General features: G+C 35.9%; 53 protein-coding genes (2 of these 53 only partly in view). 23 read left to right on the top strand and 30 right to left on the bottom strand.

Features of this window, described 5'->3' with window-relative positions:
• The 3 genes in view from F0365_RS06465 to F0365_RS06455 are tightly spaced (each overlapping or abutting the next) and all read right to left on the bottom strand, a layout consistent with a single transcriptional unit that may run on beyond the window.
• Positions 1-196 carry the 5' end (the start) of a succinylglutamate desuccinylase/aspartoacylase family protein gene (locus F0365_RS06465; protein WP_240961928.1) on the bottom strand. Its footprint begins 764 nt before the window's first position, so only the first 196 of its 960 coding nucleotides appear in the window; it begins with the start codon at positions 194-196; its stop codon lies off the left edge, out of view.
• On the bottom strand, positions 189-1,067 hold the full coding sequence (gene rimK, locus F0365_RS06460; RefSeq protein WP_169932949.1) for a 30S ribosomal protein S6--L-glutamate ligase: 879 nt from the start codon (positions 1,065-1,067) through the stop codon (positions 189-191). The genes F0365_RS06465 and rimK overlap by 8 nt, the downstream gene beginning before the upstream one ends.
• Complete coding sequence (locus tag F0365_RS06455; RefSeq protein WP_169932948.1) at positions 1,057-1,494, bottom strand: ATP-dependent zinc protease; 438 nt, start codon at positions 1,492-1,494, stop codon at positions 1,057-1,059. Before F0365_RS06455 ends, rimK begins: the two co-directional genes overlap by 11 nt.
• A 167-nt stretch (positions 1,495-1,661) precedes the next feature.
• Here F0365_RS06455 and F0365_RS06450 point away from each other — a divergent pair, with 167 nt between their 5' ends.
• Entirely contained in the window at positions 1,662-1,886 is a 225-nt protein-coding gene (locus tag F0365_RS06450) for a hypothetical protein (protein ID WP_169932947.1), read from the top strand.
• Positions 1,887-2,071: 185 nt separating this feature from the next.
• On the opposite strand, the gene F0365_RS06445 is transcribed toward F0365_RS06450, so the two are convergent.
• Positions 2,072-3,214, bottom strand: a complete 1,143-nt coding sequence (locus tag F0365_RS06445) for a cystathionine gamma-synthase (protein ID WP_169932946.1) — start codon at positions 3,212-3,214, stop codon at positions 2,072-2,074.
• A gap of 220 nt (positions 3,215-3,434) precedes the next feature.
• Here F0365_RS06445 and F0365_RS06440 point away from each other — a divergent pair, with 220 nt between their 5' ends.
• The 3 genes from F0365_RS06440 (at position 3,435) to F0365_RS06430 (ending at position 5,683) form a co-directional block, all read left to right on the top strand.
• Positions 3,435-4,208, top strand: coding sequence for a prohibitin family protein (locus F0365_RS06440; RefSeq protein ID WP_169932945.1), 774 nt, complete (start codon positions 3,435-3,437; stop codon positions 4,206-4,208).
• A 230-nt stretch (positions 4,209-4,438) separates the two neighbouring features.
• On the top strand, positions 4,439-4,792 hold the full coding sequence (locus tag F0365_RS06435) for an arsenate reductase family protein (protein WP_169932944.1): 354 nt from the start codon (positions 4,439-4,441) through the stop codon (positions 4,790-4,792).
• Positions 4,793-5,683: a DMT family transporter gene (locus F0365_RS06430; protein ID WP_169932943.1), complete on the top strand. Its 891-nt coding sequence runs from the start codon at positions 4,793-4,795 to the stop codon at positions 5,681-5,683.
• On the opposite strand, the gene F0365_RS06425 is transcribed toward F0365_RS06430, so the two are convergent.
• Positions 5,680-6,111, bottom strand: a complete 432-nt coding sequence (locus tag F0365_RS06425; protein ID WP_169932942.1) for a hypothetical protein — start codon at positions 6,109-6,111, stop codon at positions 5,680-5,682. The two genes, F0365_RS06430 and F0365_RS06425, sit on opposite strands and share 4 nt — an antisense overlap.
• Before the next feature lie 274 nt (positions 6,112-6,385).
• Between F0365_RS06425 and F0365_RS06420 the strand changes: the two genes are divergently transcribed.
• Positions 6,386-7,426 carry a sensor histidine kinase gene (locus tag F0365_RS06420; protein ID WP_169932941.1) on the top strand — a complete coding sequence of 347 codons (1,041 nt, stop codon included), beginning with the start codon at positions 6,386-6,388 and terminating at the stop codon, positions 7,424-7,426.
• Positions 7,427-7,566: 140 nt separating this feature from the next.
• On the opposite strand, the gene F0365_RS06415 is transcribed toward F0365_RS06420, so the two are convergent.
• The 8 genes from F0365_RS06415 to aspS all read right to left on the bottom strand — a co-directional run bounded on the left by F0365_RS06415 (position 7,567) and on the right by aspS (position 15,072).
• A complete protein-coding gene (locus F0365_RS06415; protein WP_169934779.1) occupies positions 7,567-8,043 on the bottom strand; it encodes an acyl-CoA thioesterase in 477 nt (158 codons plus the stop codon).
• A 101-nt stretch (positions 8,044-8,144) separates the two neighbouring features.
• Complete coding sequence (locus tag F0365_RS06410; RefSeq protein WP_169932940.1) at positions 8,145-9,515, bottom strand: MATE family efflux transporter; 1,371 nt, start codon at positions 9,513-9,515, stop codon at positions 8,145-8,147.
• Positions 9,516-9,647: 132 nt separating this feature from the next.
• Complete coding sequence (locus tag F0365_RS16520) at positions 9,648-10,316, bottom strand: ATP-binding protein (protein WP_240961927.1); 669 nt, start codon at positions 10,314-10,316, stop codon at positions 9,648-9,650.
• 12 nt (positions 10,317-10,328) lie between these two features.
• Entirely contained in the window at positions 10,329-10,703 is a 375-nt protein-coding gene (locus tag F0365_RS16515) for an ATP-binding protein (protein WP_262889038.1), read from the bottom strand.
• A 232-nt stretch (positions 10,704-10,935) separates the two neighbouring features.
• Positions 10,936-11,967 carry a ferrochelatase gene (gene hemH / locus F0365_RS06400; RefSeq protein ID WP_169932939.1) on the bottom strand — a complete coding sequence of 344 codons (1,032 nt, stop codon included), beginning with the start codon at positions 11,965-11,967 and terminating at the stop codon, positions 10,936-10,938.
• 104 nt (positions 11,968-12,071) lie between these two features.
• A complete protein-coding gene (locus F0365_RS06395; protein WP_169932938.1) occupies positions 12,072-12,713 on the bottom strand; it encodes a hypothetical protein in 642 nt (213 codons plus the stop codon).
• A 183-nt stretch (positions 12,714-12,896) separates the two neighbouring features.
• A complete protein-coding gene (locus F0365_RS06390; RefSeq protein WP_206071310.1) occupies positions 12,897-13,163 on the bottom strand; it encodes a hypothetical protein in 267 nt (88 codons plus the stop codon).
• A 160-nt stretch (positions 13,164-13,323) separates the two neighbouring features.
• Positions 13,324-15,072, bottom strand: a complete 1,749-nt coding sequence (aspS, locus tag F0365_RS06385) for an aspartate--tRNA ligase (RefSeq protein ID WP_169932936.1) — start codon at positions 15,070-15,072, stop codon at positions 13,324-13,326.
• A 231-nt stretch (positions 15,073-15,303) separates the two neighbouring features.
• Between aspS and F0365_RS06380 the strand changes: the two genes are divergently transcribed.
• Positions 15,304-15,663: a toxin-antitoxin system YwqK family antitoxin gene (locus F0365_RS06380; protein ID WP_206071309.1), complete on the top strand. Its 360-nt coding sequence runs from the start codon at positions 15,304-15,306 to the stop codon at positions 15,661-15,663.
• A 55-nt stretch (positions 15,664-15,718) separates the two neighbouring features.
• Here F0365_RS06380 and F0365_RS06375 read toward each other — a convergent pair whose 3' ends face one another.
• Entirely contained in the window at positions 15,719-16,234 is a 516-nt protein-coding gene (locus tag F0365_RS06375) for a hypothetical protein (RefSeq protein ID WP_169932935.1), read from the bottom strand.
• Between the two features lie 167 nt (positions 16,235-16,401).
• On the opposite strand from F0365_RS06375, the gene F0365_RS06370 reads away from it, so the two are divergent.
• Genes F0365_RS06370 through F0365_RS06360 form a run of 3 tightly spaced genes read left to right on the top strand, consistent with a single transcriptional unit; the run spans position 16,402 to position 18,635 of the window.
• Positions 16,402-17,022: a hypothetical protein gene (locus F0365_RS06370; protein ID WP_169932934.1), complete on the top strand. Its 621-nt coding sequence runs from the start codon at positions 16,402-16,404 to the stop codon at positions 17,020-17,022.
• Positions 17,023-17,069: 47 nt separating this feature from the next.
• Entirely contained in the window at positions 17,070-18,041 is a 972-nt protein-coding gene (locus F0365_RS06365) for a hypothetical protein (RefSeq protein ID WP_169932933.1), read from the top strand.
• 9 nt (positions 18,042-18,050) lie between these two features.
• Positions 18,051-18,635: a hypothetical protein gene (locus F0365_RS06360; RefSeq protein ID WP_169932932.1), complete on the top strand. Its 585-nt coding sequence runs from the start codon at positions 18,051-18,053 to the stop codon at positions 18,633-18,635.
• Positions 18,636-18,706: 71 nt separating this feature from the next.
• On the opposite strand, the gene F0365_RS06355 is transcribed toward F0365_RS06360, so the two are convergent.
• The 5 genes from F0365_RS06355 to F0365_RS06340 form a co-directional block, all read right to left on the bottom strand.
• A complete protein-coding gene (locus F0365_RS06355) occupies positions 18,707-19,615 on the bottom strand; it encodes an IS3 family transposase (protein WP_206071331.1) in 909 nt (302 codons plus the stop codon).
• Between the two features lie 151 nt (positions 19,616-19,766).
• Complete coding sequence (locus F0365_RS16440) at positions 19,767-19,985, bottom strand: helix-turn-helix domain-containing protein (RefSeq protein WP_206071308.1); 219 nt, start codon at positions 19,983-19,985, stop codon at positions 19,767-19,769.
• A 747-nt stretch (positions 19,986-20,732) separates the two neighbouring features.
• Positions 20,733-23,813, bottom strand: coding sequence for a DUF2723 domain-containing protein (locus F0365_RS06350; RefSeq protein ID WP_169932931.1), 3,081 nt, complete (start codon positions 23,811-23,813; stop codon positions 20,733-20,735).
• 69 nt (positions 23,814-23,882) lie between these two features.
• Positions 23,883-25,997: a T9SS type A sorting domain-containing protein gene (locus tag F0365_RS06345; RefSeq protein WP_169932930.1), complete on the bottom strand. Its 2,115-nt coding sequence runs from the start codon at positions 25,995-25,997 to the stop codon at positions 23,883-23,885.
• Positions 25,998-26,014: 17 nt separating this feature from the next.
• Positions 26,015-28,246, bottom strand: a complete 2,232-nt coding sequence (locus tag F0365_RS06340) for a beta strand repeat-containing protein (protein WP_169932929.1) — start codon at positions 28,244-28,246, stop codon at positions 26,015-26,017.
• Between the two features lie 256 nt (positions 28,247-28,502).
• On the opposite strand from F0365_RS06340, the gene F0365_RS06335 reads away from it, so the two are divergent.
• On the top strand, positions 28,503-29,702 hold the full coding sequence (locus F0365_RS06335) for a hypothetical protein (RefSeq protein WP_169932928.1): 1,200 nt from the start codon (positions 28,503-28,505) through the stop codon (positions 29,700-29,702).
• 22 nt (positions 29,703-29,724) lie between these two features.
• On the opposite strand, the gene F0365_RS06330 is transcribed toward F0365_RS06335, so the two are convergent.
• Positions 29,725-30,330 (bottom strand): hypothetical protein, encoded by a 606-nt coding sequence (locus F0365_RS06330; protein ID WP_169932927.1) that lies wholly within the window; start codon positions 30,328-30,330, stop codon positions 29,725-29,727.
• Positions 30,331-30,826: 496 nt separating this feature from the next.
• Between F0365_RS06330 and F0365_RS06325 the strand changes: the two genes are divergently transcribed.
• The 3 genes from F0365_RS06325 to F0365_RS06315 all read left to right on the top strand — a co-directional run bounded on the left by F0365_RS06325 (position 30,827) and on the right by F0365_RS06315 (position 34,784).
• Positions 30,827-32,167: a hypothetical protein gene (locus F0365_RS06325; RefSeq protein WP_169932926.1), complete on the top strand. Its 1,341-nt coding sequence runs from the start codon at positions 30,827-30,829 to the stop codon at positions 32,165-32,167.
• Between the two features lie 430 nt (positions 32,168-32,597).
• A complete protein-coding gene (locus tag F0365_RS06320) occupies positions 32,598-33,296 on the top strand; it encodes a TetR family transcriptional regulator C-terminal domain-containing protein (RefSeq protein ID WP_169932925.1) in 699 nt (232 codons plus the stop codon).
• A 147-nt stretch (positions 33,297-33,443) separates the two neighbouring features.
• Positions 33,444-34,784: an ABC1 kinase family protein gene (locus F0365_RS06315; protein WP_169932924.1), complete on the top strand. Its 1,341-nt coding sequence runs from the start codon at positions 33,444-33,446 to the stop codon at positions 34,782-34,784.
• A gap of 268 nt (positions 34,785-35,052) precedes the next feature.
• Here the strand turns inward: F0365_RS06315 and F0365_RS06310 are convergent, their stop codons facing one another.
• The 4 genes from F0365_RS06310 to F0365_RS06295 all read right to left on the bottom strand — a co-directional run bounded on the left by F0365_RS06310 (position 35,053) and on the right by F0365_RS06295 (position 39,110).
• On the bottom strand, positions 35,053-35,460 hold the full coding sequence (locus F0365_RS06310) for an endonuclease domain-containing protein (protein ID WP_169932923.1): 408 nt from the start codon (positions 35,458-35,460) through the stop codon (positions 35,053-35,055).
• Between the two features lie 281 nt (positions 35,461-35,741).
• Positions 35,742-36,149 carry an endonuclease domain-containing protein gene (locus tag F0365_RS06305; protein WP_240961925.1) on the bottom strand — a complete coding sequence of 136 codons (408 nt, stop codon included), beginning with the start codon at positions 36,147-36,149 and terminating at the stop codon, positions 35,742-35,744.
• Between the two features lie 253 nt (positions 36,150-36,402).
• Positions 36,403-37,683: a metal-dependent hydrolase family protein gene (locus tag F0365_RS06300; RefSeq protein WP_169932922.1), complete on the bottom strand. Its 1,281-nt coding sequence runs from the start codon at positions 37,681-37,683 to the stop codon at positions 36,403-36,405.
• A gap of 293 nt (positions 37,684-37,976) precedes the next feature.
• On the bottom strand, positions 37,977-39,110 hold the full coding sequence (locus F0365_RS06295; RefSeq protein WP_169932921.1) for a DegT/DnrJ/EryC1/StrS family aminotransferase: 1,134 nt from the start codon (positions 39,108-39,110) through the stop codon (positions 37,977-37,979).
• A 116-nt stretch (positions 39,111-39,226) separates the two neighbouring features.
• Here F0365_RS06295 and F0365_RS06290 point away from each other — a divergent pair, with 116 nt between their 5' ends.
• The 3 genes from F0365_RS06290 (at position 39,227) to F0365_RS06280 (ending at position 42,038) form a co-directional block, all read left to right on the top strand.
• A complete protein-coding gene (locus F0365_RS06290) occupies positions 39,227-40,492 on the top strand; it encodes a 3-deoxy-D-manno-octulosonic acid transferase (protein ID WP_169932920.1) in 1,266 nt (421 codons plus the stop codon).
• The gene (locus F0365_RS06285) at positions 40,470-41,444 is read left to right on the top strand and encodes a carboxypeptidase-like regulatory domain-containing protein (RefSeq protein ID WP_169932919.1); all 975 of its coding nucleotides are present in this window, start codon (positions 40,470-40,472) and stop codon (positions 41,442-41,444) included. Before F0365_RS06290 ends, F0365_RS06285 begins: the two co-directional genes overlap by 23 nt.
• A 114-nt stretch (positions 41,445-41,558) precedes the next feature.
• Positions 41,559-42,038, top strand: coding sequence for a hypothetical protein (locus tag F0365_RS06280; RefSeq protein ID WP_169932918.1), 480 nt, complete (start codon positions 41,559-41,561; stop codon positions 42,036-42,038).
• Between the two features lie 6 nt (positions 42,039-42,044).
• Here F0365_RS06280 and F0365_RS06275 read toward each other — a convergent pair whose 3' ends face one another.
• Entirely contained in the window at positions 42,045-42,704 is a 660-nt protein-coding gene (locus F0365_RS06275; RefSeq protein WP_169932917.1) for a DUF2461 domain-containing protein, read from the bottom strand.
• Positions 42,705-42,889: 185 nt separating this feature from the next.
• On the opposite strand from F0365_RS06275, the gene F0365_RS06270 reads away from it, so the two are divergent.
• Entirely contained in the window at positions 42,890-43,111 is a 222-nt protein-coding gene (locus F0365_RS06270; protein ID WP_169932916.1) for a hypothetical protein, read from the top strand.
• Between the two features lie 48 nt (positions 43,112-43,159).
• On the opposite strand, the gene F0365_RS06265 is transcribed toward F0365_RS06270, so the two are convergent.
• On the bottom strand, positions 43,160-43,930 hold the full coding sequence (locus tag F0365_RS06265; RefSeq protein WP_169932915.1) for a helix-turn-helix transcriptional regulator: 771 nt from the start codon (positions 43,928-43,930) through the stop codon (positions 43,160-43,162).
• Between the two features lie 131 nt (positions 43,931-44,061).
• Between F0365_RS06265 and F0365_RS06260 the strand changes: the two genes are divergently transcribed.
• The 5 genes from F0365_RS06260 (at position 44,062) to F0365_RS06240 (ending at position 51,050) form a co-directional block, all read left to right on the top strand.
• Positions 44,062-44,889, top strand: coding sequence for an SOS response-associated peptidase (locus F0365_RS06260; RefSeq protein WP_169932914.1), 828 nt, complete (start codon positions 44,062-44,064; stop codon positions 44,887-44,889).
• 13 nt (positions 44,890-44,902) lie between these two features.
• On the top strand, positions 44,903-45,187 hold the full coding sequence (locus tag F0365_RS06255) for a hypothetical protein (RefSeq protein WP_169932913.1): 285 nt from the start codon (positions 44,903-44,905) through the stop codon (positions 45,185-45,187).
• A gap of 348 nt (positions 45,188-45,535) precedes the next feature.
• Positions 45,536-46,753 (top strand): DNA polymerase IV, encoded by a 1,218-nt coding sequence (dinB, locus tag F0365_RS06250; protein ID WP_169932912.1) that lies wholly within the window; start codon positions 45,536-45,538, stop codon positions 46,751-46,753.
• Between the two features lie 212 nt (positions 46,754-46,965).
• Positions 46,966-50,088 (top strand): DNA polymerase III subunit alpha, encoded by a 3,123-nt coding sequence (locus tag F0365_RS06245; RefSeq protein ID WP_240961924.1) that lies wholly within the window; start codon positions 46,966-46,968, stop codon positions 50,086-50,088.
• Between the two features lie 134 nt (positions 50,089-50,222).
• Positions 50,223-51,050 (top strand): TIGR03915 family putative DNA repair protein, encoded by an 828-nt coding sequence (locus tag F0365_RS06240; protein ID WP_169932911.1) that lies wholly within the window; start codon positions 50,223-50,225, stop codon positions 51,048-51,050.
• A 61-nt stretch (positions 51,051-51,111) separates the two neighbouring features.
• On the opposite strand, the gene F0365_RS06235 is transcribed toward F0365_RS06240, so the two are convergent.
• Together F0365_RS06235 and F0365_RS06230 are read right to left on the bottom strand one after the other, a co-directional pair.
• Positions 51,112-53,805 (bottom strand): AsmA-like C-terminal region-containing protein, encoded by a 2,694-nt coding sequence (locus F0365_RS06235; protein WP_169932910.1) that lies wholly within the window; start codon positions 53,803-53,805, stop codon positions 51,112-51,114.
• 9 nt (positions 53,806-53,814) lie between these two features.
• Positions 53,815-54,513: a queuosine precursor transporter gene (locus tag F0365_RS06230; RefSeq protein ID WP_169932909.1), complete on the bottom strand. Its 699-nt coding sequence runs from the start codon at positions 54,511-54,513 to the stop codon at positions 53,815-53,817.
• Between the two features lie 56 nt (positions 54,514-54,569).
• Between F0365_RS06230 and folK the strand changes: the two genes are divergently transcribed.
• Positions 54,570-55,709 carry a 2-amino-4-hydroxy-6-hydroxymethyldihydropteridine diphosphokinase gene (gene folK / locus F0365_RS06225; RefSeq protein ID WP_317169844.1) on the top strand — a complete coding sequence of 380 codons (1,140 nt, stop codon included), beginning with the start codon at positions 54,570-54,572 and terminating at the stop codon, positions 55,707-55,709.
• A gap of 509 nt (positions 55,710-56,218) precedes the next feature.
• Here folK and F0365_RS06220 read toward each other — a convergent pair.
• Entirely contained in the window at positions 56,219-56,659 is a 441-nt protein-coding gene (locus F0365_RS06220) for a hypothetical protein (protein WP_169932908.1), read from the bottom strand.
• A 5-nt stretch (positions 56,660-56,664) separates the two neighbouring features.
• Positions 56,665-57,671 carry the 3' portion of a hypothetical protein gene (locus tag F0365_RS06215; protein ID WP_169932907.1) on the bottom strand. It continues 403 nt past the right edge of the window, so only the last 1,007 of its 1,410 coding nucleotides appear in the window; its start codon lies off the right edge, out of view; its stop codon occupies positions 56,665-56,667.

The raw sequence follows: 57,671 nt of genomic DNA, 5'->3' as shown, positions 1-57,671 counted from the left end.
CGACCTCAATACCATTTATTTCATCTCCGTGAATACCACCAGTAACTAGCACTACCGGGCCAGCTTTTTTACTCCGGTTTATAATCACAGGCACTTCAATACTTGTAGAGGTATAAAGCTTAGCCATATTAAAATTGAGCTTGTAACTTTTACCTGGCTCAATAATCGTATCAAATATCTTGAGTTCTTTAAGCATGGACTCCTTTTTCTATATACTTGATTATTTCTGCAGCAATATTTTTACCTGTAGCTCTTTCTATTCCTTCGAGACCTGGAGAACTATTTACCTCAAGAACTAATGGCCCGCGACTGCTTTGAAGTAAATCTACCCCACAAACTCCTAAACCTAAAGATCTTGCTGCACTTACAGCGGTTTGTTCTTCCAGCTTAGTAAGTGTGATGCTTTTTGCAGTTCCTCCACGATGCAGATTAGATCTGAACTCCCCTTTTTGAGCTTGTCTTTTCATAGCACCTACTACTTTATCACCAACGACAAAAGCGCGTAAATCTGCGCCACCTGCTTCTTTGATAAACTCTTGTATAATAACACGAGACCTCAGTTCATTATTAGCATCTATGATAGCATCTGCTGCTGCTATCGTTTCTGCAAGATTCACGCCTATCCCTTGAGTTCCTTCTAGGACTTTAATGACCACTGGAGGACCACCCACTTGTTTACAAATATCATCTGTATGATCGCCAAAGTTCGTAAATACTGTCTTGGGCATGTCCACACCACTTCTGGAAAGCAGTTGCAAACTTTGTAATTTATCTCTACTGCAAACCAGGGACATAGAGCTTACCGTCGTAAAACAATTCATCATCTCAAACTGCCTTACGATAGCGGTACCATAAAAAGTAATACTGGCACCTATACGTGGAATAATGGCATCTGGAGTGACCAACCTTTCTCCGTGATAATAAACGGTAGGTTTCTGTTTTTCTAATTTGATATTACAGTGCAGCACATTGATCGCTTTAGCAATATGACCTGCTTTACGAGCCTCTTCTAGCAGTCTTTTCGTACTGTATAGGCTTGTACTGCGAGATAAAATACTAATCTTCATATTGGGAATGTAAATAGGAAACATCCTGTAATTCAGGATCTACTATAAATTTAGGAGAAAGAAATTTACGCCCTATTAAAACTGGGTATTTCATTTCTTCCCGATTACTCAAAGTTAAAGAGATCTTATAAAGCTTCTTAAAAAGCCTGATGTTTCCTTGCACCTCATAACGCAAATCGACACTACCATTGCTACTGCGCACGCTAGTGATCTTATACTCTTCAAAGCTCAATCGCTTTCCATGGTACTGATCGTGTTCTTCATCTAGGAGTGTTGCATGGAGTATACCATCAGCTTCTTCAATATCTTTACAGTGTATACTACTCGTGTAAGCACCCGTATCGATTTTAATATCAATTCCCTCTATCTTTAATTTTGGAAAATCAGCGCGGTCTGTGCGGCCTATGATTATTTTTTTTGTTGCCAATTCAATTTTCTAATATTTCACAAAGATGCATTTTTCTATAACCATTTGTGTTGTGTAAACTTTAAATTATGAATGGGGTATCGCTAGGTGTCTCGCTTTCCTGCATGCCGGCAGGCATAGAGCAAAAGCGAGAATACTTCAAATCCATTAGCCTTGCCAGTGTATGAATGGCTGTAAATAAAGAAGCCGTTTCTTCTTTATGGAAACGGCTCTTTTTTTATGAGTTTGAGTTGTATGCGACCGGATCGCACATCAAGAACAATTACTTCTTTTTAGAAGCAGAGTTCTTAGCTTTAGGCATTGCTGCTGCTGGCTTTGAAGAAGGCTTTCCGAAGTTTACGGCGCCTTTTGCTGGTTTATTTGCCATGGTAGATGACTTTAAAATTACATAGTAAATCTACTCTAGTTTATGATTCTGCAATTTATTTTTTAGTTAAAAATAAAGTCCTTTTAGTTAAATCTCTAAGCACCGCTTTTATCATTATTCATCACCTCAAAAAGGTGTCTCTATGGTGACTACCAGGTCAGGTACTAACAGAAGCTAGTCTTTATCACCACTATTCTCAAAACTGCTAAATCAAGCTAGTGCTTGATCTAAATCGGCTAATAAATCCTCCACATCTTCAATACCTACGCTTAGGCGTATCAGGGAATCTACTACTCCTATCTTCTCTCTATCTTTCTTTGGGATACTGGCATGCGTCATGCTTGCTGGGTGACCTGCAAGAGACTCCACGCCTCCTAAGGATTCGGCTAAAGTGAAGACTTTTAGCTTTTCTACCAGTTTAACCGCACTGACTAGCGTACCTGCCTTAGTCGTAAAAGATACCATACCCCCAAAGTCACTCATCTGCCGTTTGGCAATTCCATGATTGGGATGGTCTTCAAAGCCTGGCCAATATACCTTTGAGACATTAGGATGGATTTTTAATGCATAAGCCACGGCTTTACCGTTTTCACAATGCCGCTGCATTCTTACATGAAGTGTTTTGATACCACGCAATACCAAGAAACAATCTTGTGGACCGGGAACTGCTCCACTTGCGTTTTGTATAAAGTACAATCTTTCAGAGAGATCTTTGTCGTTTACAACTAGAGAGCCCATGACCACATCACTATGACCGCCTAAATATTTAGTCGCGCTATGCATAACGATATCTGCTCCTAGTTCCAAAGGTCTTTGTAGGTAAGCTGTAGCAAAAGTATTATCTACCGCGAGTAAGATATTATGCTTGTTGGTAATATTTGCAACTGCCTCTATATCTATAATGTTCATCATCGGGTTAGTTGGGGTTTCTACCCAAACTAATTTTGTGTTCTCATTTACAAAGTTTTCTATATGATCCGCATTTTCCATTCCTATAAAATGAAATTTGACACCAAAGTCTTGAAAAATCCTAGTAAATAAACGGTACGAACCCCCATAAAGATCGTTTGTCGAAATGACTTCATCTCCTGGCTTTAATAATTTAAGAACGGCATCAATAGCTGCTAATCCAGAACCAAAAGCCAATCCATAATGACCGCTTTCAATACTGGCAATAGACTTCTCTAATGCATCACGAGTGGGGTTCCCACTACGTGAATATTCAAAACCATTGTGTCCTCCTGGTGTACTTTGCTTGTAAGTGGTAGTTTGATATATAGGTGGCATCACAGAATTGTATGCCGGATCTATGTTGTGCTGACCACCGTGAATGGTCTTTGTGTTAAATTTCATATCCTTATTTTCCTTGATATAAAGATAACAAGCGCATCTTCCTAAAACAAAATAATTGATGCCTTAGCGTACTAATTAAATGGAATTTAAAGAATTAGATTCTTTACAGACTCCTAGTAATTTATCAATCGGTAAACTTTTATGAAATAAATAACAAATAACATTGTTAGTAAACTAGGTTCTTTAGCGACCTTTACTATGAACTATTAATAGTAATACTATGAGAAACATATTTATTATTGCAGCAGCGTCATTATTAATTACGAGCTGTGCCGTTATTAGACCAGGGGAAGCTGGAGTAAAACAAAGATTAGGTAAACTAGACTCTAAAGTAACCACTCAAGGTACTATCGTTTTTAATCCTTTTACAACAAAGGTCATTAAAGAATCCATCCAAACTAACAATCTAAAACTAGCTCTTAGAATACCTAGTAAGGAAGGTTTAAGCGTAGATTCTGAGATCTCCATTCTTTACAGACTAGAAGTTGAGATGATACCTACAGTTCTCAGAAACATAGGTCCTAACTATAAAGATGTGATGTCGGCAGTTTTTCGTTCTGCAAGTTCTGATGTTTGCTCACAATTTTTTGCAAAAGATATGCACTCTGGAAAAAGGGCTGATATAGAAAAAGCAATTAAAGCAAAGATGGAAGAAACGCTTACCTCACAAGGAATTATTATTGAAGCAGTTCTCATGAAAAGCATACAGTTGCCTCAAGGTCTTTCTTTTTCTATAGAGCAAAAACTACAAGCGGAACAAGACGCTATGAGAATGGAGTTTATTCTACAAAGAGAACGTCTGGAAGCAGATCGAAAAATCATTGAAGCCACCGGTACCAGAGATGCGCAGATGATTCTAGCACAAGGTCTTACACCAGAAATACTCAAAATACGCAGTATTGAAGCTTTTATAGAGTTGTCAAAATCTGCTAACAGTAAAGTGATTATTACCGACGGTAGAACGCCGTACCTTATTAACGAAGCAAAGAATTAGCCGTCTAGCTTTTTTAAATTTATGGGTTGATCTAAGAAATTAGTCAACCCATTTTTATTTTCTTTTTTTAACTTTTAAAATTTCTAACCGTATTTAAATTGAATTTTTGCGCTGCATCAACTTCAGCATATACTTTTATACTCTCTAAGAAATAGAAAGTACAACACTGTCCACAATTAATATCACATGAAACATATTTCTTATACCAAAAGCTATCGTAATTTTGCATTATGAAAAATCTATTCATTTATCTAGATAGTTGTAGCACCTGCCAGCGCATAAAAAATGAGTTACACCTTCCTAAAGATGTTGCCTTACAAAACACAAAAGAGCAAGCGCTTACCGTTGAACAATTGAAGTTTCTAAAAGAACAAGCTGGTTCTTATGAAGCACTGTTTAATAGACGGGCACAGCTGTATCGAGGTCGTGGACTTCACGAGAAAGACCTCTCTGACACCGATTATAAAGAGCTATTACTCGAACATTATACCTTTATAAAACGACCTATTCTTATTTATAATGGTGAAGCTTTTATAGGGAATTCTAAAAAAGTAGTTGCTGATGCAAAAGTAGCCATCTCTTAAATGAATACACGTTCTATTGCTATTGTTTGCGGCTTTTTTGTCGCTTTGTTTTATGCCTATAATTTTACTGCGGCAAAAGAAGTAACTCCTCTACATATAGGGCCTTTTGGATTAACCTGGTATAGAGTTGTAGCTACTTGTGCTATTTTCTGGATCATATCTTTATTTGCTGGACCTAAGGAAAGAATTCCTTCTAAAGAGTTGCCACTTATCGCTCTTGCGGCATTTTGTGGCGTAGGTTTCAATATGGTGACTTTTATGTGGGGACTATCCCTCACCTCACCTATAAATGCCTCTGTATTAATGGTAAGTACCCCTATTATCGTATTGGTGTTGAGTGCAGTGTTTTTAAAGGAACGTCTTTTTGCTACTCGCATTATAGGGATTCTCGTAGGCTTTTCTGGTGCAGCCTTTTTGATATTTTTATCCACAGGTGCTGGTGCTCAAGCATCCAACCCCACGTTAGGGAACCTATTGATATTTGTAAACGCAGTTTCCTATGCCTTTTATATACTTTTAGCTAAAAAGCTAACAGCAAAATATCACGTATTTACTTTAATGAAATGGCTGTACTTTTTTGGTGTATTGTTAATCACTCCATTTGGAATCACACAGGGACTAGCGTTTGATTTTTCAATGGCGAGTACAACTACATTATTAAATATAGGCTACGTCATTTTATTTGCGACTTTTGGAACTTATATGCTTAATATTATTGCCATAAGAACCTTAAAACCTAGTGTGGTGGCTGTATTTGTGTATTTACAACCCTTACTAGCTACCATAATAGCAGTAGGTTTGGGAAAAGACATCATTACTTGGCAAAAAGCAGTAGCTGGACTGCTTATTTTTAGTGGTGTCTTCTTAACTAGCCTGAAAAATAAGGCTTAAACCATCCCTTCTTTTTTACTATCATTAACCGCTGCTGCCCATTGAATAGCCTCAAAAAGGTTATTAAATATTTTGACTTTTGAACGTACAAAAGTAGACTCAAATTTTGCATTCCTGGAAGCTATTTCATTTGTTGCAACAATACCATAGCCTTTTAGGGTAAACGCATACATACTAAACCTGAGCCAGTGCACCGGTTGTATCTTGTATTTAAATATTCGGTTGGAGATGTAAACAATGTCATTTCCAGAAGTATTGTAATAGGCAGCTGCCTCGTCAATAATAACTTTTGCATTATCCCAAGAGAAGTCAGCTCCTTCTTTAATTTCTGAAACAATGAAACCATCAAAAAAGTAATAATCTCCAAAATGATAATTTACCTCCTTGAGTACTTCACTATAAAACACAGAATCCTTAATCGATCTCATATGGCAAAAATAAAAAGATAACCTATAAAATAATTTACTGACAAGCCATTGAATTCAAATCATTTATAGCATTAGAAATTGATGAAATAAAACAAGTTTTTTAAGAAGATTTTTAGTCAATTAACTGGTGGTAAAGTTAGTCAACTATCAGGTAGCAAAAAAAAGACGGAGATTTTTTTTGAGTTAATCGAATAGAAGAGTTAAAATAAGAATCTCTTGAAATTAAATCCTAATATTGCTTACGTGCATATAACGCTTTCTAATTAGCTTATTTATGAAAATTTACCACTTGCTTTCTCAGATACCCTTTCTTAACAAGTATTCTTATAAATTTCTTTTTGTAGCTTTTCTAGGAATCCACATACCCTTATTAGGTCTCATTTGCTATGTTCTTTTTGCTACGGAGGTTTCAACCACTGCCTTTATCCTAATCACTTTAGGTTTAACCCTTGGAGCGACCGCTTTGACGCTAAAAGTTTTAAATTCCCTTTTGCTTCCCATAACCTTGGGTAAAACAGCATTGAATGACTATGTAGAGCATGAAACAGTACCTGATCTTCCAAAAACCTACACTGATGAAGTTGGTGAAATGTTGAGAAACATTCAATATACCATCGCTTGTCTAGATGAAGTTGATAAAGAAAAGCAAGAGATAGCCGAATTGATTTCTCATGACCTAAGAACCCCAGTGGCACAGACACTACAGATCATTAATTTTTTAAGAGAAGATGGAGATAATCAGCAAGAGCGTGAGGCTAATCTGAACTTATTACAAGAAATAGGCTCCAAGCAGCTCAAGTTTTTAGAAGTCATGCTTAAAGTTTTAAAGACCAAACAGATCGAGATTGGGTTTAAAAATTTTGAAATACTAGCTGTATCAGAAATGATTGATGACCTACTTGATGGTCATAAAAAAAGCATGGCCGCTAAGCAATTAAAGGTGGTCAACAGCATCCCAGATAGCGTGAAAATATATGGACATCCGCTAGGAATGAAGCAGGTTTTTGAAAACCTCATCACTAATGCTATTAAATTTTCTGATCAAAATGGAGAAATAAACATAGCTGCAAAAACAGATGCAGACACTGTAACCATTAGCGTTCAAGATAATGGTATAGGTTTCAACAAGCAGACCGAACAAAGTCTATTTAAGAAATTCATCCCCGGGCATTTAGGAACTAATGGAGAACCTAGTACAGGCCTTGGCCTTTATCTGGCCAAAAATATTGTAGAAAAACACGACGGTAGCATCACCGCTTTTAGTGAAGGAAAAGGCGCTTGTTTTTCGGTTGTTATGCCTATCAAAACTGAATAAACGCTTCAGTCATTTGTAAGATAAACCGCTAATTTTAAAGAACGTTCTATTGCTTCTTCAAAAGACGCTGCTGTATATAGTGTTAGCTGTAAAATTCAGATTATAGTAAAGCCTTCTTTATACCAAAGCTCGACTGTTAACTACAGCTGATCTGAAGGAAATTCTCCATGTGCTCGCATATCTGCTTTTTCTAAAACCTTAAAGTCTTCAGATTTTGGAAAGTTTTTAATCCTTTTATAAAGTTCAGGATGCAATGCGGTAATTTTACGTTCTTTTAGATTCATCCAGGCACCTGTCATTAAACCTCGGGCGACATTGCGGCCTTTGTAGTCGTAAAAATTATGTCTAAAACTAAACATGCTCGCATCTTCACACATTCCAGTGACTTCGCAAGTTACCCTAACTGGTTTTCCTTGATGAATTTCTTTAAAGTAGAAGATGTTTTCATTAAAAATAACTGGACCGGTTTCATATTGAGCCATTTCTCGCTGCCCAAAATCATTGTCTATTAAGAAAGCCATTCGGGTGTGGCTCATAAAGTTTTGATACGCACTATTGGCCATGTGCCTGTTAGCATCTAGATCGCTCCATCTTACATCAAATTCTTTATTGTACATATTTTGACTAATTTGAAACGAAGATATTGTATGCATGCATAGCATTAAAAAGGTTGGGATATATTTAATAATTTCGCTTTCGCGAAAGCGAGATCATTATACTAATCTGTGTTAGAAACAGGTTTTAATTTACCCATTGCTTTCCATAAAAAATAAGCTGTAATAAGGGTAGAAAGCACGTCTGCGATAGGGAAACTGATCCAAACTCCGAATTCTCCATAAAAATTAGGGAGAATCAGTAATAAAGGTACCAAAATAATTGCCATCCGGAGCAGTGTGAGTATTAAAGCGGGAATTGCTTTACCTATGGCTTGATAATAAGCGGAGCCTATTAGTTGAATAGAAATAATAGGTACCGAAAGAAACACCAATTTCATGGCAAAGGAAGCTTGATCGATAACATCTGGGTTTTCGGTAAAGACCCCTACAATCTCTCGAGTAAAAAAGAAAAGGCCTAAGAATATCAGCACTCCTAATCCGCAAGAAATTTTGATAGACGTATAAATAACCTCTCGTACACGGCCCCAAAGTTCTGCTCCATAATTATAACCTGCGATAGGTAAAAAGCCTTGAGTCACGCCCATAACTGGAAATAAGGCAAACATCATCATACTTCCTATAATTCTAAAAACGGCAACACCGTCTACACCATTTAATTCAAAGAGAATATTATTCATTATAAGGAAAACAAAACTAGAAGTTGCCTGTCTTGATAAGGTTACAAAACCAAGACTACTAATTTCTTTCAGAATTCCCCAATCTGGCAGCAAATGTCTAAGGGCGAAAAGAAGCTCGCTTTTTCCGGAAACAAAAAACCAAAGAACATAACTAAAACAAAGAACATAACTAATAGTTGTTGCCCATGCAGCGCCAGCCATACCCATACCCAACCTGTTGATAAAAATATAATCCAAAAGCAAATTCCCAACAGATGGAATTAACATGGCTATCATGGCGTGTTTAGGAGCCCCTTCGGCTCTGATCACATTATTTCCCATCATGCATAAACCAAGAATAGGAATACCGTAAAAGACGATCTGATAATAAATTTTGGCCGGTTCAAAAAGCGATCCTCTACCTCCAAATGCGGGTACCAAAGAGTCGACAAAAAGCAGACCAAAAACAGTCATCAATACGGTGATTAACACCGTAAGAGAGAGCATGTTTCCAAAAGTTCGTTTGGCTTTTTCTGTATGGTCTGCCCCTAGTGCTCGAGAAATAATACTTGAACCACCTATTCCTATCGCCATTCCTAAAGCAGCAACAAAAAAGGAGATAGGTAAAACGACGCCTATAGCAGCAAGTGCGTCAGAATTGATCCAGTTACCCACAAAAATACTGTCCACCAAGATATTGAGCGACATAACCAAGATACCTATAGAAGCAGGAACTGCCTGCTTAATAAGTAAACTTGTAATCGTTTCTGTCCCCAAGAGTTGGGATTTGTTTTTAGGAGGTAATTTGTTTTTCATGGAGGGTAAATGTACTATAGTATTCTAGTTGTTGTATAACAAGTAGGTGCTAGTTATTAGGATTTCAACTTCTGATTTTTTTATACTGTAAAATTTGTTTCCTGTTGTATAACAATCCTATAGCCATCGGTATTATTTCAAAAAACCTCTAAAGTTTTCCTTATTAAAAACCTTTATAGTAGTGTCGTAAGTCTCTAAGAAAGATTTCGGGATTTTGACATTTGCATTGGGATTCCATTTGAATTCATAGCCTTTTATATCAGTTCCTTTTTCTTCTACATAATCTACTTCTTGTTGAGTTCTAGTGCGCCAAAAATGTGAACGAACTTTTTCACCTTTGTATGCCAACTCTTTTAGACGTTCCATAATCAGGAAGTTTTCCCATATCGCACCTTTATCGGGTCGGTCTTCTATAGGTTTAAAGTCGTTTATTATAGCATTACGTACACCTAAATCAACAAAATAAATCTTTTGGTTTGTTTTTATTTCACTTCGCAAGCTTTTACTGAAGCTAGGTAATTTGAAAATCACACAGGCTTGTTCTAATACATCTATGTAATTACTTACCGTATTCTTATCTATTCCTATTAAGCTAGATAACTCGTTATAAATTAATTCGTTGCCTATTTGATAAGCAAGCGCACGCACTAATTTATCTAATAATTCTGGCTTTCTAATGCCTGCATAAGCAAGAATGTCTTTAAACAAATAACTATCTGTAAGTTCTTGTAAAATATCTTCTTCATCTCCTAAATTGTTAATCACATCTGGATACATTCCATAAACTAAACGTGTCTCCAATTGTTGCTGACCTTAGAGATAGCCCACATTATTTTCAAACTCATTCCAAGATATAGGATATAATTTAAATTCCCATTTGCGTCCGGTTAATGGTTCTGTTGTTTCATTACCTAACTCAAAAGCAGATGATCTTGTAACTAATAGCTTGACAGGCTGTAATTGATCATGAATAATTTTGAGTGTAAGACCTATGTTTTTAATACGCTGTGCCTCATCTATATAAACAAAGTGATGATTCCCTATAAGTTGTTTAAGTTGTTCTGTATTTGCATTACCTGTAGATCTTCTAACTAATGGGTCGTCACCATCTAAAAAGAGGTGTTCTTTATTTTTCAATATTTTTTTGATCAACGTAGTTTTACCTACTTGTCTAGGACCTATTATGATTATAACCTTCCTATCTTTAAGGCGCTTCTCTACTCGTTTAACAAGATCTCTTTGAATTATCGTAGCCTTTTTGAATATTCATACCATTTACTATTTGATTTTACGGGCATCAAATATGTGCTTTTTGGTGAATACGACCACCAATTTACATGTATATTGGTGAATAGAATACCTGTAAATGATAAAAAAGGCCTTCTTAAAGAAGGCCTTTTGATATTATAATTAAGTAAAACTAAGCCGTTACTTCACTCATAGCCCATTCATCTATCCAGCGAGAAAGTACTTTTACCCAATCCTCACGGTCGTTCAAACATGGAATCACGTGAAAGTCTTTACCTCCTACTTCGTGAAAGATTTCTTCTCCTTCCATAGCGATTTCTTCTAATGTCTCGAGACAGTCACTTACAAAAGCTGGTGTCGCAATAGCCATTTTCTTGGTACCGCCTAAGCCCATTTTTTCAATGGTGCGGTCGGTATAAGGTGTTAACCATGGATCAAAACCCAAACGGGACTGGAAACTGGTGGAAAAGGTCCCTTCTTCCATTCCTAGGTATTCTCCCACTAATCGGGTCACCTCTTTACATTGATGGCTGTAGCAAAACTCATGTGCAGGTGATGGAGTAGAGCAACACTTTCCATCCATCTTGCAATGTGATTTAGTTATATCGCTTTTTCTAATATGCCTTTTAGGAATACCGTGATATGAAAATAATAAATGCTCGTAGTCTTTACCTTCTAGAGATTCCCTTATAGATTCAGATAGTACTCGTATATAATCTGGATGATTATAAAAAGGTGGCATGTTTGTAAAAGACATGTGAGGGAATTTCTCCTGACGCAATTCTTCTGCAAGTACTTGAATAGTTTCTGTAGTGGCCATTGCATATTGCGGATACAAAGGAATCAACAATACTTCATCAACACCTTGGTCGTGTAACTCCTTTAATCCATCTTCAATAGGCATAGCGCCATAACGCATCGCAAGAGCAATAGGTACACTGGTAAAAGAATCGATTTTCTCTTGCAATCGTTCAGAAAGTACAATTAGCGGACTTCCTTCTTCCCACCAAATTTTACCATAAGCCTCGGCACTTTTCTTAGGTCTTGTATTCAAAACAATTCCTTTTACAAGAATGGCTCTTAATACATAAGGAAGATCAATTACACGCTCGTCCATTAAAAATTCACCCAGGTATTTCTTTACATCTTTTGGACTAGGACTATCTGGCGACCCCAGATTGACCATTAACACTCCTTTTTTCATATCTCATTTTCTACTTCTACAAAAGTCGGCATTACGGTGAAGTAATTACCAGATTAGACTTTTAAATGTTTGATGTGAAGATTGATATTATTGATATCTAACGATTAATAAGACCCGCCTTTCAAATAACCTTTTGCTCTTATCGCTTTATGAATAGCTTCAATATCTTCTGGAATAGTAGCTTGTAACAACCAGTTTACATCAAAACCATTATAGATCGCAGCATTCATTATGTTTTTATTTACTGAGAATAGTTGGCCTAATTTGATCAAGTCATCCTCAAACTCCATTCTTATATCTTCATGCATTTTGTTGATTACAATCAATATCTTAAATGCTTTTGCAATTATGTAAACGCACAACTTACCAGATCTACCTCGAGTTTCTTTAGCAATCTCTTGATTCCTGTTCTCTAGAGTTTCCACTAGAACCATTAAAGTTAAGCTTAGCTCGCCATATGTATCTTTAGTTATTCTAACATGTTCCGTAATAGCTCCACTTAGCTCCCTCAGGTCCATCATTATATAACCTGATTTAAAGACATAGGAAGTGTTTGCATGAATGCGCTGTCTCAAATAACCCTCTATATGCTCCCTCCTATCATCAACAGTTCTATTATCCACCAGCTCAAAATACAGTCTATTTGCTAAAACTAAATCCTTCTTTAAAAGCCTTAAGACTAACTTGTCCTTTTCTTTAGAAGGTATACGACTCAATGCCTCTTTAAATTCTTTATCAAAAGTCATTTAGAAATAGTTTTCATTTTTAAACTTACATTTTTTAGCAATACGAATAGGAAATTGGTTTTCAGAAATACACTTTAACGCACCTTCTCTTTCCCTAAGTAAGATATCGTCCGTTGCTTACTCATGCTTGATTCGTTACTATCGAATTACTAACATAACAACCAAACCAATTATTTTTCATTTCTAATTCCACCTGCTTTTATCGTCTACATCCCAGTCCTCATCTTCATCATCTTTCTTTTTCTGGTTGAAATTGAATTTACTCAGATCTTTATCTTTATAACGTGTCCATATAAATAAGGGCATGATTACAAAGAAGATAAACAAAGTAGAAAGACCGATGAGTTTATGACCATAAGCAGTATCACCTTGGTCTATAGTATAAAACCCTGCCCCTATTGCTACCATAGCAAATAGGAGTAACATTCCAAGAAATTTTAAAAAATTCATATGTTTACATTCATTAAATCCGCGTTTCGAGAGCCTCAATACTCGCTTATTTGGAAAAGACTGAGGTCTGAGGTGTCACACTGAGCTTATCAAAGTGCTCTCAAAGACCGATATTCAATATTCAAAACCTGATATCTCTGAAGTCATAAGTCTTAACTAACTACACCGTAACCTTCAAATTCAATTCCTTCAACTGCTCCTTATCAATAGCACTTGGTGCATCGATCATGACATCGCGGCCGCTATTGTTTTTAGGGAAAGCGATAAAATCTCTAATCGTTTCTTGACCGCCTAAAATAGCAACCAGTCTATCAAAACCAAAAGCGAGTCCCGCGTGTGGTGGCGCTCCATATTCAAAGGCATCCATCAAGAAACCAAATTGTGCTCTCGCTTCTTCTGGGGTAAATCCTAAATGGTCAAACATTAAAGCTTGTAAATCCTTATCAAATATTCTAACCGATCCACCTCCTATTTCATTCCCGTTCATCACCAAGTCATAAGCATTTGCACGCACGTTTCCTGGATCTGTAGCCAGCTTATCAATATCTTCTGGTTTAGGAGAAGTAAATGGATGGTGCATTGCGTGGTAGCGCGCTGTGTCTTCATCCCATTCTAAAAGCGGGAAATCTACTACCCATAAAGGAGCAAATTCGTTTGCATTACGCAATCCCAGTCGCTCTGCCATTTCCATACGCAACGCACTTAGTTGTGCACGCGTTTTGTGCGCAGGTCCAGACATCACACAGATCAAATCTCCAGGTTCTGCTCCAGTGGCTTCTGCCCATTTTACCAGGTCCTCTTGTGAGTAAAATTTATCTACGCTGGATTTGTAGCTGCCGTCCAGGTTGCATTTTGCATATACCATTCCCGTTGCCCCTACTTGTGGACGCCTTACCCAATCGATTAATTTATCAATTTCTTTACGCGTCATGCTCTCGCCTCCAGGTATTGCTAGTGCGACTACAAGCTCTGCCTCGTTAAAGATTTTGAATTCTCCCGCTTTCGCGAAAGCGGAAATATCAGCAAACTCCATCCCAAAACGAATGTCAGGTTTGTCATTACCGTATTTTTCCATTGCCTCGTTGTAGGTCATTCTTGGAAAATCGGCAAGATCTATGTTCTTCACTTTCTTCAATAAATGACGCGTCATTTCTTCAAAGATATTTAATACATCTTCTTGTTCCACAAAAGACATCTCACAGTCTATTTGTGTAAACTCCGGTTGACGGTCTGCACGTAAATCTTCATCTCTAAAACATTTTACAATCTGAAAGTATTTATCCATTCCGCCTACCATAAGCAATTGCTTAAAAGTCTGTGGTGATTGTGGTAAGGCATAAAACTGGCCTTCATTCATGCGCGATGGTACTACAAAGTCACGAGCACCTTCTGGGGTAGACTTGATCAATACAGGAGTTTCTACTTCGATAAAATCTTTACCTGCCAAGAAATTACGAACTTCCATGGCTACTTTAGAACGGAAAATCAAATTCTCCCGCACTGGATTACGACGTATGTCCAGGTAACGGTATTTCATACGCAACTCTTCTCCACCATCTGTCTTATCCTCAATAGTGAACGGAGGCGTTTTAGACACACTGAGGATTTCTAATTCTTTTACAAGGATTTCTATTTCTCCAGTTGGAATGTTTTTATTTTTAGATACCCGCTCGATCACGGTTCCCTTTACTTGGATCACAAACTCCCGACCAAGCTTTTGGGCTTTTTCAATAAGCGCCTTTTCGGTGCGCTCTTCGTCAAATAATAACTGAGATATGCCGTAACGGTCTCTCAAGTCTACCCAAACAATAGAACCTTTATCGCGGCTCTTTTGAACCCAACCGGCAAGTGTTACTTCTTTATTTATATCGCTAGCACGTAGGCTGCCACAATCGTGTGATCTATACATAATTAATACCTCTAATAAGCTTGCAAAAATAAAGGGAATTAACTCATAAACATCTAAGAAAAAGACAAAGATTTGAGTAAGATTAGACCCTAAACAGACTAAATACCCTGTTTTTATTTATTGTATATTGTTGTTTTTCAACTGTTTAATGGTTTAATGTAAAATTAATGTTACCTAAATGTTGTGTGAATGTGTTTTTAAAGTTAACTTTGAAACATACAAAAGCACAGAATGATGAAAAAATTTCTTTTAATATGCGCATTAGCAGTAGGAACATTTGCAATGGCACAAGAGGTAAAGCCTACTTTTGAAAAGATGGAAGATGGAGTGGTGAAAGCAACGTATTTCCATGACAATGGTACAGTAGCACAAACAGGTACATTTTTAAATAACAAAAGACACGGTGAGTGGATCAGTTATAATGCTGATGGTCAAAAAACTGCTAAGGCAGAGTATAAAAACAATAGAAAAGCAGGTAAATGGTTTTTCTGGACTAACGACCAACTTACTGAAGTAGATTATAGTGAAAATGCTATTGTAGCAGTTAACACTTGGATCAGCAAAGAACCAGTGGCAACAAACAGACCGTAGTTCACGATTCCTTATAATCTTGAAAATCCCTTTCTAAATTTTAGAAAGGGATTTTTTATTGACTTATTGTTGTTAATAGTCCATCATAATCAAGAGTAAAATCATTACCAACTATATCTACAATACCATTGTCAATGTTAAAAACATAAGTTCCATTTGGGTTTTTGGTTATGGTTAATGTTCCAGATTCAATATCTTCTTCATTATCTACCGTATCATTCTGAATGTCGTAGTTGATAGCAAAAAATATTTCTGCTTGACCTGTAGCTACTTGATTGTCAGTTATAGAATAAACTCCTTCAATTTCAAAAGAAGAATTATCTGAATATACAGTTATAAAAGTACCGTCTGCCGCTCCTATAAATCGATTCTGACTCCAAGAATATTCACCGCTTGACAATAAAATGTCTTTTCGATAAAAACCAGGACTATCAGCTTCTGTAGGAGTTACAAATCCTTGACTTAATTGAAACTGATCGTTATCGATTTTAAAATTTCCTGTAGAAATGATCGGTGTTGTTTGAGTATCGTCGTCTGACTCGCATGATATTAAAAATGTTAAAATTATCATAAACGTAGAAATTGATTTAATGGTCCTCATAGTTTTAAAGTGTTAATAAATTAAATTATAATTATGATATTACTCAAAGAAACAAGCAAGCAAGCAAATTTAGAAAGGTTTTTCTAGGAATTGCGGTAATCACATCTTTATTTTTCATCGAGGGATGTAGTGATCCTTTGATAGAGGAAACAGATGCAAACAATTCTCTAACAGAAGTTTCTAGTTTTGAAGAGCTGGAGTCTAAAATGACAGATAAGGAACTTTTAAAATTAAAATTTGCAAGGAAACTCGCAGTGGCAGTTTCTGAAAATCAAGAAATGCGATCCTTTTTAAAAAGGGAAGCCTTAGAAATGATCAACAATGATTATGATGTTTTTTATCCAGTCGTAAAGGATAAAAGTATTAAGGGTAGTGATCTAAAATCTTCTGCTGACCCATCAAGCTTTAGAAATGTATTACTACAGTATTTTGATAGTGAAAGTGAACTCATTGAAATCGAGCAACAACTTCCATTATTAACCATTTTTGTTCCTGCATTGCCAGAAAATTCATTTTCTGCACAAAACTGGAATACAGCAGATGTTACTCAAAACCCAGTAGTAGCGGTACGCTTATCTACTTCAAATGATGTACCTATGATTGACAATACCCATGATCACGAATATGTCCTAGAATCAGATTTAATCCCTGCATATCCTGTAATTGTAGTAAAGGATAATGAAAGGATCCAACTAAACAATGGAAATAGTATTAATTCTCAAAAATCTCTAACCCTTGTCATACAAATTCACTTATAGCTGCTAATCCAAGCTTTTCATATATCGATAATAACTTTGATCCCTGTGTGACTTATTCTGGTGGTGGTTCTACACCGCCAGTATCTTCTAATCCCTGCAACCCAGAAGATTTTATTCCTGGTCGTAACGCAACTGTCGCTCCATATTTAACTAACGCTTACAATGTTTTTGATGCAGTTGTAAGTAATCCTTGGCATAGAGATAATATTTATTATCAACTTACTCCTTCTCAAACAGAAGGGGCTTTTGTTGGTGGAAGATTTGCTGAAGCAGTAACCTATTTTCAACTAGCTGGTCATGCTCCCAGCCTTTTTAGTACTATGTCAGATCAAACTGCTGCAACAGGTGATAATGACCCAGTAAATGCAAATCACAATTGGGATCATGATCAAAGAAATAGAACACCGTGGACAGATGGCTTTTTTGAAATGGAAGTTATAGTAACTGATAATTCCAAAACTAGAAACTTAGTTTCTACTCCAAGGTTGTTTAGCGCTAGACCTGAACAGTTATTTGAATATGGGCAAGAAACTGTTGTACGACAAAGAGGAGCATGGCCTATAACATGGCAACGTACTTACTGGAGACCTATAATAACTGGGTTTAAAGGAATGGATTTAATGTCAAATGAATTAGGTTCTCAAAATGTACGTATAAACCCTTGGGATTTGCAAAATTACTCAAATAACTGGACGTATAAATTTAGTGAAATTGATAATACGGTTGAGGTTACAGATGTAACTACCGCTAGCAGAAAATACAATCAAAATTTTGAATATAACGCATCACTTGATGACGTGGTTAAAGTGGGATTAAAATACGGCGCAAGTCTTGAAGAATCAATAACTAATTCTAGATCTTACAAGTTTACAGAAGGAAGTGATCGTATAGGAGAATTTGACGTTGCTTTTTATGATAGAATGCTCAATCTTAACCTATGTGATGGTAAATTATATCCTAGATTATATTCCACTTCTCAATTACAAGTTGAAATACGACCTGTTCAAGTAGAATTTTAAACGTTATTTATGAAAACTATAATTAGATTATTTTGTCTTATATTCTTAACTGCAAGTTGTTCTAGTGATAATGAAACCATAGTAGATCACCCAAATTTGGGGGATTATGATCTTCATTCATTCACTTCTAACGTAGCAATGGATCTGGATTATGATGGTATTGAAAGCACTGATTTTAAAGCAGAATTAGATTGGCTATATTTTAATAACCGTTTATTAAACACTTCTTTACCAATGGTTATTAGAAACGCTCACCATCACAATTATGATGATATAGAGGTTTTAGTTGCTAATAATATGGGAATGCCTAGAGATGATTATCACCCTTTAAGTCCCCATATAAACGTAAGATTCAAAGGTGATGATCGTGTTAAACTGTTAGAAATTAAGGAAAATGAAGTGTTAAATATATTTTATCCAGATTCTAGTCCCGACCATGAAATAAATCTGCCAGATGTTAACTCATTTGTCCTTAATGATAATAATACAGTAACTGTGGAAATGTCTCAGCGTTTTTTTGATCTCTTGGAAGATGAATGGAAGCAGGTAGAACTTGTTGCAGTTTATAAAAAAATAGAAGATTCAAATGACTGAAGCGGTACTTTAAATTATTAGGATGCTGTCTAGTCCTAAATAAACGATACAGATTATTATAAGGATTAAATTTATGATTTAAAGCTTAACGATGCTAGCATCGTTAAGCTTTTTGATTTGTACTGTTTTCTTTTCAGTTTATTTTGCTTGTGCATTTCTCTTGATGTTAGCATGTGGTTAGATAAATGTGGTCTTAAATTATTATAGATTCCGATTGCATTTTTGATTGGTTTTTTCTTTAAATCAAGATTTTTAATATTTCGGGCAATGTGGAACTCTTGCTTTAGTATACCATTAATCCTTTCTGCAATAGCATTTTCATAAGGGTCATACTTTTCTGTCATACTAGCTTTTATGTTGTTGTTTCCTAGCAAGGCCTGGTAGTCATTTGAGCAGTATTGTAATCCTCTATCTGAATGATGGATTAAGGGTTCTTCTTCGCTATCCCTATTATTCAAGGCCATTTCCAAAGCTTGTAACGAGCCGTCAACAGCTAGACTTTCACAAACATTGTAACCCATTACTTTTTTAGAATACGCATCTGTAATCAGTGCTAGATAGGATGGATTTGTTCTTGTTCCTACATAGGTAATATCGCTTACCCATATTTGTTCTGGTCTGTTTATATCAAGGTTACTAACTATATTCTTATGTTTTCTAAATCTATGGTGTGAATCAGTGGTTACATGATAGCTTCTTTTAGGTTTTATAAGCAGATGATTGGCTTTAAGTATTCTAAAGAGCTTGTCCCTTCCCACCTTCAACATTGATAATTCCATTTTGAGCATATGATATAATTTTCTTGTACCCAGCTTGGGCATGATATTACGAACTCCACGCACCAAGGTTATGACTTGTTGTGTAATGGACTGTTTATCGGCTTTTGATTTCAGTGCTCTATAGTAGACTTGTCTGTTCAGCCCGAGTAAATCACAGGTAGAAACTAACGTTTCTTTGTGTTCTTCTTTATAGTCTTGGATAACTCGGGCGTGTAGTTTTTTCTTATCTGAATATCATATTCCTTCTCAGCCATATCAACCAACATATCGAAGGTGATGACTTTTTTATCGGCTCGCTCTGCCAGATGCTCTGCTCTCGCCTTTTGTTTCTCAAGAAGCTTGACCTTAGCCTCTAACTCAAGTATTTTTGTTCTGGAGTCTTTACCATAGTAATTGGTAATTGATTTTCCCAATCAAAGTTACCATATTTTCTGAGCCATTCTCTAATAGTAGATTTTGCTTGTATTCCATATTTAAGACAAGCTTCAGTTCTACTTAATTCACCAAGTTCCATTTCTTGAACCACTTGGAGTTTAAAAGAAACGGAGTAATCTTTTTGGGTACGCTTCACTTAACCCGCTTTTTCTGAGGCTTTCATTACACTAAGGTTTTAGTGTATCGCTATTTTAGGACGTGAGACTATAATTTTAAAAATCCCTTTCTAAAATTTAGAAAGGGATTTTTTTTACTTATGATGTTTTTACATGAATTAAATTATATCAGAATACACATCATAATTTCATTCCCTTTATCATTTTTATTATTTTCTTACTTCTTTTCTCCTCTAACGCTTTAAAGTTGTAACCATCAACTTTATTAAAACCATCAGGTTCTTTTTGTTTTATGGTAACTAGAAAAAGTGGTGCTAGTTGATAACAAAGAAGCTGCTTTAAAGGCTCAAAACAGTCTCTTTTAAAAAAGTAGAGTTCTGTTGTGATTTTATAATCTTTAGCGTTTCTGTGGTTCCTTTATGATTTAGTTTTATCAAGTAACAATAGTTAATATGTTTACCATAAAATCAAGCAATCCTTTTCTATTAGATTGCTCTAAGTAGTTGCTCCATCTATAAGTTAAAGAATCTTCCATGGAGTTCCTGTAATTATCCCAGAACCCTAAGAATTAAGTTCATACCAAATCAACTATTTCATGGCGCATAAATTAATGTTTTTCATACATCTGAATGTGATTGCCTTGAATAATCAAAGTCAATATTTATAGGTGTGGATTATCTTAGAGTTCCGCTTTCGCGAAAGCGAAATTGTATTTTAATCAGTACTACCTTTTTTAAATCTAGCAAAAAACACCTAGTCCAGTGGTATTAATATGGGTAGTTTCTTGAAAGCCACAGTTCAAAATCCTCTTGCGATTTTTTCATAAAACTTATCGTAAAAGGTTTATCATCATTACTTGCAGGGAACTGGCGGAACATTTCATTGAACATGTTACGTTGCTCAAAAGCTAATTTTGCATTTAAAATAGGCAACGGTGGATCAAAGGACGTGATCTGTTCTATATCTCGAGCCACATTCAGCATCGATTTTGTACAAATTTCTATTCCTTTTTCTACATTTCCTGATCTTACGTACAGTTTACCCATAGTGAAAGCAAATTGACGGTATTCAACCTTATCATTAGGCATGCGTTTCAAACATAAATCAATCGTCTCTATAGCCTGCTCTGGATTGCCCTCTTCCAGTTGTGCCTGTGCTAGAAAATAATACTGCTGTCTTAAAATAGAAGTTGCATATTCCACATTAATACTTTGTGATGCAATGTTTTCATTTTCAAAGTCTATAGCAGCCATGGACTCATGAACAACGCGTTTGGTATTTGCGATGTCCACAACCTTTGGGTTGGCATTTTTATCGACTCTGTATAAAGGCACTAATTCATTAACCATGCCCCTATGAATTAAATGGCTATTAAGATTAAGGGTGTGATTAGTTCTTCCATTATTCAAAAAACAAATAGAGCGATCATTTATATTGTTTTGAATAATGTCTAACAGTATTAAGTCATTAAGTCCATAAAAGCCTTTAGGGTATGACCAGATAATTTCACTTTTATAAGCTGCATGGAATTTATGAGATGCGTATTGCTTAGCTAGTCTACTAGTATCTATATTTATTCTAAAAGTAGTTCCCGGAACATAATTGCGACGTCTATCGTTCCACAATAAGCGACTCTCTTTATTTTGAATAAATTTAGACAAAACAGTAACGTCGACAGGCTGATCGGTATCTACTTTTAAGGGATAAAGCTTTTCCTTGCCATCCGTATAAGTAGAATGCGATATAGAAATTTTAAGCGCATTAGATGTTAGAAATTTTTTCTTCAATTTATCAATGTGAGTATCTACATTAAGAACATCATAATTAATAACACGCACGTCACTGCGGTAATCCATAACTTGCTGTAAATAATAGAGTGGAAAAGTCATGTTATCGCCATTAGTAATTAAAATGGCATTTTGTGGACAAGAATCAAGGCTGGATTTTGCAAAATTTAAGGCAAAACTATCATTAGTCCTGTCATGATGCTCAAATCCTTTAAAGAGCATTTGTAAAGGCGCGGCTATGAAAAGTACTACAGTTAATAAATATACGGTTATTTGAGATAACTTAAAGCGTAGTAAATAAGCAACACCAATTACAGAACAGCCTATCCACAACGCATAAATTATAAAACTACCTATAAGTATATAATCACGCTCTCTTATTAGAATGCTGCCAGGAATCGGATTTAAATAAATAGTAATTCCCAGCCCGAATACTAAGAATAAAAATATGGTGTAAATTAAATAACTGCGATGACGGCTTAAAAAGATCAATCCTATGATTCCTAATAGTAAAGGCAATCCATATAAATGATATTGTCCCAAATCGTCAGAAACGTTAACGTCACCGGTAACATGCTTATCTATAAAACTAAAGCCACTCTGCCAGTTTCCATGACGCACATCTCCCAATCCATGATTTGTATTTTGCCGACCCACAAAATTCCATAGTACATACCTGAGATTAAGCCAGTAAACCTGATAATTCACAAAAAAACTAAGGTTCTCACTAAATTTAGGTTTGAATATTGTTTTATTAACGCCTAAGACAGGATAAGAAATAGGATCTCCTTGTATGTAAGTCCATGATTTATATCTGGTAGAATCTGCAGCATTAAAAAGTCTTGGAAAAACACCCATAAATTCATCTGCATAATTTATCTCGCCATTAAACCCATCATCAGTTATTACATAATTAGAGGTTTGTGGGTCTAGTGCATAAGTGGGCTCACTGTTCTGAAAGGGTTGCACACGATCTAATTGAGCGTTATAAACAGGTCCATTTACTAATGGTATTTTATCAATTCCAAATTGTGTTGCCTTAAAATAGTCATGCCATCGCAACGGATTATCAGCACTAGCAGCGACCATAAAAGCCGCATTAGATCTCGCCATTACTGTTAAGTAAGAACTAGCACCTAAAACAAAGAAAAATAAACCGAGAACTATATGATTTAAGTACATCTTACTCCTTTTGTAGCTGTAATATAAAAAGCCAGCCACTGCGATTAAGAAAAGAAAAATAACCAACCATACGCCACTATTCACAGGTAATTCCATGGTGTTTACTAGATAGATATCTAAATAACTCATAAGGGCAAATCCACCTTGGAGAATAACAAAATAAAGCGTGATAAATACTGCTAATCCAACCATTAGGGCGATGATGTAATTTTTTATGCTTTCGCGAAAGCAGGATTTAACCACCAGTACTGCCGTCGGAATCACAATAGCGATAGTAATAACGTGAACTCCTACTGCACAGCCCAGTAGAAAGAAATAGAGCAAGACTAATTTAGAACGTGTTATCCATGAGGTAGATGTGTACCAAATAAGCGATGTGTAAATGATCGCTAGTATTAAAAAGAAAGAAAGTGTGTACACCTCAACCTCAGTAGATGCCGTCCAAAAAGTGTCTGAGAATGCAAGTGTAAGACCTCCTAAAAGTCCTCCTACAATGGGTAAGAATTTATGTGATTTGTGAGCTTTAAATTTGGTAAGTACTTGACTAACTATTTGTATAATCGTAGCGTAAAGTATCACACAGCTTCCTGCTCCAAAAATAGCAGATATTAAAGCACTTACTAGAGCTGCCTGATCATTATTAAAAAACAGCATCACTGCACTTGCAACAATTGTGTACAATGGAGCTCCTGCCGCATGTGTGGGCTGGAACGTCGCATTACTGGTTGCAAACTCTGCACCGTCCCAAAAACCTACATAAGTCGTGCAAGTAAAGGCGTACACCATAAAAACTGTAATAAACAAAAGAACCCCTATAATAAATGAGGGGTTTTTAAACTTATGCTTTACAGGCAAATAATCAATTAACTTATTTAGCAATATCCGAGAATAAGAAGTTTATTTATGAGTTAAAATCAGCAGGTTAATTCTTTAGAAAGTAAACTTCATTTATTCCTTTATTATTTTTACCGTTTTTGCAGCTCCATTATGATTTAATTCTATGTAATAACTACCAGTTGCCAGCTTATCTAAATCTTTTATAGTTGCGTCATTACCTACAAAATCTAATTTTCCAACACTGATAATCTGTCCTAAAGTATTTATCAATTTATATGTAAGCGCATCTTTATCATTATTATCAAAATTACTCCATGATATATTTAAAACATCATTAACTGGATTGGGATAAAATTGAAAGCCAGTAAGAAGTTCTTCAGTATCCTCGCTCAATATTGTGTTTGTAAAGAATAAATGAAATCTCTCTGGATCAGAAGACGCTATCGTATTAGGGTCTATAGTAAATAAATAATCATTATTTCCTTCGTTTAACCGTTGACTACTATTTAAAAAATTATCTTTCAAATACACTTCGGTTGCAGGAGGAATGGCTTCTATAACAAATTGATAGTTATAAGAAGTATGCCTGTAATTATTATGGTTCAAAGGTATAATGTCAAGATTATTTGGAATATTTCTATGTTCAATATTCAATAAATTAGAACCATTTACAATACTGATAGTCTCGTCAAGGTTGCCCAGTGTAAGTGCATCAAATTGATCTACCGTATTAGAATACTGGGCGTCCATAAAAATACCCCATGCATCTAACAATACATTAGGCTGTCTATTACTATTGCTTAGCAACCTGCCTATAATATTAAAATTAAGACTAGGTGTAGAAAAAGTTAAGGTTTGATTACCGTTAACAATATCATCTTGATTAAATTCAATTACAGTAGGCGTCATAGGAGCACTGTTATTCAATGTAGATACAAAAACAGATTGCCCAGGCTGTATAAATTCATTTGAATCAGAGCCCGCAATATTAGAACCTGCTGGAAGCATAACCGTTACATAAGCCCCACGAGAGTTAAGAGTAGGATCCCAAACATAATAAAAGTTATCATTAACATTAGTAGATCCTTGTAAAACCGTATTCATGTTTACTGTAGCTTGATATGGGTTTGCAACAAAATTAAACTCACCTGCTACTTGCGATAAACTATTATCTATATAACTATTTAGATCTAGATTTCCTTTAGCTTGTAATACAGTATTTGATGGAGCTGCTGTGTTTGAAGTTAAGTCTGTCGTACGGTCACCTCTTATCATTACCCTATAAGCCTTTCCTATTTCCAGACCATCTACATCTGTATTTGATATGGCTGTCCAAGACTGTAAAGAATTGTTATAATTAAACATACTAACATTACCTGAACCTGTTGCGTCAAAACCATTTGCGCCAGAGGTAGAACCAGTAATATGTGTTCCTATCCCATTGATAGCTGCACCGTTTTCTTGCCAGTTTTCAAAAATACTACCAGTAGTATTTACACTACTTGCAAGAAATCTAAAAGCACGTTTTGCAGGAATATAACGCTGTACTCTAGCAACTCCTGTCATCGTACCACTTTCATAAGGTGCCATCTCTGCCGTGTTGCTACTTGTACTTGTAAATAGCAAATTCCCATCTTGAGCATTAAGATTTCCATCTTTTAATGTGAATAAATTTTGCACTTGCAATTCTTGATTTAAAACAAACTCATCAACACCGTCTTTTACAAAATTGTCAACTTTAATAACATTGTTTTCCAAGCTGTTTGACTCATTATCATCGCCTACAAAATGAAGTGTACCATTTTCTATTTCACTATTTAAACTAGATAAATCTCCTTTAAAAAACAGATTGTTTGTTCCTAAATCTAGAGTATATGATCCTTCTAGGGTAATATCTTTTATATTGATATCGCTTCCTAAAACTGGACCGCTAGTTCTTATAAAAAAATTATCTATAAAAGTAGCATTAGATTCTGGAGCATTGGGTCTCCAAGAAGTGTTCTCATAAATATAATCGATGTATTTTCTTCCCTGTTGAAAACCAGCTGCAAAATCATCTCCTACATTACTAGAAACAATAACTAGGTCGCCCAAACTTTGTTCTATTACTATATTTCCAGAAGTTTCTGTACTTCCTAAGGAACCGATGACTTGATGAGATAAGGTAGTTTGTGATGATCCCGCTTTCGCGAAAGCGAGACAAAAAATAATTAATAGAGTTCTCATAATAAATATGTTTGTTATTATTTCTTTGAACTAATTAATTCTTGCATTTGTGCTTGAAGTGCCTTTACTTGATTTTTAAGTTCTTGTATCTCTAAGTTCTCAACAGATTTTGCAGCTCTCATTCCAGAAGTCGTCCCAGAAGATCCTGTTATAAAATCTGCGCTTCTAGCGTGTAATGCATAAGGAACACTTAATAATTGTGTTGTGCTTAGAGAAGTAAACGTTCCTGATTGAGCGGCATCAAGGGAAACTTCTAGATAATATTCATGGTCGCCCCAAGTAATGGTTGCCATATCTCCAGATATAAGCGTTCCTCCACCTACTTGTAGGCTCAAAACACCGTACTCAGAACTTGTTAAACTGTGCTCTTCATTATAAACTATTGTTCCAGTAACACCATCTTCTCTAACAGCGATGCGTACATCTACTGCGTCATTTTTGATAGGATTACCGTCTGTATCTCTTATGACTGATTGATAATTAAATAGCAATGGTGTCATATCTCCAGTAGATGAAACTGTTCTATTTTCTAAAGCAGTCACTCTTGTTTCTAAATCTGTAGTTAATGGGGATAGATCTACCGTATTCATACTGTTTGTAATTCCTAAATTAGAACCATTAAGAGACAATTCCTGAGCATCTGTATTTGTGGCAGATTGCCATGCTGTTCCATCCCATACTTGAAAAACATCATTAGTAGCATCGTAAAGTGCAAGACCTTTGTGGGCAGTGGTTAGTGACGTCTCCAGTGTTGTGATTTGTGCATCAGTTAATCTATTGAAAAGAATTCCTTTATTGGTATCTCCTAAATCTAAAGAAGCAAGTGCATCTGGCGCATCTGTCCCTATTCCTACACTTAAGGAATTTGTTGCTCCACCCAGTACCAAGGTATTATCATTAATTGCAGTGGCAGCATTCCCTATTGCGACAGCATTTAATCCCTGCACATTAGCATTTACTCCTATAGCAATGTTATTAGTAGGTAACAAAGCATTAGGATCAGTGGATGAAGCATTATACCCTAAGACAATAGCCCCATCATTTTGAGCAACCGTTGTTGAACCTATAGCGATAGCAAACTGATTGTCTATATCAACAGATCTTCCTATACCTACTACGTCATTTTCTTCAATATCTACTCGATCTCCTATACCAACAGAGTAATCAGCATTATCAGACATATTACCTAAATATCCTATCATTTGTGAATTCTGTCCTCTGACATCGTGATCATGACCTAAGGATATAGAATATTGTCCATCAGCAAAAGCCCTGTTTCCTAATCCAATGATGTTATTATTACTTGCAGTTATATCGTAGCCAATAAAAATGGCATTTGATCTATTGGTATTATCAAAATCTGCGAGAGAACCCATCCCTACATTAAACTGTCCTTCTCTATTAGAAAACCCAGCACTAAAACCTACATAGGTATTATGATTAGCATCAGTAGTATTGTTAGTTCTATTGTTATCCCATCCAGATTGTGCTCCTATAAAAGTGTTATAGTCAGCAAATTCAGTAGCAACACCAGAAGCTGCACCTACAAAAGTGTTGTATATTCCCTCATTCACATCAGTCCCAGCAGAGTCGCCCAATCCAGTATTATGGTGTCCTAATTTCAGATCAGCTAAGCTCTGGTTTCCTAAGCCCGTATTTCTATATCCTGTGCCATTTGATTCGGGCACGCCGCTCGCGAACCCACCAGAACTACTCCCTATAAAAGTATTATCGCTTCCGCTGCTTATGTTAGCACCAGCATCCTGACCTATGAAGGTATTATCATCACCAGTAGTATTGCTAAAACCAGCTTCTTCTCCTATAAAGGTATTATCAAGTCCAGTAGTGTTATTTTCTCCACTTTCTGCACCTATAAAGGTGTTATCTGTTCCATTATTAAAATAACCAGCCTTAAAACCTATAAAAACATTATCCCCACCGGTTGTATTGCGTCGACCGGCTTCATAACCTATAAAAGTGTTGTCAAAACCCGATGTGTTTGAGTAACCCGCAAAATACCCAATCGCAACTAGCTCCTCCTGAGTAGTCACCGTACGTCCCGCAGCATAACCGATCAGCGTATTTCTACTACCCGAGGTGACCCGAGCCCCAGTGCTGTCCCCATAAAACGTATTGAAATCACCCGAGGTGATATTTGATCCAGAGTCTGTACCTGTAACTTCATTGAAGGTCTGTGCCATTGCCGTAGTACAGAAAATCAACAGCAAAATAGAACATGCAGTTTTCATAATTATTTTGGTTTTAGAGGTCAAATATAAACTTAATTATTTATTTTACGTACTTTCAAAACTCTTACACTAATTCCATTCTAAATGTAATGGCTTATTTTTACCGTGATAAACCCTATATTCTTTGAGGACTATCAAGGCTTATTAAATGAAAATAAATAATAATTATTCCGCTTTCGCAAAAGCGTTCTTACATATACTATTCTTCCTCAGTATAATAGTATATAGTCCTACTTGTGCCGGTAAAAAACCTAGCATGATAGAGCAAAATAATGCCAATAGTAGTTTAATGCACTTGTATCTAGATAGCTGCCCTGCGCATGCGATCCTTTTTGTAGGTGATGGTACTCTCGCGTTGCAGTTAGGATTTTTACAGCAGGTGTATAATTACCGCACTGACATAGTTATCATAGATAAAAACCGGATGGAGCTTCCCTCCTATTATTTTAAAATAATCAATTCCCTAAAAGTAGAGCAGCAGAAACACTTTCAACTTCCACAAGAAATTTTAAATGCAAATTCTCAAATCAATTTTCCTATAAATACAGATGAAAAGAGAGTTACAAATCTCAAACAGATCGATCAACATTTTGAGAACGACTCCCTTTATATAATCAAGAACAATCAAAATCTCAAATATTTTCCAGGTCGCAACATAGGGATTTTGGAAAAAGATTTTAACTTTAGGTTTAGTGCGTTAGAAAAAATGAATGATGCTGTACGAGTGGATGTCGTGACTAAAATATCTAAACAAAACATAAGTAGAGGAGAACTCATTACGCTCAGTATTATTCAATCCTTTGTGGGGTTAAAACCTATATGTTTTACCATGGAAGAAAGTGATGAACATTTTCTAAATATGCAGCCCTTCCTTATTCAGCATGGAATCATTGAGATATTACAGCCATTGCGCAGAGTAACCATAGAAGGCCAGAGCAACTCAAGCAAAATAGTTTTAACCTCTGATTTTTTAAAAACTTTCTTTGATAATAAAACTAGTACCTCAAACCTAAAGAAAATTAGCAACACAAATGTTACCCACGTTATAAGAAAAGCAAACTTTGTAGAGGCAAGGTGGTTGCTAGAAAACGCAGATACCATCAATTCGTTAAAACTTATGGATCAAGGATTAAAGGCTTACCCTATAAAACAATATGGGGTCGACGATTATACCTTTGGGATGGGAAACCTGTACCAAAGAGCAGGGAATAAAGAATCGGCCATTTTACTTACGGAAAGCTATTATGAGCAACAATTTTTGAACTTTGAAAACGGAATGAAGAGCTTCCCCATAGATCAACGAGATGCAGTAAACTCAAAAAGCAAACAATTTAAATATTTAAAAGATGGGATGACAACGTACCTAAATTATTTTCCTGATAACAAAGAGTACTGGTTGAAAAAGCTGAAAACAACTAAAGAAAAGTATAAAAAATGGGCTAGAGATTTAAATTAAAAGCAATTCAATAGACTTATTTCTAACTAGCTAATATGGCCTTATCCAGTATCTCCACACCCCCATTCATAAACTCTTTCAATAATCTCAACACGTTATCCTGATCCTGTTTTCTAAATGGACTCAGGTCAAAGGTATCGACTCTATTAATACGTCTTATTTGCAACTGTTGATCCTCATCAAAAGAAACTTCAGAGATGAATTTAATCCATATAGGCTCATAAAAGAAAAATGATGTTCCATCTGTAATACCCAAATATTTAGATAACACAACCGGTAACACATGAAAATCATTTTCTAGAAAAGCTTCTTTCCATGAATCATTAAAAAGATAAGCATCTGGAGCTATTTTTAAGTTGATAATCAAGACTGGAATCGTCAAAGCTACAATCATTGAAATATAACCATAACGGCTGTTTGATTTTTTTGCCCCATAGAGCATAAAAATCAATGTGAATAGATACACATGAATTACCGTAGGCACAAACATGCCTATCAGTAATCTATATTGTTCTACATTTTTTAATAAAAGTGCACCAAGAATAGTTAATACAATTGTTATGATCCAAGAGGCTTTTGAAGAAACAAATTGATAAGCTATTGCCACCATTAGGGTTATGAAAATCACACTGTTAGACCATTCATTTAAAAAAAAATCAAAAAAGCGGTAAAAGCAGTTTCTTCACTATAGTAATAAAGAAATAGCTTAGGAAGAAATAGAATTAGTGCCGCTGTGACACCTATATTAACCAAATTAATTTATGTGAAGTAAAGAAATAATTTTTCTCATGAAGCCAGTTGATCTAAGTCACATAATGCAGTGGCCCAAGTAATGCATAAGAAAAAATAAAAAGTTCTAAAGGAAAAATATAAGCTAACACAGCGGCAATTGCGACTAAGGCTATGTTAAGCTTGTCCGAAAAAAAAGTAATATTCGTAGTAAACCTAGAGAGCATCAAAAATATTTTAGCGTATAATTACAAAGATAAACATAGCGTTAGCTATAGTTCTATTTTACAAGGTTTAGTATAAATAAAAAAGATATTCATTTTGATGTCTATTTGAAAAGCCAGTATTTATTGGGTAAAACCAAAAGCTCTATCAACAATTATATCAATGATTTCATGAAAAAAATATGTTTACTTCTTTTTGCGTTGATGAACCTATCCTTTCAGAGTGCAGAGAACTTAAATGATCTATTTGAAAACTGCTTGATTTCAGACACAGAAAGTAACATTACTCGATTACATCCTATAAAAATAATTGCTATTGATGTGGTAAATAATCGCATCAAAACAAATTATAATGAACTTAAAAATCTCTTGATAAAAGCTACAGATAATCAATGCTGGTTTATGACGCAAGACGAAGAAGCCAATGGAGCTATTGAAATATTGAACGTAAACTTAATTACAGGATGGATAACACTAGGTAAAAACTATGGGCGGTCTTTTGAGATCGAGGTAGGCGCCACTTTAGAATTTTTTAATCCTTTTGTAAACTATAAAATCATTAACAATAAACCGCTGTTTGCAAATTACCCTACACATATAAATGACAAATACATTAATTACATTCAATCTGGAGGGATTATAAAAAGAAATGTAAATGATTATGTTTTGTTAACGCCTGTAGTTTTTGGCCGACATAAAAAAAGATCCATTTACTATGCTACCAGTTCAGATTTAGAGAACTGGATCTTTCATGATCAAAAAATACTCGATACAGAACAGATTACGTTTGCAAAAAAAACAGGAAATGTATTTAGTGCAGGAAATCCTTTAAAAATGGAAGATGGTTCTTTTTTAGTTTTATTAGGAGTAGAACAACCCAATGGAAACTACACATCTGCATATATGATTATTGATAAAGATTTAAAGATTATAAAAAATCCTCAAGAAATAAAAATCCCTGAATGGCATGGAATCAATCAAAATAGTTATCCACTAGCAATAACAAAATATGATGGTATGTACCGAGTATTATTTCATCGAAGAAGCAAAAATTTAATAGAATCAGAAATTCATGAAATAACTACAAATAATATCATGGAAGCGTTTAATGAAAATAAAGGAATCTACTCCACAACAGTCATTCATAATGCAAAAAACGAAACTGGCTACTTACATGGCAAAGCTGATGATGCGAGCTATGTTAACTTTAACTCAAAACTATATATCATATTGGGCAGTGAAGAATTACCTTCTGAATACTTGACCTCTTTTAATCGTCAATACGGACTCTTAAAACTTGAAGATAAAAAATGGGAGCATGATAAACGCAGTCCTCTAATCGTAAACCCTATTAGTATTCATAATAAATATACAGAATACGATTGGGCTTCAGATCATTTAGGAGGCTTTATCTCTCCTGTTTTTAATAATGGATATTTGTATTTATTCTTAACATTTGGGACTGATAATCCTGATTACTTCCTATCTGGAATTAAAATAAAAACTGATTAAATAATGCAATGTCATTATTCAAGAGAATTTGAAAAATCGACCTATTACTTAAAATCAATCTTCGATGATATTTAATACTGAGATTCCTATTACTATATTTAAAACAGACTCAACTATTATATATAAATGTCTTGCTGTATGCAAAAAAACCGGCTAACTATGAATTAAGAAAACCTTAGAAATAAGAAACAGATTCAATCACATTTCACTTTCAAAGAAAATAAATTACGTATCAAAAATGGAGATTAAAGAAACCTTTAATTATGGTCAAGGAAACACCATCTTGTTTTCTTTGTCATTTGTGAATAAGAACTTGTAAAATAAAATAAGTTTTACCTAAAAACAACGACCAAAGCTTAACATACTTTTGCTGGAACATCATACACACTAAGTTCAACAGATCGTATCTTTACAACAAATCATTGAGATTATGGCAACTACTAAAAAAACACCTGTAAAAAAGACCCCTGCAAAGAAAGAAATTGCTAAGCAAGAAATCACTAAGCATGATATCATTACGGCTTATATGGATTATGTATTAGAGCATGAAAAAACGCCTAAGTCCGTATATAAATTTGCTAAGGACAACAACATGTCTGAGCAGGAATTCTATAAATTCTTCGGTAGTTTTGATAGTTTACGCAAGGACATTTGGAATACCTTCTTTACGATGACCATGGATGTGGCGCATAAGAATGAAGAATATGATCAGTTTTCCAATCGGGAGAAGATGCTCACGTTTTTCTATACGTTCTTTGAACTTCTAACACTTAACAGAAGTTATGTGATTTATACCTTACAGGAGAATCAGCACATGATGAGCAAGATGGAGCAATTGAAAGGCTTGCGCAAGCACGTTAAGAATTTTGCTAAAGATTTGATCATGCAACGTAATGAGGATAAATCTAACATTATCTTAGAACGTTCTGAAACGATCTACAGCGAAGGCGCTTGGATACAAATGTTATTTCTTATGAAATTCTGGATGGATGACGACAGTGCTGGTTTTGAAAAAACAGACATGGCTATTGAGAAATCTGTAAATACCATTTTTGATGTTTTTGACAACACTCCTTTAGATGCTGTTTTCGACTTTGGTAAGTTTCTTTGGAAAGAACGTATGGCCTAGTAAAAAATTAAACTAAAATCAAAATCAAAAAATCGCTTTATATAAATTTTTGATAATGATAGCTTTTTAAGTGTTCCGCTTTCGCGAAAGCGGAATAATCATAACTAAAGAATTCATAATTATTAATTCTGAATTCATCATTGAAGCATGAAAACACTAGACAAAATACCTACCAGTAAAATAGGCCGCACATCAGAAATGGTAAAGACTGGAGCCAAAATAGGTGTCAACTATATCAAGTATTATTCTAAAAAAGCAGTGAATCCTACTATGGATCGCTCTTCTCTAGATGAAGATAACGCCACAGATATTTATGACGGTTTAAAAAGTTTAAAAGGCAGCGCGCTTAAAGTAGCGCAAATGCTATCTATGGATAAAAGCTTGTTGCCAGGTGCTTATGTAGAGAAATTTAGCCTTGCACAGTTTAGTGTGCCACCATTATCTGCTCCATTAGTTAGAAAAACATTTAAAAGGTATCAAGGTGCTTTTCCAGAAGAAATCTATGATACTTTTTCTAAAGACTCTGTAAATGCCGCTAGTATAGGCCAAGTTCATAGAGCTACTAAGGACGGTAAAGAACTCGCCATAAAAATTCAATATCCTGGAGTAGCAGAATCTATAGGAAGTGATCTTGCGATGGTAAAGCCCATCGCCATTAAAATGTTCAACCTAAAAGGGGAGGATTCCAAAAGATATTTCTCTGAGGTAGAAGATAAATTAACAGAAGAGACCGATTACGAGCTTGAAGTAAAGCATAGCATTAAGATTACAGAAGCCTGCTCACATATTCCTAATTTAAAGTTTCCTAAATATTACCCAGAGCTTTCTAGCAAACGCATCATCACGATGGACTGGATGACTGGACAGCATTTAAGCGAGTTTGCCAAAACTGATTTTACCCAAGAGACTGGTAATAAATTGGGACAAACACTTTGGGATTTCTATATGTTTCAAATGCACGGTATAAAAGCTGTTCATGCAGACCCACATCCCGGGAATTTTTTAATTTCTAAAGAAGAGGAATTGATTGCTATCGATTTCGGTTGTATTAAAGAAATCGTAGATGAATTTTACCAACCGTATTTTGAGCTTGCTGTCCCTGAAAATATTAATAATCCTAAGATCTTTAAAGAAAAGCTCTTTCAATTGGAGATTTTGCGCAAAGATGATAGCGACCGGGAAGTCGCCTATTTCAGCACCTTATTTCATGAGATGTTGAGCTTATTTACCAAACCTTTTAAAGAAAAAACTTTTGACTTTGCAGACGCTGCTTTCTGGGATGAAATCTCCTCTCTAAGCGAGAAATACAGCAACGATAAAGAATTACGTAAAATGAATGGCAACCGTGGCAGCAAGCATTTCTTATACATCAACCGCACGTTTTTTGGCCTTTATAATCTCTTGCATGATCTCAAAGCTAAAGTGAATACGTATGAATATGTGAAATACCTAGAAGAGAAAGGCTTTAAGAATCACAGTGCTTTGTAAAGAGCTTAACCAAAAATAAAAAGAGGCTGTTCTAAAGAAGAATAGCCTCTTTTTGTATCATCTGCTTTTCAGAATTGATTCCAAAACTTATTCCCCCAACGCTAAAGGGTGGAAGTTTTTATTATTATTACTTCCGTCATCGACAACACCCATCCCAGCCTTCCCTCAAGGGAAGGAGTTTCCCTATTTAGATGCTTTTGAGAAAACTAGTTTTTAGTTCTAGGAAAAAGGTTGCGTTGATGAGATTCCAAAACTTCTTTCCCCAGCCCTAAAGGGTGGAAGTTTTTAGTCTTTCTTTTACTATAGAATCTATTTTTTCAATAGTGCTTTCATAATCGTCGATTACCTCCATATTTGTGAATCGTATCACATCAACTTTATATTTTGAGATTCCTAAAGTTCGGTTTCTATCTTTTTCTTGTTGTAATCTAGTAAAATGGTAACCACCATCAATCTCAATAACCAGTCTCAATTTATGACAGTAAATGTCTAGTACGAAAAGATTAAAGGGGTGTTGTCTTCTGAACTTTAAACCTTGTGGCTTTGTCTTTAGGTAGCCCCATAACTTATCTTCAGAATCGGTAGTATTTGCTCGTAGTCGCATTGCAAATTTTCTAACCTCAGCAGTGGCTCCTGCAAACATTCCTTCGATTTTAAGATAATCTAATTCTTCCATTTATATCTATTAATAATAAATAAGTAGAAACCTCACCCTTTAGGGCCGGGGAAAAAGTTTCATTTTAATTATTCTATAAACTGAATATTATTACACCTATTCTCAACATATCATTTTTGCCATTGAACTTTACTTTGTAAATACTTCCCACATGGCCAACACCCATCCCAGCCTTCCCTCAAGGGAAAGAGTTTCCCTATTTAGATGCTTTTGAGAAAACTAGTTTTTAGTTCTAGGAAAAAGGTTGCGTTGATGAGATTCCAAAACTTCTTTCCCCAGCCCTAAAGGGTGGAAGTTTTTAGTCTTTCTTTTACTATAGAATCTATTTTTTCAATAGTGATTTCATAATCGTCGATTACCTCCATATTTGTGAATCGTATCACATCAACTTTATATTTTGAGATTCCTAAAGTTCGGTCTCTATCTTTTTCTTGTTGTAATCTAGTAAAATGGTAACCACCATCAATCTCAATAACCAGTCTCAATTTATGACAGTAAAAGTCTAGTACGAAAAGATTAAAGGGGTGTTGCCTTCTGAACTTTAAACCTTGTGGCTTTGTCTTTAGGTAGCCCCATAACTTATCTTCAGAATCGGTAGTATTTGCTCGTAGTCGCATTGCAAATTTTCTAACCTCAGCAGTGGCTCCTGCAAACATTCCTTCGATTTTAAGATAATCTAATTCTTCCATTTATATCTATTAATAATAAATAAGTAGAAACCTCACCCTTTAGGGCCGGGGAAAAGGTTTCATTTTAATTATTCTATAAACTGAATATTATTACACCTATTCTCAACATATCATTTTTGCCATTGAACTTTACTTTGTAAATACTTCCGTCATCGACAACACCCATCCCAGCCTTCCCTCAAGGGAAAGAGTTTCCCTATTTAGATGCTTTTGAGAAAACTAGTTTTTAGGGCCGGGGAAAAGGTTTCATAACCTACTTCTTATAAACCACTCCGTCTTTCATCACAAAATCGACTTGCTGTAGGATAGCAACATTCTTTTCTGGATTCTCATTCACAGCAATAATATCGGCATAAAAACCTTTTTTTACTTGACCTATTTTGTCTTCTAGTTTTAAGATGATTGCTGGAGTAATCGTGGCGCTTTGTAGGGTTTCCATGATCGGCATTCCGGCTTCATTCATATAACCAAATTCTTTTGCATTCTGTCCATGTGCAAAAACACCTGCGTCTGTTCCAAAAACAATAGGCACTCCTTTTTTATATGCTCTAGCAAAAGTTCCTTGAATTTGCGGCCCTACAGTTCTCGCTTTAGGAACGACTATAGCTGGGTAGAAACCTTCCACCTCGGCTTTTTCGGCAACTTCTTTTCCTGCTGTTATGGTTGGAACTAAATAACAATTCTTTTTGATCATGAGCTCCATCGTTCTTTCACTCATATAAGTTCCATGTTCTATAGTCTTCACGCCACCTTCAACCGCACGATACATACCTTCATCTCCGTGAGCATGTGCTGCCACATGATAGCCGTAATCTGCGGCGGTCTCTGTAATGGCTTTAATTTCTTCTATGGTAAATTGGGGATTACTCCCATTTTTTGCAACACTTAAAACCCCGCCAGTAGCGGTTATTTTGATACAATCGGCACCATTTTTATAACGGTGTCTTACGGCTGCTCTTGCTTCATCTGCGCCATTAGCAACGCCTTCTCTAGGACCTGGATTTCCCATAAAGGCTTGATTTCCTCCATTGGTAGGGTCGGCATGACCGCCAGTTGTAGCAATAGATTTTCCTGCAGTAAAGATCCTTGGACCTGGTACCGTGCCTTTATTTACAGCATCACGTAGCGAAATATTAATTCCACTACCGCCTAGGTCTCTTACCGTCGTAAATCCAGCCATTAAAGTGATTTCTGCATATTTTACGGAGTCGTAAGCAACGTCTGCGGGATCATTCACAAATTTGGAGATATACGCATGCGGGTTGTACTCTGTCTCCATATGAACATGCATATCTGTAAAGCCTGGCATCACCCATTTATCTTTTAAATCATAATAATCGGCAGTTGTTGAGACGGTTTTATATCCTTTTTCCAAAGATTGAACTGTTCCGTTTTCAATGGTTACCGTCATTTCTTCCATCCATTTTCCTTTTTCTGTATCTAGGAGATGTCCAGCGTGAATAATAGTTGTGGTGTTTTGAGCTAGTGTTATAATAGCTGTAAACAGCAGCAGTAATGTAAGTCGTAGTTTCATAGGAGTAATTTGAAGTCACAAGTTAAGATAGATTTATCACATACAGCTTATAATTAAATATCCAATTGTGCGATATTAAGACATAAATGGACCTATTATGAATATCTCATTCACAGGTAAGCAAGAAAAGTATATCAAAAATTTAGTCATTTAGGCAATTATAAAATAGTCGGTCACTATTTCTAATACTGCTTTTGACACCTGCTTCTCAGCATGCAGGAAAGCAGAAAACCCGCTAAAAAAGTTTAAAATCTACTTTTCTAACGGGTTTTTTTAGAATTCTCGTTCTAAAATTATCTGTTTATAAACTCCTTGACATGATCGGTGATAAACTTGATCTGCTCATCATCCAGCTCGGTATGCATAGGTAAAGAAATACATTCCTTCACTAATTGATTCGTCACCGTGAAGTTTTCTTCTTTGTACCGCTCGTCTAGATAAGCTTTTTGCTTGTGTAATGGAATCGGATAATACACACCACAAGGAATATTATTTGCTTGCAGGTGTTTTACCAGTCCATCGCGATCTGCATTTTTAATCACCAACGTATATTGGTGGAACACGTGACAGTCACAATTATCGCAAACTATAGGTGTCAAGATCTTTTCTTCATTAGCAAAAGCTGCTGTATATTTTCTAGCCGCGTCTCTGCGGGCATTGTTATAATCCGTTAAGAAAGGTAATTTTGCTCTTAAAACTACGGCCTGCATTGCATCTAATCGAGAATTCACTCCTACTACATCATGATGGTAACGCTCGTACATACCGTGATTTACAACACCTCTTATGATATGTGCCAGTTCATCATCATTAGTAAAAATAGCCCCGCCATCTCCGTAAGCCCCTAGATTTTTTGAAGGGAAAAATGAAGTAGTCCCTACATGTCCTATGGTTCCAGTCTTAGACTTAGAGCCGTTGCTGTGCATGAAATTAGAACCTATTCCTTGTGCATTATCTTCAATGACATACAAGTTGTGTTCCTTTGCAATCGCCATAATCTCCTCCATATTTGCCGTCTGACCAAATAAATGAACAGGAACAATAGCCTTTGTTTTAGGTGTTATGGCTTTTTTGATAGCTTCTATATCAATATTAAAATTATACGGATTTACATCTACTAGGACCGGTGTCAAATTCAAAAGCGCTATAACTTCTACTGTCGCTGCAAAAGTAAAATCGGCTGTGATGACTTCATCCCCAGGCTGTAAACCCAGTCCCATCATTGCGATTTGTAATGCATCGGTACCATTTGCACATGGGATCACGTGTTTAACTCCTAAATATTCTTCCAGTTCCTTTTGAAAAGCATGAACTTCTGGACCGTTTATAAAAGCAGCCGACTCAATAACTTCTTGTAGCCCTGTATTTACTCTATCTTTTATTCCCTCGTACTGACCTTGGAGGTCAACCATCTGTATTTTACGCATTTGCAAATTATATTATAAACGCACATTTGATGATGCTCGTCCATGTAAAAATAAGCAATAATGATAGGAATGCCCAAACCTTAATATTTATATTACATTTGAATAAAGACTGATAATTGAAGACGATTTATGATATTTTTTCCGCTTTCGCGAAAGCGTGCCTACCACTAGCTGGTGCTTTTAATAAAAAACTAAAGCTTGGTGCGCAAGGTCGGGAACGCACTTGGGACATTTTAGATAGAAAAGTGAAGTTGTCGCTACCCAAAATATGGGTTCATGCAGCAAGTTTAGGTGAGTTTGAACAAGTTGTACCTGTGCTGGAACGCATCAACCGGAAGAACTATCAAGTCATCCTCACTTTTTTCTCTCCTAGCGGCTACGAGAATAAAAAAGACACGCACCTTGCAGATGTGGTTTGTTATCTGCCCATCGACGCAGTAAGTAACGTAAATAAATTTATCGCAACCGTAGAACCATCGCTTGCCATTATGGTGAAGTATGAATTCTGGCCTAATTATTTAAACGCACTCAAAGAAACTGATTGTAAAACCATTCTTATAAGCGGGGTATTTAGAGATAAAATGTCTTTTAATAGTTGGTATGGAAAATGGATGACCCGCTCTTTAGAGAGTTTTGACTATTTCTTTTTACAAAATTACTCTTCTCTTCAAAATCTAGAAAAACTAGGCTTTACTAATGCGAGTGTAAGCGGTGATACTAGGTTTGATAGGGCAAGCCAATTGATAGAAAGAGATAGTTCAATAACTGAACTAAAAAGTTTTATAGGAGGTAAAAAGTGTCTCGTTATAGGAAGTTCTTGGTGGGAAGATATCGCGATCATGAAAAACTGGTTAAACAACAATGACCAAAATAAAAACTACAAGATCATTATTGCTCCTCATGAAGTCGCGCCTACTTCTATCAATCAGCTGTGTGATAGCCTGGACTACCATCCTGTAAAATGGAGCAGCCTTCAAGGTTGTGTGATCCACGATATCGAGTCTGCGTCGACGCTCATCTTAGATACCATAGGTTTGCTTACTAAAGCCTATAGCTATGCAGATCTCGCTTATGTAGGTGGCGCTATGGGAACAAAAGGCTTGCATAACATTCTAGAAGCAGCGACTTATGGTGTTCCTGTTATCATAGGTAAGAACTATGAAAAATTTCCTGAAGCGGGCAAACTAGAGGATTTAGGAGGTTTGTTTTCTGTGAAAAACGCCCTTGAATTTGAAGCCATGACCAACCAACTTCTAGAAGACGATTATCTAAGAGATAAAACTGGAATGATTTGTGGTCACTGGATCAATAGCAATACGGGCGCAACGCGAGAAATTGTCAACTATTTAAAAAATATAGATGAAAAACTTATTCTGGATTAGTCTTGTCATAGCAAGTTTCAACTTAGGCTTAAGTCAAGACATTAGCATAAAAGATGCGGCTACCAAAGAAGCTATAGCTTTTGCTACCATCAGTTTTGGAAATGGCAAAGGAACTTTTGCAGACGATGAAGGAAGTTTTAGGTTCTCCAAAAAACTCTATAATGACGTAGACTCTTTATTCTTTTCCAGCATAGGCTATGCCGATCTAGGTATCGCTGTAGAGAACCTTCAGTCAGAAGTATTTTTATATCAACAAGCAGATGAACTAGAAACCGTCATCATTAGCGCAGCTCTTACAGGAAAACACAAAGACCGTAAAAAGCGAGAAATAGGTCACGATAATTACTTTGACTGTTGGTTGCCTACAGTAGAAAGTGAAATCGCAGTGAAATTTGATCGTTACGATGGCCAACCAACGCAAATCACTCTGCTCAAATTACCAGTAGTTTTGGAGGAGAGTCAATCCAGTAACAAAGGGAAGTTGCGCCGATTTTCCACGATGTTTAGAGTTTCCTTTTATGATGTTGATGAAGATGGAAGTCCCGCTAGAAGGTCTTTATATCCTTCAAAAACCTTTATCATCGATCAAACCACCGAAGAAACATTTGAATTAGATATAGAAGAATTAAAGATCAACATCCCACAAGAAGGAATCTTTGCTTCTATTCAAGTATTGGGGTATACAAAACCTGACGGAAAACTTATCAAAGCTAAAAAATACAGAGATATCAAAACCAGAACTGGCACCGTAAAAGTCTCTACTACTTACCGACCGCTTCTACCTTTTACTAAAGAAATAGAAGGTAAAAACACTTGGGTAAGACGTGTTTTTTTCAATAATAAGACGTGGCAATTATTTGATCTGAGCTACAACCCAAACAGTAAACTAGTAAGATCTGGCAACGACGATTATGGAATGGGTGCTGATTTTAAGGTGTTTTATAGGGATTAGTAATGTATATGAAAAAGTTTTCCCTGGCTGTGCTAGCTTCTATTTTTTTAATTAATTGCAAGGAGACTGATCCAGAAACAAATTTTGTTTCTGGATCACTTCAAGATTGAGTTTTTGAATCAAGTTTTGTCAGACACTACAGATATTCAAATCTTACGATCAAAAAGTGAATTGATTTCTAATTTTGGTTCAGGTTATATGAGTCCATCTCTACCTATAGAGGGTGAATTAAGTGAATTGCACTTTATCTCCGAGAGTTTAGATGAGCCCGATACGGCATTCATTCAACAACAATTAAAACATGCAACAAGTGTAAATCTTGACACCTTATCGACTTATGGTTTCCAGATATTTGATTTAAAAGGTAAAAGTAAATTAAATCATTCTTACAAATCAATTGTAGAGTACGCTGATAGTATCAATATGATAACTGATAATTATAGCTTTCTAAAATTTACCATTCCCATATTCAATAAAAACCAGAACCTTGCCTACATGAGATTCCAAAGAGGCAGCTCTGGAGAGGCAATAATTTTGGAAAAAATTGAAGATCATTGGATACGAAAAATAAAACTTTATGAATGGGTGGAATAAACTATTCTAAACAGTTACCGCTTTATTCAAATAAGCTCTAAAAGGAGTCATTTCTTTATAGACTTCTACACAACGTTGCATAAAATCTTCATGCATGACTTCTTTTTGAGTCAAATCATGCTGTACGGCAAATGTTTTTAATCGCAGCAACTCTATATGCTCATGATCTTGAGAATACCCTTTAGGGGAAGTTTTCAAAGAGTCGCCGTCATCGATCACGTCAAAAGTTTCTTTAAAAGATTTCTTGTTAAGAATCTTTTTATACTCCTGTCCGTTATAATCTATGGCATCTCTTATAGAATCGAGCAATTCCTTTTTAGGTTTGTAAAATCCGCCAGCGATAAAGGATTCTTCAGTTCCTAAATGAATATAAAAATCGCCTTGTTTCCCGTTCTCATTAAGATCCATGCCAGCGCCAAAATGGTCCTTATAGACAGGCTTATTAGGGTGAAACATCAAATTGTTATTGATGCGATTAATAGCTTTACGACCGTCTATAGAAACATAATAAGTATCTACTTTTCCCAACTCTATATCGAGTTCGTTAAGCCACGCAATGTACCAATCGCGTACTTCATGGTAGCGCTTACGGTTTTCGTCCATCCAGTCTTTGGAATTGTTCTTTTGCAAATCCCGCAGGAAATCATATAATTTATAAAAGCTCATTACATAGAAGTTTTACTTGTTCTGTTTCGCTTTCGCGAAAGCTAAATATAAGAAGTTTATGCTGCCCTTGAAGAGGGCTTGAATAAGAGACATCTCTACTGTATTTTCCTAAAATTTATGAAAACATATATCATTTAAGAGTTTAACCTACATATCTTTACTCATTACTATAAAATAGTATTATTATGAAAAACATCATATTAAATATTGCTGCAGTAGTTATAGCTGCAACAGCATTAACTTCATGTAGAGAAACAACCGAAACTAAAACAATAGTTAAGGAAGTAGATTCCACTGAAGCTACAAAAGAATCAGAAGGAATTCTTGAGAGAACTGCTAAAAAAGTAGATAAGGAAGTTAATAAAGAGATCAACGAAGAGATTGAAAAAATAGGAGATGATAATTAACATTTCTATTCTATATTAGAAAAAGCTGCCTTAGAGCAGCTTTTTTAATTAACTTCCTTTTTTGATGCTTTTTATTTCTTCTCGCAAACTATCGAGTCCTTGTTTTAAAGAAATCATCGCTTCTTCTCCTTCATGAACATCTAGATCAAAACTCAATTTTGAATTTACTTCCCAAAGCTCTTTAATCTCCCCCACTGCTTGCTCAATAACTGGATATTCTCGATTAAGAGAAATCAAATTTACCGCCTCTGGTGATTCTGACTTGCGCAATTTCTTTACTAAGACACTATCTGCAGTAACGACAACATGAATGCGATTGTCATTTGCTGTACGCACACTTTCTACCGCTTTTCCCATGACCCATTCGTGCGGCTGTAATACAGGCAGCATACTATCTCCTTGTACTTGGAAAGCGCGGTAACTTCCTTCCCTATATTGAGGCAGTGGTATATGAAATGCGGGCAATTCGTTATACCAGTCGGTGTCTAGTACATTACTTGCATAACCAGCACTCGCTTTAATAGGCACCATAACCATATTTTCACGATCATTAGTATCCATAGTAATGATCTTAGGCGCTGTGCTTGTACTCGTCTCTAAATATTTGTTATAACTATTTCCATACAGCCACAACGGGTTCACGTTAAACTGTCGTAATAACTCTGTTACAATCTTGCCTGTAATTTTCTTTTTACCGCGCTCTATATCTGCAGTTGTGCTACCTGCATTAAGCAAGTCTGCAAACTCACTTTGCGTTTTCCCCAAGTCCTCTCGTACCTGTTTGAATCTTTTTGCTTCTGTTGGAATCTCTTGTGCCATAAGACAAATATAGGTCTTTTAGGAATAATTCCAATTTTAACACTGGAATATTTCCATAATGTTGGAATATTTCCATATATTTGAATCGTGAACGGAAATAATTCTTGGAATATTTCCATAAAACTATAATTATGTGTGGAAGAGCAACGATAATTACACCAGCAGTAGATTTAGAAAAGCGGTTTAATGCCGCCTTCGTAATAGGTGTTGAACTCAAAGAAAACGTGAACATAAGCGCAGGTAATAAGATACCTGTCATTACAAGCGAGCAACCTAACCATATACAGCTGTTTACTTTAGGTTACACCCCTCACTGGGCTCACAAACAGACGTACATGATCAATGCGCGCAGTGAGGGAAGTTTAAACATAGAAAACGATCCTAATTATAAAGGAGCTATGGGTATATTTAATAAGCCTATGTTCCGTCATGCGATTAAATCTCAACGTTGTCTAGTTCTTGTAGATGCCTTTATAGAAGGTCCTAAACAAGAGAAGCTTAATAAACCATTTATCGTATATCCTAATCGTGATCGCGGCCCTTTTGCTCTAGCTGGAATTTATGACACCTGGCAACATCCATTAACTGGAGAATTGCATCATACCGTTGCCATCATTACCAGTGCAGCAAATAGACTTACACAAAGAATAGAGCACCACAGGGCTCCGGTAGTATTGAGTAGAGAAGATGAAGAAAAGTGGCTCAATCCAGACATCGCTCCCGCAGAGCTTTCTAGAATGATGCAACCATTTGACTCTAAAGGATTCAATGCTTATCCTATCTCACAAAAAATAAAAAACCCAGAAGCAAATAGCTTAGAGCTTCTAAAACCTATAGGAGATAAGCTTTTCAAAGATTACGACCGCTGTCTATATGAAAGACTCAAGTTTGCTGAAGAAGATGAATACGCCATCAGAGAAGAGCGTCTTGTAGAAGGAGATCAATTTATTTTATTTTAAAATGACTACAGACATGAATATAGAACTCATAAAAACAGAACTAGCGCAACGAGTAGAACAGCTTCTGATTACTAGAAAAGCTGGTAAGCAAGCTACAATGAAGGTCGTGCACAAGGTAAAGACCTGGTCTGATAAAGTTGCCGAAACGGAAGACCTTATCCATAAAGTATACCACACACTTCATGAGGTAGTACAACAAAATGGTATTTATTTTAAAAATGAAATTGAAAAAGAAGGCTTTGTAAGCTTTATGGAACCTACAGTAAATGATCTGGTCATTAAAAATATGATCGATTAGTAGCTACAAAACATAAAATAACAAACTCGTTATTTCATCAACCTCACAGAACTATTTCTGTGAGGTTTTTTAACCGATTGTTTTAAGTGAAGTGATGGTTCAACTTGTGAAGTTTCGTATTGAAGAAAGTTGGAAATTAAAAGAAACCTTTAGTGAGTAATCTCCTAGGTTTTAAACCTGATAAATAATTTTAATCGAGAAATTAAATAACCTCGAGATACAACAAAGCGATTACGCTCTGCAACAGAATGACCATATAAATTAAAAGATTCCTGCTTAAAGCGATTCCGCTCTGTAGCAGAATGACCATATAAATTAAAAGATCCTGCATAAGCAGAAAAGAAATATATGACCGATAAACACATCATGCATTTAGATCTAGACACTTTCTACGTTTCTGTAGAGAGAAAGATGGATTCACGTCTTGAAAACCGACCTCTACTCGTAGGTGGAACTAGCGATCGTGGCGTCGTTGCTGCTTGCAGTTATGAAACAAGAGGCTATGGAGTACACAGTGGCATGTCTATGAAACTGGCAAGGCAGCTTTGCCCAGAAGCAGTTGTCATAAGAGGTAATGCAGGGACTTATTCTAAACACTCTGATGAAGTCACTGAAATCATCAAACAAGAAACTCCTCTTTTTGAAAAATCAAGTATAGATGAATTCTATGCAGATCTCTCTGGAATGGATCGGTTTTATGGCTGTTATAAGCTGGCAACAGAATTGCGCAAGAAAGTAATCAAAGAAACAGGACTGCCTATTTCCTTTGGTCTTTCTATTAATAAAGTTGTTTCCAAAATCGCTACTGGAGAAGCAAAACCTAACAACCAATTGATGATCAATTACGGGGAAGAAAAAAACTTCATGGCCCCACTGTCTGTAAAAAAGATTCCGCAAGTAGGAGATAAAACCTATCAAACCCTAAGACATCTAGGTGTAAAACGCATTCATACCATTCAAGAAATGCCTGAAGAAATGCTCATCAACGTATTGGGTAAAAACGGCAGTATGATATGGCGTCGTGCTCAAGGAGTGGATAACCGACCTGTTGTTGCTTTTAATGAGCGTAAATCCATCAGTACCGAACGCACCTTTGATAGAGATACCATTGATGTAAAAAAACTGAATTCCATTCTTATCGCCATGACTGAAAACCTTGCTTTTCAACTCAGACGTGGCGATAAACTCACCGGTTGCATTAACGTGAAAATAAAATACTCTGACTTCAACACCTACACCAAACAGATGCGTATTCCTTATTGCAGCGCTGATCATATTTTGATACCTCGCATATTGGAGGTGTTTGAAAAACTTTACAACCGCAGGTTATTGATCCGGCTTATAGGGATCCGGTTTTCACATATTGTAAATGGTCATTACCAGATCAATCTTTTTGACGATAATGAAACCGAACTCAATTTGTATAACGCACTAGATAAAATAAGAGAAAAATATGGAGATAGAACCGTGATGAGAGCTGCTGGTATGGAAGCAAAAACCATAGGCCGAATACTAAATCCTTTTAATGGATTACCCCCTGTCGTGCTCGCACATCGCAAACAATGAATCCTTTATTAGTTATTATAAGAACACAGCTTGATGGATCACTATTTGTTATAAACGCACATTGCAAACTATAGGATTAGGGAAAATTAAAAAAATATAGGTGCACATTGAAATAAGCCCTATACATTGAAAAACAGAACAACCAACAAATTAATTACGCATTTCAAAAACCTCCCTGCTCGTTATGAATTACCTATTGAAGATTGAGACTCTTGAAAACCACTTTAAATAAAACAAACTCACCAACTAATTTGTACCTAAACAACCATACCTATTACTCCTTGCGTTACGGCACCTTTAATGAAGAAGAGCTGATAACACTTGCGCTAGAAAACGGAGTAAAAACCATTGTTCTAACTGATATCAACAACACCAGTGCGTGCCTTAACTTTATTAGGCTTTGTATTCAAAGCAATCTTAATGCAGTGATAGGTATTGATTTTAGAAACAAGCACCAACAACTGTACGTAGGAATGGCTAAAAATAACGAAGGATTTCAGGAACTCAACGAGTACTTATCCTTTCATCTAGAAAACAAAATTCCATTTCCAGATCAGGCACCAGCCTTTGATAATGCTTTTGTCATATATCCATTTAAAATGGTAGTGGAGCTAGAGAAAACTCGCTTTCGCGAAAGCGAATTTATAGGAATCTCTATCGCCGCATTACGCAAACTTCCTTTTACAGCATATGTAAAAATGAAGGACCGGTTAGTGGTCATGCAAACAGTGACTTTTAGAACAAGAAAAGATTTTAACGCTCACCGATTGCTGCGGTGTGTGGATTTAAATATTCTTTTGAGTCAGTTGCCAGAGTCTCAACAAGGATATTTTGAAGATCAGATGATTCCTATTCTTGAAATAGAAGAACTCTTTATAGCATATCCTTTTATCATTGAAAACACAAAATGCCTATTAGCAAAGTGCAAGATCTATTTTGACTTTGAGAACGCTCAACTCAATGCAAATCAACACCTCTATTCAGACAGTAAGGAGATAGATTACCAAAAACTAAGAACACTTGCTTATGCTGGTGTGGCAAATAGATACGGAGATAAAGAAGATAAAACAGACGTTTTTGAGCGTATAGAAAAGGAAATAAGTGTTGTAAAAAAGAAAGGTTTTGTCACCTATTTTTTGATCAATTGGCGTATTTGTGAATACGCACGTAGCAAAAGCTACTTTTACGTAGGTCGCGGTAGTGGAGCTAACAGTATTCTTGCCTATTTGTTACAGATCACAGAAGTAGACCCCATAGAACTCGATCTTTATTTTGAACGTTTCATCAACGACTACAGGTCGAGTCCGCCAGACTTTGATATTGATTTCTCTTGGGATGATCGGGAAGATATTACTCGATTTATTTTTGAAGAATTTGATCATGTCGCCCTGCTTGCCACCTACAACACCTTTCAGTACCGTGCGGTTATCAGAGAATTAGGGAAAGTTTTTGGTCTTCCAAAGGCAGATATTGACATGCTCACCACAGGTAATTTCCACCCCGAACGTCTGGATCAAATGCACCAATTGGTTTTGAAATACAGTCATTTGATAAAAAACATGCCCAACTACACCAGCATTCACGCTGGCGGAATTCTCATAACCGAAAAACCTATTCACTATTACAGCGCTACAAGTTTGCCTCCTAAAGGCTACCGTACCGTACAGTTTGACATGCATATTGCCGAAGATGCTGGGATTCATAAATTTGATATTCTTGCGCAACGTGGTTTGGGAAAAATACGCGACACGATTGAGATTATTAAATACAACCAGCCAGATGCCCCTATAGCAAACCTACATACTGATGTAAAGAAGTTTATGAAAGACCCTGAAATCAATAAGATGATCTCACAGGCAAAATGCATAGGTTGCTTTTATATAGAGTCTCCAGCTATGAGAATGTTGCTCAGCAAACTCGCTACTAATGATTATATAGGACTGGTTGCTGCCAGCTCTGTCATACGTCCCGGAGTAGCACAGAGTGGGATGATGCGCGAGTTTATTTTACGCACTCGATATCCAGAAAAACGCAAGGACGCACACCCCATCATGCAAGGAATTATGCCCGAAACCTATGGCATCATGGTTTATCAAGAAGACGTGATCAAGGTAGCACATTACTATGCAAAACTAGACCTTGCCGAAGCAGATGTACTGCGCCGTGGAATGAGCGGTAAGTACCGATCCCGTGAAGAATTTCAAAAAGTGGAACAAAAATACTTTCAGAATTGTATCGATTTAGGACATGATCCAGAGCAAACTAAAGAAATATGGAATCAAATTAAGAGTTTTGCTGGTTACGCTTTTGCCAAAGGTCACTCTGCATCTTATGCTGTAGAAAGTTATCAAAGTCTGTACTTAAAATGTTATTTCCCGTTAGAATACATGACAGCAACACTTAATAATGGCGGTGGCTTTTACCAACCTGAACTCTACGTACACGAAGCAAAAATGTGTGGTGCTGTTATAGAATCACCCTGTGTTAATCACAGCAATATTGCAAACATTATTAAAGGAAGAAGTATCTATCTAGGCTACAGTTACCTCAAGGAACTAGAGAGAAAAACCATGGTACGCATCATAGAAGCGCGACATTTGAACGGAAGGTTTACCTCTCTAGAAGACTTTATCAATCGTGTCTTTATCAGTATGGATCAGCTTTCTATTTTAATACGCATCAATGCTTTTAGGTTTACAGCAATGGATCGTTATGAATTGTTGTGGCAAGCACATTATAAACTTGATAAATCACCACAAAAATATATTCAAAACAAACTGTTTGTTCCAGAGTATAGAGAAGCCAAAATCCCTCAACTCCATACTACAAATCAGGAATTGGCTTATGAACAGATAGAACTTTTAGGTTTTCCATTGTGTTCCCATTTTGACTTATTAGTAGAGCTGCCTAAAAACAATCATAGTCGTGAAGACATGAAAGCGCATAACAAGAAAATGATTTTGATTTATGGCTACGTAGTAAATATCAAAACAACGCATACGGCAAAAGGAAAACGCATGCAGTTTGGTACTTTTTTAGATTGTAAGGGTCATTTTTTTGATACGGTTATGTTTCCTCCAGTAGCAGCAAAAATCCATTTTAGAGGTAGTGGCATCTATAAAATATACGGCAAGGTTGTGGAAGAGTTTGATTTCTATTCCATCGAGGTCCACGACATGCAAAAAGCAGATTACATTCAAGACCCACGGTATGCAGAAGAGAATCCGCAGACGATGCAGCGACTGGATAAACAGTCCAACCTAAAAGATCGCAGAATGGGAAATAGCAATGGGTATCGCAAACAAGAATTACCAGATAAATCCATCGAGATATGAATAGAAAGCGAGATAGTCGTAACCCATGCCTTCCTGCCACGGCATGAAAAAACAAAATAGATAAGATACCTGAACATGATCAACCCTAGCAGCAAACAACATAAGGATTCCAGTCACCAATTAAATATTTTCTCATGACCACTACGCTTTTATATGACGGTAGTTTAAACGGTTTGATGACGGCTATTTTCACTATTTACGATCGCAAGATCAAACTGCCCATCATCGCTTTAGACTCTCGTGAGCAAAACGACCTTTTTGAGGGTACAGAACTGGTTATTACAGATCCTGATAAGGCGCAACGTGTATGGAAACGTTTTAACTCTTTATGCGAGCACCAAGATTCTCATCAGGTATACTGTGCTTTTTTAAGTGAAATCATCGGAATCGAAAACACGATTTATGAGTATTTAAAAATGACTTTCAGTGCTCAAAAACCACCAAGTGGTGACTGTGCTAACTCTACGGTTCTGAAGATTACTCAAGCGGCAAAAATGGTGCATCACGAGAAACAGCGTATGGAGGCCTTTGTGCGTTTACAATTGATCGATGAAGAAATCTACTATGCTAATATAGAACCAGACTTTAACGTACTACCACTTATAGCTGGTCATTTTAAAAACCTTTATACAGACCAGAAGTGGATTATTTATGACTTAAAACGCAATTTTGGAATCAGCTATGATCTAGAAACGGTGCAAGAAGTCCAAATTGATTTTAAAAAAGCCCGTGGTCAAGGTGGCGTTTTAAATACTAGTGTTTCAGAAAAAAACAGTGCTATTGCTGTGTCAGGTAGCTTTCGCAGTGCGACTGCGCTACGTATAAACTCCAGCGAGATCAACTACAAAGATCTCTGGAATCAATATTTTAATAGCACCAATATCAAGTCTAGAAAAAATCTAAAACTACACTTACAATATGTGCCAAAAAGGGGTTGGAAATATTTAAGCGAAAAAATATAAGGAACAAAAAAAGCTCCTCAAAAAGATAATTGAGAAGCTCTACATTTCATTTTCTAAAAACCTATTTTGTTTTGGTAGTATCTGCCACTTTCTTTCTTTTACGCCCAAACAAGTCTTTAATAGCATTCCCCGCAGCTTCCTTAATTGGGTCTTGTGGCTTAGCAGTACTAGTAGAGTCTTTAGGTTTTCCATTACCCCCTATCACATCCTTAATACCATTTAAAGGGTTATTTCCGTTAATAAGATCACCAATAGCACTACCTACTGCTTCTTCTCCTTTGTCTTTTAATTTTTGTTTTTGGATCTCTATAATTTGATTGGTTAAGTTTTTTACCGCAAGATCAAGATTCAAATCAATTTTAGGACTCAAAAATGAACCTGTAAACTTAACCGGTACCAGAACTGAGATACTTTCCACTTCCTTGTCCTCTAATTTAGAAAGTAAGCTGGCACCTTCTTTACCAAAGTATTTTGCAGGAACATCTAATGACAAGGTATAATCCATCTCATTAGTAAGACTGTGCTTACCACTCGCCGTAGCCTTAATCCCTTTGATATTAAAATCAAATGGTGCTACTTGCACCGCTCCATCTTTAAAATTAAGCTTGGTTGTAATTTCAGAAACATCAAATTTATTAAGATTTATAAAACTCAATTTTTGATCTAATTTACCTAATAACGGGTTATTAGTAGCATTGATTTCTTTAGTCAGTAATTGTGCAATAGCATCTCCTGCCAGTGTACTCAAAATAGGAGAAAGTTGCTTATCTAATGACCCCGAAAGGGCTATATCTGTATTGATCTTACCTTGTAAAGCACTAATAATAGGAACAAAGGATTTAAACATATCAAAACCTTCAAAAGACTTTGCGATATCTAGATTCTTCATGTCCAGCGCCATATTGAAAACTGGAGTAGCTCCCTTAGTGGAAACTGAACCGTTGACAGCTATGTTACCGTCAAAAATATCAGTCGTCGTATTGTTTAAGGTCAAAGTTTCATCTCTAATCAAAGCTACACCGCTTACGTTTTTGAGCTCTAGACCATCGTACAACACTCGATTTGCTTGGAAATCTAAGTTGGCATCCAGAAAAGCTGGAATCTTAATCGCATCTTCAGTTGTTGCAGATGTGGATGTTTGAGTTGTTTGGTTTGCTTTTTGGGCAGGAGCCACCTCTACAGCTGTCATAAAATCGGCAGCGTCTAGTGTGTTAGACTTTAAAGTAAAAGTTCCTTTTAAGTCTTGGTCTTGAAGCAAAAATCCGAGCAAATTATTGATGGTACCCTTTGCATTTAAATCGGTATTGCCTGTTTGAGCATCAAAATCTTTTAGCTCTATTCTAGAGGTAGTCATATCAATACTCGCCTTCTTAATCACTAAAGGTTTGATAAGTGCATCACCTTCATATCTGAAGTTGGTAAGGCTGGCCGTTCCTCTAGTATTGATACGTTCATAGCGTTCTTTCTCGATGCTTTCCATATCAAACTTAGCTGCCATATCCAATGCTAACTTCCCGTCAATATTCATGTCTTCTGGCAAAGGAAATGCTTGAGCTAGGTTTTGAAAGTCTAGATTCCCCTTTGCATTTAGATCAATATCCATATTAGTTGTCAGGTTTTTGATCATTGCATTACCGCTTATTCTATCACTCCCAATATTAAAAGAGGTTTGCGCCACGTTGAAATAAGTATCGTCGACATTTCCTGTATCGTTTTTAAGTTGTGCATCTATATTGATGTTCGTAACTGTTTTAGGTAAATCTGGATATTTAAAAGAAGCATTTTTTGAGCTGATCTTGATATCCATTTTAGGAATGCGATTATCATCTAATTCCCCCTTTATGATACCGTTTACTATAAAATCTCCGGTGGTAGTGATGCCGTCTAAATTTTTACGATAGGTTTCTGGAATTACAGCAAAGAAGTTTTTAAAGTCAGATGATGGTGTCTCAAAACTTACATCAACCATCGTATACAATTCCTCTAATTGTACAAAACCATTCATCTTTAATTCTAGATCATTGACAAAGCCTTTGTTTTCTTGAAAGGTATATTTTTGATTATCTAAATCCATAAGAATATCTGCATCCAGTTTTACCTTTTGACCAGATAAGTATTGCATACCGTCCAACCCGTAAAAAACTAATGCCTCTGTGTAGGTGGCTAACGTACTCTTGCCTAATGAAAAATCTCCGTTTCCAGAGTGATTTATATTAGAAAGCACGAGCTTATTTTTAGTGGAGGTATCTTCGTAAGTAAGTTCAGAGTCTGTCACCTCGTAATGTTTTAAGTCAAAAGAGAATCCTGTACCTTCCTCAGTGACTTGTGGATCATTAGCTTTCGCGGAAGCGGTATCCTTAGCAATATCCCAACTAGAATTGCCGTTTTCATCTACTGTAAATCTTGCAACCGCTTGATTAACCATCAGCTCGTTAATATGAATAGGCTCGCTAGCGTCGTTAAACAAATCACCTATAGGCAGGTCTAGTTTCACTTCTTTACCGTAAAACAACGTATCACCGGCAAATGGGGCTTTATTGATGATAGAAAAACCTTCTATGTGGAGTTGTGCGTCTGGGAATGATCTGAAAAGACTCAAATCTACCTCAGCAAAATCAATTTGCGCCTCCATAGAAGCATTGAGCTTGTCCTTAATGATTTGGGCAATTTGGTCTTTAAAGAAAAAAGGCGCAGCTACAATCAAGATGATCACAGCGAGCAAGGTAATTCCTGCTATTTTAAATATTTTTTTCATGATGTTTTTTTAATCAATTTTTATTTCTTCTCCCATTTCCAACCCGAACAGTCGCCTAAAAATGAAAACGCCTCCATATAATAATGGCGTGTCTAGCAATGCAACAAGCATCTTAAAGAGAAATCCAGCTATTAATAAAGGCCAGAATTGTTCCCAGGATAAGACTTCATAATAACATAACAATAATAAGACGCTCATAGTGTCAACAAACTGTGAAAATATAGTACTGAAGTTGTTGCGCAACCAAAGCATTTTGCCACCTGTAATTCTTTTCCAAAAATGATAAATCTGGATATCTATAAATTGAGCAAACAAGTAAGCGGTCATACTAGCCATCACTGCAATAGTTGTCGCGCCAAAAACTTTATTAAAAACAGCGTCTTGTATAGGACTTGCATCAATCGCAGGAGCAACGTCAGCCACAGCTATTATCCCAAGACTAAAAACCGATGCAAATATTCCTGCCAGTACCAAATCATTTGCCTTGCGACGTCCATAAATCTCACTCACTAAATCGGTAACCAAAAAGGTAATAGGATAGGGCAATAATCCTACCGAAATTTCAAAATTAAACCAACCGAATGGATTCCAGTAAAAAAACTTTTGAAAAATCAAATTAGAAACGACCAGCGAGCAAATGAATAAAGCAGCTAATACGAGATAAATACGGTGTGCGAGCTGTAACTTTTTACCTGTGAGTGTCTTCATAATTAGTCGTAAAAGTAGTTCAAGAGTTGGTCAATATTCCTTAATTTGCTGCAAAAATTAAGAACATCCACTCCAATCATAATCATAAAACATTCATCGCTTTAGGAAGCAACCTGGGTGATAGAAAACAGCACTTGCTGGACGCTTCTCGTCGTATGGAGCAACGTCTAGGCTTGATCATTTCCACTGCGAGTGTTTATGAAGTCCCTGCGGCGGGATTTACTGGAGGCGATTTTTTAAATACGTGCATTCTAGTAAATACCCGTAAAAATGCACAAGAGACAATTGCTATTTTACAACAAATAGAGCGTGATATGGGTCGAGTGCCTCGCACTGGTAAAAATTATGAGGATCGGGTGATTGACTTAGACATTGTTCTTTTTGATGATCAAGTGATCACTACTCCTGATTTACAAATACCGCATCCAAGAATGCACGAACGCAATTTTGTCCTGCAACCACTAGTGGACATTGCTTATAAGGTTATACATCCTATTTTGAATAAAAGCATGGCAGAGCTTTCGAGTACTCTAGAGCCTTTAGAAAAGATGGTAGATTTTGAAATTCCGCTTTCGCGAAAGCGGTATCCCATCCAAGACCTCAACTTTATAGCTGTAGAAGGGAATATAGGAAGTGGAAAAACCAGCCTGACCCATAAACTATCAGAAGATTTTAATGCCAAACAAGTCTTAGAACGTTTTGCAGACAATCCTTTTTTACCGCTTTTCTATAAAGATAAAGAACGCTATTCGTTCCCCTTAGAAATGTCTTTTCTGGCCGATCGTTACCAGCAATTAAGTGATGAAGTAGCGCAACAAGATCTCTTTAAAGAATTTACCATTGCAGATTATTACGTGATCAAATCTTTGATTTTTAGTAAAATAACCCTAGAAAAAGAAGAATACTCGTTGTACAAACGTCTTTTTAATATGATGTATAAAGAACTGGTAAAGCCCGACTTATACGTTTACCTCTACCAGACCGAAGAGCGGTTGCTAGAAAATATTAAAAAACGCGGTCGCGATTACGAGCAAAATATAGAAGCCAGCTACCTCTCAAAAATCCAACAAGGCTATGCCGAATTTATAAGATCACAACAAGAACTCAAAGTAAAAGTGATCGATGTAACAGATCTGGACTTTGTAAATAATCAGGAGGATTATTTGAAGGTTTTGGAGAAGATCCTAGAGGATTGATATTTTCATAGATGCGGACTTAAGTCCGCATCTATAAAAATAAATACTTTACGTTTTTAAAATACGATACGATAAAAAAATCAAATTGAGAGCACCTCTGTGGTGCGATGGTTTTTTAAGGTATTTGTAATAGCTTAAACCATTTGCATTTTTTAAAATAAGACTTGCACTTTACAAGTACATTTTTTAAAAGCTCGCATCCTTAGATGTGCTTTAAAAGGTGCTATTTATTCCTGTTTTTAATTTTTTTATAAATTTGAACAATAAAAAGTGAAAGACTTAAACATTATAAATCCTACTTGATTATTCAATTAAGAAATTTTTGATTTTTTTAACCTTTTTCTTATCCATCTAATTATTATGATAATCAAAAAGATATTAAATAACACAATAACCGCTTGAATCAGTAAAGGAATAAAGGAGTCATCATCTATTTTGAACATAAAAGTTATTTCTGTTTTTCTAAGAATCCTTGATAACTATTAACTATATCTATTAGAAATGCAGCTTTAATAGCTTTTGTTTTTTGTTTTTGGTTTATGGATTTCGGGAAAGAAAGAAACAATCTTATTTTTTTTGTTGAATATGACTGTTCCTAATGGTTCATCTTCAATAAAATATATGTAATAATCATAATTTAAGTCCATATCATAATGGACAATATCCTTATGTTTTTTTACTTCATATTTTTCCACTTTCAAATCATCCTTATCGCGTACAGTTTTGTCTTTACTTGATTCTCTATACATATTAAAGATTTGTTTTAGGTAATCACCTCCCTTGGTAATCTCATCTTTTGTTAAAACGGTATACTCCTCTAATACAGTATCATAGGTTTTTTCTGTAAAATATAAATCATAAGCAAAGTTTTTTGCTATTGATTTCTGATCTTGATTTTCATTTAGATGAACACAAGAATTGATTAGTAAAATAAAAATAAAATATTTCATAAAAATTAATTTGAATTTAATGGGCTAGTTCCAGTTGAAGTACTGCCATTTAAGTTACCTGAGTTAATTTGACTTCTGAGCACTTGTCCTAAAGCTCCTATATTTGATCCTGCACCAAGTAACCACGTACCTCCAGCATCTCCAAAATTTAGACCTAATATATTTGAAGCGTCCAAAACAAAATCAGTACAATTCTGATTGTTTAAATTATAGTCCTCGTTGCTATATTGTATTGCCAATGCGATAATTCTGCTTAATTCAGATGCTGTGGCGTTCACATTACCGTTTACATCAATTTCATGAACTTGATCATTACCAAAAATACCTGATTCAGTAGGGGCTGTAGGTTTGCTTATTCCATCTGGATAAAATCCAAAGCTCCTAACTGTAGAACCCTGTTGGATGGTCAAAAAAGAATGACCAACATCTACGTTTATTCCATCAACGACAAAAGGTTCCCTTGAATTTGGTATTGGTTGATCAACTTGAATGGTAATTACTGCTGATGATGACATATCAAAAACAGCTAAATAATCTGCAATATCAGTAATTTCCTCTTCTGGTCCATCAATAGTAATAAATTGTTCATCGCCAATGATAGGATCAGAAAGCGATCCACACCTCCCATCTCCCAGTGATGGTACACTTGATTGTGGGCAATTACTATCTGTAGCTCCTATGATGGTAGTACCATCGCTAAAGCCTCCATTACTACCTTGATTTTCTTCTGGATTTGTATCTATAGGATTAGAGTCGATAGGATCGCTGGGTACGTTTGAATCAGGAGGGTCGTTAGAAGGAATACCGCCGCTTGCGCTATCTCCATCGTCAATGCTTTCATTAGTGCATGCCACATAATCCCATCTATAAACATAATTTTCAAGGTCAACATATTCTCTCATGAGAGTGTAACAATTACACGTAACTCCACTAAGTCCACAGGTTCTAAAATCAGTATTAATTTGAAAATTTGTAGATAGTTGTTCTTTTGAGAAAGATATAACTTCTTGAC

Origin of the sequence: Nonlabens sp. Ci31 (assembly GCF_012974865.1) — a bacterium.
Classification (GTDB): Bacteria; Bacteroidota; Bacteroidia; order Flavobacteriales; family Flavobacteriaceae; genus Nonlabens.
This window is presented reverse-complemented; position numbering and strand designations above follow the sequence as displayed.

Coding starts and splice junctions, on each gene's coding strand:
- rimK (WP_169932949.1), bottom strand. CDS start 1,067: ATGAAGATTAGTATTTTATCTCGCAGTACAAGCCTATACAGTACGAAA.
- F0365_RS06450 (WP_169932947.1), top strand. CDS start 1,662: ATGGCTGTAAATAAAGAAGCCGTTTCTTCTTTATGGAAACGGCTCTTT.
- F0365_RS06445 (WP_169932946.1), bottom strand. CDS start 3,214: ATGAAATTTAACACAAAGACCATTCACGGTGGTCAGCACAACATAGAT.
- F0365_RS06440 (WP_169932945.1), top strand. CDS start 3,435: ATGAGAAACATATTTATTATTGCAGCAGCGTCATTATTAATTACGAGC.
- F0365_RS06435 (WP_169932944.1), top strand. CDS start 4,439: ATGAAAAATCTATTCATTTATCTAGATAGTTGTAGCACCTGCCAGCGC.
- F0365_RS06430 (WP_169932943.1), top strand. CDS start 4,793: ATGAATACACGTTCTATTGCTATTGTTTGCGGCTTTTTTGTCGCTTTG.
- F0365_RS06425 (WP_169932942.1), bottom strand. CDS start 6,111: ATGAGATCGATTAAGGATTCTGTGTTTTATAGTGAAGTACTCAAGGAG.
- F0365_RS06420 (WP_169932941.1), top strand. CDS start 6,386: ATGAAAATTTACCACTTGCTTTCTCAGATACCCTTTCTTAACAAGTAT.
- F0365_RS06415 (WP_169934779.1), bottom strand. CDS start 8,043: ATGTACAATAAAGAATTTGATGTAAGATGGAGCGATCTAGATGCTAAC.
- F0365_RS06410 (WP_169932940.1), bottom strand. CDS start 9,515: ATGAAAAACAAATTACCTCCTAAAAACAAATCCCAACTCTTGGGGACA.
- hemH (WP_169932939.1), bottom strand. CDS start 11,967: ATGAAAAAAGGAGTGTTAATGGTCAATCTGGGGTCGCCAGATAGTCCT.
- F0365_RS06395 (WP_169932938.1), bottom strand. CDS start 12,713: ATGACTTTTGATAAAGAATTTAAAGAGGCATTGAGTCGTATACCTTCT.
- F0365_RS06390 (WP_206071310.1), bottom strand. CDS start 13,163: ATGAATTTTTTAAAATTTCTTGGAATGTTACTCCTATTTGCTATGGTA.
- aspS (WP_169932936.1), bottom strand. CDS start 15,072: ATGTATAGATCACACGATTGTGGCAGCCTACGTGCTAGCGATATAAAT.
- F0365_RS06380 (WP_206071309.1), top strand. CDS start 15,304: ATGATGAAAAAATTTCTTTTAATATGCGCATTAGCAGTAGGAACATTT.
- F0365_RS06375 (WP_169932935.1), bottom strand. CDS start 16,234: ATGATAATTTTAACATTTTTAATATCATGCGAGTCAGACGACGATACT.
- F0365_RS06360 (WP_169932932.1), top strand. CDS start 18,051: ATGAAAACTATAATTAGATTATTTTGTCTTATATTCTTAACTGCAAGT.
- F0365_RS06345 (WP_169932930.1), bottom strand. CDS start 25,997: ATGAGAACTCTATTAATTATTTTTTGTCTCGCTTTCGCGAAAGCGGGA.
- F0365_RS06340 (WP_169932929.1), bottom strand. CDS start 28,246: ATGAAAACTGCATGTTCTATTTTGCTGTTGATTTTCTGTACTACGGCA.
- F0365_RS06335 (WP_169932928.1), top strand. CDS start 28,503: ATGATAGAGCAAAATAATGCCAATAGTAGTTTAATGCACTTGTATCTA.
- F0365_RS06325 (WP_169932926.1), top strand. CDS start 30,827: ATGAAAAAAATATGTTTACTTCTTTTTGCGTTGATGAACCTATCCTTT.
- F0365_RS06320 (WP_169932925.1), top strand. CDS start 32,598: ATGGCAACTACTAAAAAAACACCTGTAAAAAAGACCCCTGCAAAGAAA.
- F0365_RS06315 (WP_169932924.1), top strand. CDS start 33,444: ATGAAAACACTAGACAAAATACCTACCAGTAAAATAGGCCGCACATCA.
- F0365_RS06310 (WP_169932923.1), bottom strand. CDS start 35,460: ATGGAAGAATTAGATTATCTTAAAATCGAAGGAATGTTTGCAGGAGCC.
- F0365_RS06305 (WP_240961925.1), bottom strand. CDS start 36,149: ATGGAAGAATTAGATTATCTTAAAATCGAAGGAATGTTTGCAGGAGCC.
- F0365_RS06300 (WP_169932922.1), bottom strand. CDS start 37,683: ATGAAACTACGACTTACATTACTGCTGCTGTTTACAGCTATTATAACA.
- F0365_RS06295 (WP_169932921.1), bottom strand. CDS start 39,110: ATGCGTAAAATACAGATGGTTGACCTCCAAGGTCAGTACGAGGGAATA.
- F0365_RS06285 (WP_169932919.1), top strand. CDS start 40,470: ATGAAAAACTTATTCTGGATTAGTCTTGTCATAGCAAGTTTCAACTTA.
- F0365_RS06275 (WP_169932917.1), bottom strand. CDS start 42,704: ATGAGCTTTTATAAATTATATGATTTCCTGCGGGATTTGCAAAAGAAC.
- F0365_RS06270 (WP_169932916.1), top strand. CDS start 42,890: ATGAAAAACATCATATTAAATATTGCTGCAGTAGTTATAGCTGCAACA.
- F0365_RS06265 (WP_169932915.1), bottom strand. CDS start 43,930: ATGGCACAAGAGATTCCAACAGAAGCAAAAAGATTCAAACAGGTACGA.
- F0365_RS06260 (WP_169932914.1), top strand. CDS start 44,062: ATGTGTGGAAGAGCAACGATAATTACACCAGCAGTAGATTTAGAAAAG.
- F0365_RS06255 (WP_169932913.1), top strand. CDS start 44,903: ATGAATATAGAACTCATAAAAACAGAACTAGCGCAACGAGTAGAACAG.
- dinB (WP_169932912.1), top strand. CDS start 45,536: ATGACCGATAAACACATCATGCATTTAGATCTAGACACTTTCTACGTT.
- F0365_RS06240 (WP_169932911.1), top strand. CDS start 50,223: ATGACCACTACGCTTTTATATGACGGTAGTTTAAACGGTTTGATGACG.
- F0365_RS06235 (WP_169932910.1), bottom strand. CDS start 53,805: ATGAAAAAAATATTTAAAATAGCAGGAATTACCTTGCTCGCTGTGATC.
- F0365_RS06230 (WP_169932909.1), bottom strand. CDS start 54,513: ATGAAGACACTCACAGGTAAAAAGTTACAGCTCGCACACCGTATTTAT.
- F0365_RS06220 (WP_169932908.1), bottom strand. CDS start 56,659: ATGAAATATTTTATTTTTATTTTACTAATCAATTCTTGTGTTCATCTA.